The organism is Streptomyces sp. NBC_01520 (assembly GCF_045040375.1).
Lineage (GTDB): Bacteria > Actinomycetota > Actinomycetes > Streptomycetales > Streptomycetaceae > Streptomyces.
The window spans coordinates 6,646,018-6,703,187 of the sequence record NZ_CP109404.1 but is presented as its reverse complement, the minus strand read 5'-3'; the positions used below and the strand labels follow the sequence as shown (position 1 = coordinate 6,703,187).

50 protein-coding genes and 1 pseudogene (2 of these 51 only partly in view) are annotated in these 57,170 nt (G+C 71.8%); 19 read left to right on the top strand and 32 right to left on the bottom strand.

Annotation, left to right across the window (positions count from 1 at the left end):
• Positions 1-621 carry the 5' end (the start) of a glyoxylate carboligase gene (gcl, locus tag OG524_RS30220; protein WP_405387543.1) on the bottom strand. It extends 1,164 nt beyond the left edge of the window, so the window shows 621 of its 1,785 coding nt (coding positions 1-621); it begins with the start codon at positions 619-621; its stop codon lies beyond the left edge, outside the window.
• 262 nt (positions 622-883) lie between these two features.
• Here gcl and OG524_RS30215 point away from each other — a divergent pair, with 262 nt between their 5' ends.
• From OG524_RS30215 to OG524_RS30205, 3 genes are all read left to right on the top strand, one after another.
• Entirely contained in the window at positions 884-1,597 is a 714-nt protein-coding gene (locus OG524_RS30215; protein WP_405812026.1) for a hypothetical protein, read from the top strand.
• Between the two features lie 20 nt (positions 1,598-1,617).
• Positions 1,618-2,145, top strand: a complete 528-nt coding sequence (locus OG524_RS30210; protein ID WP_405812025.1) for a GNAT family N-acetyltransferase — start codon at positions 1,618-1,620, stop codon at positions 2,143-2,145.
• Positions 2,146-2,216: 71 nt separating this feature from the next.
• Complete coding sequence (locus OG524_RS30205) at positions 2,217-2,438, top strand: hypothetical protein (protein WP_405387546.1); 222 nt, start codon at positions 2,217-2,219, stop codon at positions 2,436-2,438.
• Positions 2,439-2,493: 55 nt separating this feature from the next.
• On the opposite strand, the gene OG524_RS30200 is transcribed toward OG524_RS30205, so the two are convergent.
• Positions 2,494-4,101: an AMP-binding protein gene (locus tag OG524_RS30200; protein ID WP_405387547.1), complete on the bottom strand. Its 1,608-nt coding sequence runs from the start codon at positions 4,099-4,101 to the stop codon at positions 2,494-2,496.
• Positions 4,098-5,774, bottom strand: a complete 1,677-nt coding sequence (locus OG524_RS30195; RefSeq protein WP_405387548.1) for an AMP-binding protein — start codon at positions 5,772-5,774, stop codon at positions 4,098-4,100. Before OG524_RS30195 ends, OG524_RS30200 begins: the two co-directional genes overlap by 4 nt.
• Before the next feature lie 106 nt (positions 5,775-5,880).
• Between OG524_RS30195 and OG524_RS30190 the strand changes: the two genes are divergently transcribed.
• The gene (locus tag OG524_RS30190) at positions 5,881-6,723 is read left to right on the top strand and encodes a response regulator transcription factor (protein ID WP_405812024.1); all 843 of its coding nucleotides are present in this window, start codon (positions 5,881-5,883) and stop codon (positions 6,721-6,723) included.
• A 3-nt stretch (positions 6,724-6,726) separates the two neighbouring features.
• Here the strand turns inward: OG524_RS30190 and OG524_RS30185 are convergent, their stop codons facing one another.
• Positions 6,727-7,845, bottom strand: coding sequence for a winged helix DNA-binding domain-containing protein (locus tag OG524_RS30185; RefSeq protein WP_405812023.1), 1,119 nt, complete (start codon positions 7,843-7,845; stop codon positions 6,727-6,729).
• A 104-nt stretch (positions 7,846-7,949) separates the two neighbouring features.
• Here OG524_RS30185 and OG524_RS30180 point away from each other — a divergent pair.
• Positions 7,950-8,817 (top strand): annotated as a pseudogene (locus OG524_RS30180) (DMT family transporter).
• 7 nt (positions 8,818-8,824) lie between these two features.
• On the opposite strand, the gene OG524_RS30175 reads toward OG524_RS30180, so the two are convergent.
• A complete protein-coding gene (locus OG524_RS30175) occupies positions 8,825-9,853 on the bottom strand; it encodes a glutathione S-transferase family protein (RefSeq protein ID WP_405387551.1) in 1,029 nt (342 codons plus the stop codon).
• Positions 9,850-11,343, bottom strand: coding sequence for an MFS transporter (locus OG524_RS30170; protein WP_405812022.1), 1,494 nt, complete (start codon positions 11,341-11,343; stop codon positions 9,850-9,852). Before OG524_RS30170 ends, OG524_RS30175 begins: the two co-directional genes overlap by 4 nt.
• A gap of 90 nt (positions 11,344-11,433) precedes the next feature.
• On the opposite strand from OG524_RS30170, the gene OG524_RS30165 reads away from it, so the two are divergent.
• Positions 11,434-11,871, top strand: coding sequence for a VOC family protein (locus tag OG524_RS30165; protein WP_405812021.1), 438 nt, complete (start codon positions 11,434-11,436; stop codon positions 11,869-11,871).
• On the opposite strand, the gene OG524_RS30160 is transcribed toward OG524_RS30165, so the two are convergent.
• The 8 genes from OG524_RS30160 to OG524_RS30125 all read right to left on the bottom strand — a co-directional run bounded on the left by OG524_RS30160 (position 11,808) and on the right by OG524_RS30125 (position 22,908).
• Positions 11,808-12,854, bottom strand: coding sequence for an aldo/keto reductase (locus OG524_RS30160; RefSeq protein ID WP_329206097.1), 1,047 nt, complete (start codon positions 12,852-12,854; stop codon positions 11,808-11,810). The two genes, OG524_RS30165 and OG524_RS30160, sit on opposite strands and share 64 nt — an antisense overlap.
• The gene (locus tag OG524_RS30155; protein ID WP_405812020.1) at positions 12,851-16,726 is read right to left on the bottom strand and encodes an ABC transporter ATP-binding protein; all 3,876 of its coding nucleotides are present in this window, start codon (positions 16,724-16,726) and stop codon (positions 12,851-12,853) included. Before OG524_RS30155 ends, OG524_RS30160 begins: the two co-directional genes overlap by 4 nt.
• On the bottom strand, positions 16,723-18,099 hold the full coding sequence (locus OG524_RS30150; protein ID WP_405812019.1) for an LLM class flavin-dependent oxidoreductase: 1,377 nt from the start codon (positions 18,097-18,099) through the stop codon (positions 16,723-16,725). The genes OG524_RS30155 and OG524_RS30150 overlap by 4 nt, the downstream gene beginning before the upstream one ends.
• A 19-nt stretch (positions 18,100-18,118) precedes the next feature.
• Positions 18,119-18,886: an ABC transporter ATP-binding protein gene (locus OG524_RS30145; protein ID WP_405812018.1), complete on the bottom strand. Its 768-nt coding sequence runs from the start codon at positions 18,884-18,886 to the stop codon at positions 18,119-18,121.
• On the bottom strand, positions 18,862-19,734 hold the full coding sequence (locus OG524_RS30140) for an ABC transporter permease (protein ID WP_405387558.1): 873 nt from the start codon (positions 19,732-19,734) through the stop codon (positions 18,862-18,864). The genes OG524_RS30145 and OG524_RS30140 overlap by 25 nt, the downstream gene beginning before the upstream one ends.
• Positions 19,731-20,795 carry an ABC transporter substrate-binding protein gene (locus OG524_RS30135; RefSeq protein ID WP_405387559.1) on the bottom strand — a complete coding sequence of 355 codons (1,065 nt, stop codon included), beginning with the start codon at positions 20,793-20,795 and terminating at the stop codon, positions 19,731-19,733. Before OG524_RS30135 ends, OG524_RS30140 begins: the two co-directional genes overlap by 4 nt.
• A 13-nt stretch (positions 20,796-20,808) precedes the next feature.
• A complete protein-coding gene (locus OG524_RS30130; RefSeq protein ID WP_405387560.1) occupies positions 20,809-21,354 on the bottom strand; it encodes a flavin reductase family protein in 546 nt (181 codons plus the stop codon).
• Between the two features lie 300 nt (positions 21,355-21,654).
• On the bottom strand, positions 21,655-22,908 hold the full coding sequence (locus OG524_RS30125; RefSeq protein WP_405387561.1) for an ROK family protein: 1,254 nt from the start codon (positions 22,906-22,908) through the stop codon (positions 21,655-21,657).
• A gap of 543 nt (positions 22,909-23,451) precedes the next feature.
• Here OG524_RS30125 and OG524_RS30120 point away from each other — a divergent pair.
• The gene (locus OG524_RS30120) at positions 23,452-25,866 is read left to right on the top strand and encodes an endonuclease/exonuclease/phosphatase family protein (RefSeq protein ID WP_405387562.1); all 2,415 of its coding nucleotides are present in this window, start codon (positions 23,452-23,454) and stop codon (positions 25,864-25,866) included.
• Positions 25,867-25,923: 57 nt separating this feature from the next.
• Here the strand turns inward: OG524_RS30120 and OG524_RS30115 are convergent, their stop codons facing one another.
• From OG524_RS30115 to OG524_RS30105, 3 genes are read right to left on the bottom strand one after another with little or no spacing between them, the layout of a single operon-like run.
• A complete protein-coding gene (locus OG524_RS30115; RefSeq protein WP_405387563.1) occupies positions 25,924-26,901 on the bottom strand; it encodes an alpha/beta fold hydrolase in 978 nt (325 codons plus the stop codon).
• An 18-nt stretch (positions 26,902-26,919) separates the two neighbouring features.
• A complete protein-coding gene (locus OG524_RS30110) occupies positions 26,920-28,194 on the bottom strand; it encodes a beta-ketoacyl-[acyl-carrier-protein] synthase family protein (RefSeq protein ID WP_405812017.1) in 1,275 nt (424 codons plus the stop codon).
• Positions 28,191-28,424, bottom strand: a complete 234-nt coding sequence (locus tag OG524_RS30105; protein ID WP_405387565.1) for an acyl carrier protein — start codon at positions 28,422-28,424, stop codon at positions 28,191-28,193. Before OG524_RS30105 ends, OG524_RS30110 begins: the two co-directional genes overlap by 4 nt.
• A 386-nt stretch (positions 28,425-28,810) precedes the next feature.
• Between OG524_RS30105 and OG524_RS30100 the strand changes: the two genes are divergently transcribed.
• The 5 genes from OG524_RS30100 (at position 28,811) to OG524_RS30080 (ending at position 33,982) form a co-directional block, all read left to right on the top strand.
• A complete protein-coding gene (locus OG524_RS30100; RefSeq protein ID WP_405387566.1) occupies positions 28,811-29,542 on the top strand; it encodes a nitroreductase family protein in 732 nt (243 codons plus the stop codon).
• A gap of 214 nt (positions 29,543-29,756) precedes the next feature.
• On the top strand, positions 29,757-31,307 hold the full coding sequence (locus OG524_RS30095) for a peptidoglycan-binding protein (RefSeq protein WP_405812016.1): 1,551 nt from the start codon (positions 29,757-29,759) through the stop codon (positions 31,305-31,307).
• A 53-nt stretch (positions 31,308-31,360) separates the two neighbouring features.
• Positions 31,361-32,203 (top strand): hypothetical protein, encoded by an 843-nt coding sequence (locus OG524_RS30090; protein WP_405387568.1) that lies wholly within the window; start codon positions 31,361-31,363, stop codon positions 32,201-32,203.
• 164 nt (positions 32,204-32,367) lie between these two features.
• The gene (locus OG524_RS30085; RefSeq protein WP_405387569.1) at positions 32,368-32,793 is read left to right on the top strand and encodes a DUF3291 domain-containing protein; all 426 of its coding nucleotides are present in this window, start codon (positions 32,368-32,370) and stop codon (positions 32,791-32,793) included.
• 352 nt (positions 32,794-33,145) lie between these two features.
• Positions 33,146-33,982, top strand: coding sequence for a DUF3626 domain-containing protein (locus OG524_RS30080; protein WP_405387570.1), 837 nt, complete (start codon positions 33,146-33,148; stop codon positions 33,980-33,982).
• On the opposite strand, the gene OG524_RS30075 is transcribed toward OG524_RS30080, so the two are convergent.
• From OG524_RS30075 to OG524_RS30025, 11 genes are all read right to left on the bottom strand, one after another.
• Positions 33,942-34,715, bottom strand: a complete 774-nt coding sequence (locus tag OG524_RS30075; protein WP_405387571.1) for an urease accessory protein UreD — start codon at positions 34,713-34,715, stop codon at positions 33,942-33,944. The genes OG524_RS30080 and OG524_RS30075 overlap by 41 nt on opposite strands.
• On the bottom strand, positions 34,712-35,386 hold the full coding sequence (gene ureG, locus OG524_RS30070; RefSeq protein WP_405393047.1) for an urease accessory protein UreG: 675 nt from the start codon (positions 35,384-35,386) through the stop codon (positions 34,712-34,714). Before ureG ends, OG524_RS30075 begins: the two co-directional genes overlap by 4 nt.
• A gap of 79 nt (positions 35,387-35,465) precedes the next feature.
• Complete coding sequence (locus tag OG524_RS30065; RefSeq protein WP_405387572.1) at positions 35,466-36,131, bottom strand: urease accessory protein UreF; 666 nt, start codon at positions 36,129-36,131, stop codon at positions 35,466-35,468.
• A complete protein-coding gene (locus OG524_RS30060) occupies positions 36,131-37,834 on the bottom strand; it encodes an urease subunit alpha (RefSeq protein WP_405812015.1) in 1,704 nt (567 codons plus the stop codon). The genes OG524_RS30065 and OG524_RS30060 overlap by 1 nt, the downstream gene beginning before the upstream one ends.
• Entirely contained in the window at positions 37,835-38,164 is a 330-nt protein-coding gene (locus tag OG524_RS30055) for an urease subunit beta (protein ID WP_405387575.1), read from the bottom strand.
• A complete protein-coding gene (locus OG524_RS30050) occupies positions 38,161-38,463 on the bottom strand; it encodes an urease subunit gamma (protein WP_405387576.1) in 303 nt (100 codons plus the stop codon). The genes OG524_RS30055 and OG524_RS30050 overlap by 4 nt, the downstream gene beginning before the upstream one ends.
• A gap of 303 nt (positions 38,464-38,766) precedes the next feature.
• Positions 38,767-39,909: an XdhC family protein gene (locus tag OG524_RS30045; protein ID WP_405812014.1), complete on the bottom strand. Its 1,143-nt coding sequence runs from the start codon at positions 39,907-39,909 to the stop codon at positions 38,767-38,769.
• 38 nt (positions 39,910-39,947) lie between these two features.
• A complete protein-coding gene (locus OG524_RS30040; protein WP_405387578.1) occupies positions 39,948-41,405 on the bottom strand; it encodes an NCS2 family permease in 1,458 nt (485 codons plus the stop codon).
• Between the two features lie 191 nt (positions 41,406-41,596).
• Positions 41,597-44,014 carry a xanthine dehydrogenase family protein molybdopterin-binding subunit gene (locus OG524_RS30035; protein ID WP_405387579.1) on the bottom strand — a complete coding sequence of 806 codons (2,418 nt, stop codon included), beginning with the start codon at positions 44,012-44,014 and terminating at the stop codon, positions 41,597-41,599.
• 2 nt (positions 44,015-44,016) lie between these two features.
• The gene (locus tag OG524_RS30030; RefSeq protein ID WP_405387580.1) at positions 44,017-44,607 is read right to left on the bottom strand and encodes a (2Fe-2S)-binding protein; all 591 of its coding nucleotides are present in this window, start codon (positions 44,605-44,607) and stop codon (positions 44,017-44,019) included.
• A gap of 2 nt (positions 44,608-44,609) precedes the next feature.
• Positions 44,610-45,500, bottom strand: a complete 891-nt coding sequence (locus OG524_RS30025; protein WP_405387581.1) for an FAD binding domain-containing protein — start codon at positions 45,498-45,500, stop codon at positions 44,610-44,612.
• 280 nt (positions 45,501-45,780) lie between these two features.
• Here OG524_RS30025 and OG524_RS30020 point away from each other — a divergent pair, with 280 nt between their 5' ends.
• Together OG524_RS30020 and OG524_RS30015 are read left to right on the top strand one after the other, a co-directional pair.
• Complete coding sequence (locus tag OG524_RS30020; RefSeq protein WP_405812013.1) at positions 45,781-47,514, top strand: PucR family transcriptional regulator; 1,734 nt, start codon at positions 45,781-45,783, stop codon at positions 47,512-47,514.
• Between the two features lie 163 nt (positions 47,515-47,677).
• Entirely contained in the window at positions 47,678-48,460 is a 783-nt protein-coding gene (locus OG524_RS30015; protein ID WP_405387583.1) for a hypothetical protein, read from the top strand.
• 85 nt (positions 48,461-48,545) lie between these two features.
• Here the strand turns inward: OG524_RS30015 and OG524_RS30010 are convergent, their stop codons facing one another.
• Positions 48,546-49,295, bottom strand: a complete 750-nt coding sequence (locus tag OG524_RS30010; RefSeq protein WP_405387584.1) for a GntR family transcriptional regulator — start codon at positions 49,293-49,295, stop codon at positions 48,546-48,548.
• A 143-nt stretch (positions 49,296-49,438) separates the two neighbouring features.
• On the opposite strand from OG524_RS30010, the gene OG524_RS30005 reads away from it, so the two are divergent.
• On the top strand, positions 49,439-50,287 hold the full coding sequence (locus tag OG524_RS30005) for a (2Fe-2S)-binding protein (protein ID WP_405387585.1): 849 nt from the start codon (positions 49,439-49,441) through the stop codon (positions 50,285-50,287).
• 207 nt (positions 50,288-50,494) lie between these two features.
• A complete protein-coding gene (locus OG524_RS30000) occupies positions 50,495-51,580 on the top strand; it encodes a DUF2637 domain-containing protein (RefSeq protein WP_405387586.1) in 1,086 nt (361 codons plus the stop codon).
• A gap of 24 nt (positions 51,581-51,604) precedes the next feature.
• Here the strand turns inward: OG524_RS30000 and OG524_RS29995 are convergent, their stop codons facing one another.
• Positions 51,605-52,015, bottom strand: coding sequence for an ATP-binding protein (locus OG524_RS29995; protein WP_405812012.1), 411 nt, complete (start codon positions 52,013-52,015; stop codon positions 51,605-51,607).
• Between the two features lie 242 nt (positions 52,016-52,257).
• Here OG524_RS29995 and OG524_RS29990 point away from each other — a divergent pair, with 242 nt between their 5' ends.
• On the top strand, positions 52,258-52,656 hold the full coding sequence (locus OG524_RS29990; protein ID WP_405387588.1) for a ribonuclease domain-containing protein: 399 nt from the start codon (positions 52,258-52,260) through the stop codon (positions 52,654-52,656).
• 96 nt (positions 52,657-52,752) lie between these two features.
• Positions 52,753-53,142, top strand: coding sequence for a barstar family protein (locus tag OG524_RS29985; protein WP_405387589.1), 390 nt, complete (start codon positions 52,753-52,755; stop codon positions 53,140-53,142).
• A 71-nt stretch (positions 53,143-53,213) separates the two neighbouring features.
• On the opposite strand, the gene OG524_RS29980 is transcribed toward OG524_RS29985, so the two are convergent.
• Both OG524_RS29980 and OG524_RS29975 read right to left on the bottom strand, forming a co-directional pair.
• Positions 53,214-54,956 carry a pyruvate dehydrogenase gene (locus tag OG524_RS29980; RefSeq protein WP_405387590.1) on the bottom strand — a complete coding sequence of 581 codons (1,743 nt, stop codon included), beginning with the start codon at positions 54,954-54,956 and terminating at the stop codon, positions 53,214-53,216.
• 83 nt (positions 54,957-55,039) lie between these two features.
• Positions 55,040-56,635, bottom strand: a complete 1,596-nt coding sequence (locus OG524_RS29975; protein ID WP_405812011.1) for a protein phosphatase 2C domain-containing protein — start codon at positions 56,633-56,635, stop codon at positions 55,040-55,042.
• A gap of 281 nt (positions 56,636-56,916) precedes the next feature.
• Here OG524_RS29975 and OG524_RS29970 point away from each other — a divergent pair, with 281 nt between their 5' ends.
• Positions 56,917-57,170, top strand: partial view of an IS4 family transposase gene (locus OG524_RS29970; RefSeq protein ID WP_405808851.1) — the start only. Its footprint extends 1,156 nt past the window's final position; only the first 254 of its 1,410 coding nucleotides appear in the window; its start codon is at positions 56,917-56,919; the stop codon falls past the right edge of the window.

Genomic DNA, 57,170 nt, shown 5'->3' with positions numbered 1-57,170 from the left:
CAGCGGACGCTCGGATGCGTTCAGCATCTCGACGGCGCGCTCGATCTGCTTGCGGGTGGCGGCGGGCTTGTGCACGGGCAGCGGCTCGTACAGCTCGGGGTCGAACTCGATCTCGGTGAGCTGCACATCGATCGGCAGGTCGATGAGGACCGGCCCGGGCCGCCCGGTGCGCATGAGGTGGAAGGCCTGCTGGAAGACGCCCGGGACCTGCGCGGCCTCCAGGACGGTGGTCGCCGCCTTGGTCACCGGGGCGGCGATCGACGCGATGTCGACGGCCTGGAAGTCCTCCTTGTGGAGCACGGCCGTCGGCGCCTGGCCGGTGATGCAGAGGATCGGGATCGAGTCGGCGACGGCCGAGTAGAGGCCGGTGATCATGTCGGTGCCGGCCGGGCCGGACGTACCGATGCAGACGCCGATGTTCCCGGCCTTCGCGCGGGTGTAGCCCTCGGCCATGTGGGAGGCGCCCTCGACGTGACGGGCGAGGGTGTGGTGCACCCCGCCGGAGGCCTTGAGGGCCGCGTAGAACGGGTTGATCGCCGCACCGGGCACACCGAACGCGTTACTGACACCTTCACGCTTGAGGATCTCAACTGCCGCTCGGGCAGCGGTCATACGAGGCATCGAGTGCTCCTGCTCGGACTCGGTGGAGTCGGGCTCTGTCGCGCCACCTGAGAGCACCAATTCCGTATCGCGGAAGTTTTGTTCTGCCATGCGGAATCAATCTAGGGCGGCCCCGTACGGTCGTCAAGGGACGGCGCGGAGGCCACGCGGCCGGAACGTCCGGACGAACTACGCCAAGCCACTCCCCCGGGCGTCGCTCCTGGTGGACGATGGGGGTCCGGAACGCAGTCGTCGTGGCAGCGGCGGCGGGGAGGGGTACAACGTGGAGTCCGTACCGGTGCGCTGCCCGGTCTGCAGCCGGGACCACGCGTACGTCACGCCGGTGTACCCCTGCCCGTGCGGCTCCCCGACCGCCCCGCCGCTGATGCGCGGCGCCCCGGTCGAGCCGGTCACCCACCGCACCTGGGAGGACGACTGGGTGAGCGTGCGCTGCCACTCCTGCGGGCGCCACGACGAGTGGCCGTATCCCGAGCTGTGCTGCCCCTGCGGGACCGTGCTGCGGATCCCCGTGCGCCCGGTGGCCGCGCGCGGCCTCACTCCGCCCGCCTCGCCCGGTCCGTCTCACGTACCGCTCCCGCGCACGGCCGCCCGTCCCCGCCCGGCGTTCCAGCCCCTGGTGATCCGTACGGCGCGCGACGCGGTGAGCGCCGCCGCGCTCTACCTGACCTGGCTGGGTTACCGCGACGTCGTCCAGCCCGGGATACGGCCCACCTCCCGGATAGACCTGAGGGCGGCGGGAGTCATCGCGCAGGTCGACTCGACCACCCGGGCCACCACCCTGCGCGATGTCGAGTGCCTCTGGCTCAACGCGCTCAACGCATCGGCGTCCGGGGTGCTCTTCTCCCTCGCCGGCTATGCGGACGACGCACGGGCGCGGGCGGACGGCCTCTGCATCCCGCTCTTCGTCCTGGACCTCACGGGGACGCCCCAGCCGGTGAACGGCGCAGCCGACGAATTGGTCAGCACCGGCCCCTGACCTCCCGTCATACTCGGCCCATGCGCATCCGCCCCGCCCACCGCGCCGAACTCCCCCTGCTCCAGGACGTCGAGCGCGCCGCCGGTGAGCCGTTCAGGACGCTCGGCATGGCCGCCGTCGCCGACGACGACCCACCCCCGCTCGGCATGCTGGACAGCTACCGCCGCGACGGGCGCTGCTGGACGGCGGCGGAGGAGGGCACGGACCTCCCGGTCGGCTACCTGATCGTGGACCGCGTCGACGGCGCGGCCCACATCGAGCAGGTGTCGGTGACTCCCGCGGCCTCCCGCCGGGGCGTGGGCCGCGCACTGATCGGCCATGCCGCCGCCTGGGCCGAGGGGCAGGGGCTGGCGGCACTCACACTGACCACCTTCGCCGAGGTCCCGTGGAACGCCCCTTACTACGCCCGCCTCGGTTTTCGGACACTGGCCCCGGACGAGCTCGGCGAGGGGCTCCGCTCGATCAGGGCGCAGGAGGCGGAACACGGCCTGAACCGCTGGCCGCGCGTGTGCATGCGCGCCGAACTCCCCTTCCGCCCCGGGCCATGATTTCGGTCACCTGTGCCGCGTGAGCCGCTTATGTTCGAGCTGTTGTCAGTATGGGGACGTAGAGTGAAGGCATGGTCTTAACTCCACGGCTTTCCACCCCTTCCAACCCCGTTTTCCCGACTCAGCCGACACACCAGTCCGCCGTCGAAGCCAACGAGGCGATCCGCGCACTCGTGGACGCGCGTGCCGGCCAGGACTGGTCGTCCGTGGAGTCCGAGAAGTATGAGGTCCTGCTCATCGAGTGGGCCGCGGCGACCCGGGGCATCGGCTCCGACATCATCGAAGCCGCCTGACCCCGGGGCGCGAGCCGCCCCCCACGCACCGGCACCCCTGGGGCCGCCGGTGCGGCTAACCGCCGTAGTTCTCCCGCAGTTCGACCTTCCGGACCTTCCCGCTGACCGTCATCGGGAAGGTCTCCAGGATCCGCAGCCGCCGCGGGATCTTGTAGTGCGCCAGCTGCTCGCGGCAGTACGCCGTCACCTCGTCGAGCGTCGGCGGGTCGGCCGGGTCCCGGGGGATCACGCAGGCCAGGATCTCCTCCCCGTACGTGGCGTCGGGCACGCCGACCACCTGTACGTCGGCGATCTTGGGGTGGCTGTAGAGGAACTCCTCGATCTCCCGCGGGTACACGTTCTCGCCGCCCCGGATGATCATGTCCTTGATCCGGCCGACGATCTGGACGTATCCGTCCTCGCGCATCACCGCGAGGTCCCCGGTGTGCATCCAGCGTCCCGCGTCGACGACTTCGGCGGTCCGCTCCGGCTGGTCCCAGTAGCCGAGCATCACGCTGTATCCCCGGGTGCACAGCTCGCCGGCCTCGCCGCGTGGCAGCGTCAGTCCGGTCACCGGGTCGGTCACCTTCACCTCGATGTGCGGCAGCACCCGGCCGACGGTGCCCGTGCGTCGGTCCAGGTCGTCGTCCCGGCGGGTCTGCGTGGAGACGGGTGAGGTCTCGGTCATGCCGTAGCAGATGGACACCTCGGCCATGTGCATCTCGGCGACGACCCGCTTCATCACCTCGACCGGGCACGGTGATCCGGCCATGATCCCGGTGCGCAGCGAGGACAGGTCGTACGTGGCGAAGTCGGGATGGTTGAGCTCCGCGATGAACATGGTGGGGACGCCGTAGAGCGAGGTGCAGCGCTCCTGCTGGACGGCCGCGAGGACTGCGGCGGGCTCGAAGGCCGGGGCGGGGATCACGATGCACGCGCCGTGGGAGGTGATGCCGAGATTCCCCATGACCATGCCGAAGCAGTGGTAGAAGGGCACCGGCAGACAGACCCGGTCGGCTTCCGTGTAGCCGACCGTCTCCCCCACGAAGTAGCCGTTGTTCAGGATGTTGTGGTGGGAGAGGGTGGCCCCCTTGGGGAAGCCGGTGGTGCCCGAGGTGTACTGGATGTTGATCGGGTCGTCGCAGGACAGCTCGGCCTCCCGCGCGGCCAGTCGCTCCGGGGACACGGACACCGCCGCCGCCGTCAGCTCGTCCCAGGTCGGGTCGCCGATGTAGTGGACGGCGCGCAGGGCCGGGCAGTCGGCGCGGACCTGGCCGACGAGCGCGCGGTAGTCGCTGGTGCGGTGGGCGAGCGAGGCGATCAGGACACAGACGCCGGCCTGCCTCAGCACGTACTCCAGCTCGTGGGCACGGTAGGCCGGGTTGATGTTGACCATGACGGCGCCGATGCGGGCCGTCGCGTACTGGACGAGCACCCACTCCGGGCAGTTGACCGCCCAGATCCCGACCCGGTCCCCCCTGGCGACACCGGACGCCATCAGTCCGCGGGCCAACTCCGCGACGTCGGCGCCGAATTCGGCGTACGTCCAGCGGCGTCCGGACTCCACGTCGACGAGGGCCTCCCGCTCGGGGAACGCGGCGAGCGCCCGGTCGAGGTTGTGCCCGATGGTGTCGCCGAGCAGTGCGGTGGTTCCGGTGCCGTGCGCGTAGGACGGCTCGCTCATCGCAGGTCCCCCTCGTCGAATTCGGTGCCCGTTCCCTCGGCGGTGCGCTCGCGCAGCTCGATCCGGCGGATCTTGCCGGAGACGGTCTTGGGCAGCTCGGCGAACTCCAGCCGGCGGATCCGCTTGTACGGGGCGAGGACCGCCCGGGAGTGTGCGAAGAGGACCTTCGCCGTGTCCGGACCGGGCTCCCAGCCCTCCGCGAGCACGACGTACGCCTTCGGGACGGACAGCCGCACCGGGTCGGGGGCGGGCACGACCGCGGCCTCGGCGACCGCCTCGTGCTCCAGCAGGGCGCTCTCCAGCTCGAACGGCGAGATCTTGTAGTCGGAGGCCTTGAACACGTCGTCGGCCCTGCCCACGTACGTGATGTAGCCGTCCTCGTCCCGGGAGCCGATGTCTCCGGTGCGGTAGTAGCCGCCCGCCATCGCCTCGGCCGTGCGCTCCGGGTCGCCGTGGTAGCCCGTCATGAGGCCGACGGGGGCGGCGGACAGGTCGAGGGAGATCTCGCCCTCCTCGACGCCCGCCTCACCGGTGACCGGATCGAGGAGCTCGACCCGGAAGCCGGGGCTCGGCCGCCCCATGGAGCCCGTCTTCAGCCGCTGTCCCGGCGAGTTGGCCACCTGGACCGCGGTCTCCGTCTGGCCGAAGCCGTCCCGGATGGTGACGCCCCAGGCGCGCCGTACGCTCTCGATGACCTCCGGGTTGAGCGGTTCACCGGCTGCGACGACCTCGCGCGGCGGTGTCCTCAGCTGGGTCAGGTCCGCCTGGATGAGCATCCGCCAGACGGTCGGCGGTGCGCAGAAGCTCGTCACTGCGGAGCGGTCCATCTCCGCCATCAGCCGGGCCGCGTCGAAGCGGGTGTAGTTGAAGATGAAGACGGTGGCCTCGGCGCTCCACGGCGCGAAGAGGTTCGACCACGCGTGCTTGGCCCAGCCGGGCGAGGAGATGTTCAGGTGGACGTCGCCGGGCTTGAGCCCGATCCAGTACATCGTCGCCAGGTGGCCGACCGGGTACGAGACATGGGTGTGCTCGACCAGCTTGGGGCTCGCCGTCGTACCGGAGGTGAAGTACAGCATCAGCGGTTCGTCGGCGTCGGTCTCGCGGTCCGCCGTGAAGGTGTCCGGCGCCTCGTCGGCCCCGCTGTAGTTGCGCCAGCCCTCGACCTCGTCGCCCACCGCGATCCGGGTGTAGTCGCCGGGCACCTCGTCGAACTTCGCCGTGTCCGCCGACCGAACGAGGACGTGGCGGACCCTGCCGCGGTCCACCCGGTCGCGCAGGTCGACCGGGCCGAGCAGCGGGGTGGCGGGGATGACGACGGCACGCAGCTTCATCGCGGCGAGGGCCGTCTCCCACAGCTCGGTCTGGTTGCCGAGCATGACCAGGATGCGGTCGCCCTCCCCGACACCCTGGGATCGCATCCAGTTCGCCGCCCTGTTGGAACGGGCGGCCATCCGGGCGAAGGACACCTCGGTGCGCCCGCCGTCCTCCTCCACGATGTGCAGGGCGGTGCGGTCGTTGTCCTCGGCGATGACGTCGAACCAGTCGAGCGCCCAGTTGAAGTGGTCCGAGCGGGGCCAGCTGAAGCCTTCGTAGGCCTTCGCGTAGTCCTCACGGTGCTCGAGCAGAAAGTCCCGGGCTGCCCGGAACGTCTCCGTCGCGCTGGTTGCCGACATGTGCCCTCCTCATTGCGGACCCGTCCTTTAACATCATGCGAACAGTGACCCAGATCTCACCACCCCCGAACGGGGGGTACGGCGTACAGGGCGGAGAGTCATCGGAGTGCCGGAACAGGGCGAGGCGACCGAACTGCAGGCGGCGCTGCTGAGGCTGCGCCGTACGAGCGGGCTGCCCGTCGTCTTCGGAGGGCTCCTCTCGGACGCGCGCCACGCACGGATCGCCGAACTGAACGGGGCGCGGACCGGCGCGCTGCGCGGGCTCGTCATCTCGGCGGGCAGCGGGCTCGGCGGGAAGGCGATCGCGCTGTCACGGCCGTGCGCGGTGAGCGACTACGCCTCCTCGCGCCACATCAGCCACGAGTACGACACGGCCGTCGCGGCGGAGGGCCTGCGCTCGGTCGTCGCGGTGCCCGTCGTCGTCCGCCGCACGGTGCGCGGGGTGCTGTACGGGGCGCTGCGTGAGCCGCTCACGCTGGGGGACCGTACGTTCGACGCGGTGGCGTCGGCGGCGCGCGATGTCGAGCAGGCGCTGGCCGTCCGGGACGAGGTGCAGCAACTGCTGGCGGTCACCCGGGAGCAGGTGACCGATCCAGGGCGCCCCGGCACCTGGGAGGACGTCCGCGAGGCACACCGCGAACTGCGGGCGCTGGCACCGAGGATCGTCGATCCGGCGCTGCGTGAGGAACTGCTCACGGTGTGCGGCCGGCTCGCCTCGGCCACGGGTGCGGACCGGTTGCCGGCCGCGCGGCACGTACGGTTGGCGCCCCGCGAGGTGGATGTGGTCGCCTGCGTCGCGTCGGGGGCGACGAACGCCGCGGCGGCCGAGCGGCTGGGGCTGCGGCCGGAGACGGTGAAGGGGTATCTGCGCTCGGCGATGCGGAAGCTGGGGGCGCACACCCGGCTCGAAGCGGTGGTGGCGGCGCGACGGGCGGGGCTGCTGCCGTGAGCCTCAGTCGCCGAAGTCGATGAACGGGGCGAACCGGACGTCGTGCGCGGGGGCCGCCGACATCACCGTGAGCAGTTCCACGGCCTCCTGCGTGATCTCCTCGCGCTGCGCACTGCCGAGGCTGCCCAGGGCCTGGACGGTGATCCTCGCGTCGTCGGCCGTCTCGTCGAGGCGCCAGATCGCGGCCAGGAAGCCGTCCACGAGGACGGTTCCGTAGGCCTGGTTGCCGAGGCCGTTGCGCCCCTTGTACGCGGCCGGGATGACCCGTGTCCGGTCGGCGTGTCCGAGCAGTACGTTGTCGAATTCGGGCAGGAAGCGGACCGGGGCGGGGACGTCCGGGCCGGGACGCGGGGCGTCCGGCAGGTCGAAGAGTTCCACGCCGTGCTCGTCGCGGAAGGTGACCAGCCGCGGTCGCAGCCGTTCGAAGACCTCGCGCAGCCGGGTGAGTCCGGCCCACATCTGCATGTCCTTCACGGAGGCGGGTCCGAAGGCGCCGAGGTAGCGCAGGACGGTCCCGTCGGGCGCGGGGGCCGGGTGCGACGCCCTGCCGAGCCAGTGCTCGACGGTCGTCAGCGCGACCTGTCCGCTGCGTCCCCACATTCCGCGCGGGGTGACCTGGACCAGCGGGAGGAGGCAGCGGGCGGCGACCGCCAGGGCCCGCGGTTCGGCGTCCGGCCAGTGCGCGCCCAGTTCGTCGCGCAGCTCCTTCATCGTGCGGGGCCGTTCCTCGACGAGTTCCTTGCCGAGGACGGCCAGCCGGTCCAGGTCGACGCCGGTGAGCCCACCGCGGAATATCTTCAGCTCGCGGTCGCGCGCCGGCTGGACCAGGGGGCGCAGGGTGAGCGCGTCGTCGGCGGTGTGCGTGTGGATGGTGGAGCGCAGGGTGACGATCCTGACCACCTCGCGGGACTCCATGAGCGCGGAGAGCTCGGCGGGGTCGAAGCCCTCGATCCTGGAGTAGAGCTGGAAGTACGGCGGTCTGGTGTTCTGCGCCTGCAGACCCACCAGCCGGGTGACGACGTCCTTGACCGGCACGGCGGTGCGCCGGAGCAGCAACTGGCGTTCCAGCGTTGCCCGGTTGAGCGCGCGGGAGGAGAGCACGGGAGCATTCTTCGCGACCATGGACCGCACGCTACGCGGAAGGGCGTCACCGGCGCTCGAGTCCGGCACTCGCAGGGGACTGCGGCACCGCGGCCCGGGTGCCGTACGCCCGCATGATGGTGCCCGTGATCAGTGTCCTCTTCGCCGTTCTCACGGCGCTCAGCAACGGGGCAGCCTCGGTCCTCCAGCGTCGCGCCGCCCTGAACGTGCCCGACGGCGAGGCGATGCACCTGTCGCTGACAGGGCATCTGCTGCGGCAGAAGGTGTGGCTGTGCGGGATCGGTCTGGTGATCGTCGCCGCCGTCTGCCAGGCGGTGGCGCTGGCCACCGGGCCGATCGCCGTGGTCCAGCCGATCTTCGTGATCGAGCTGCCGGTGACGCTGCTGCTCGCCGGGTTCGTGATGCGGGCCCGGGTGCCGCGGACCGTCTGGTACGGGGTGGCCGCGGTGACGGCCGGGCTGCTCTCGGCATGGCCGCCGCCGCACCGGTCGGCGGCAGCGACAGTGTGCCGGGCGCCGACCGGATCCCCGCCCTGGTCGTCACCGGGCTGTTCGAGGCCGTGCTGATCGCCGCAGCGCTCGCCACCGGCGGCAACGCGAGGGCCGCACTGCTGGGTCTCGCGCCTGCCTGCGGGTACGCGCTGACGGCGGCGCTGATGAAGGACGCGACGGCGCAGCTGGACGAGGGTGGTGTGACCGCCCTGCTGTCGGCCTGGCAGCTGTACCCACGGCGGCGGCAGGTGTGGGGGCGCTGTTCCTCCTCCAGAACGCGCTGCACTCCGGCAGTCTGGTGGCCGTGCAGCCGATGCTGACGATGGGCGACGCGCTGATCAGCATCACGTACGGCGTGACGCTGTTCGGTGAGGAGCTGCGTACCGGCTGGTGGCTGCTGCCGCAGCTGGCCGGCGTGGCCCTGATCACCGTGGGCTGTGTGGTGCCGGCCCGTTCCCCGCTGGCCGCGGGGAACCCCGCCCCCGCTCCGCGGGTGCGATGAGGGAGGGTCAGGGGCGCCCCCGGGCAGGTACCTCCTCGCCATGCGGTACCGGGCCGGGCGGGGTGCCGTCGCCGAACGGGCGCCCGCCCAGCTGCTCCCGGTGGTGCGGGGTGAGCCAGCCGGACAGGTCGGGGCCGAGCGGGACGATGCCGGTCGGGTTGATGCCCGTGTGCACGCGGTAGTAGTGCCGCTTGACGTGGTCGAAGTCGACCGTGTCGCCGAAGCCCGGGGTCTGGTACAGGTCGCGGACGTACGCCCACAGGACGGGGTCCTCGGACAGCTTCGAGCGGTTGCACTTGAAGTGGCCGTGGTAGACGGCGTCGAACCGCACCAGGGTGGTGAAGAGCCGGATGTCCGCCTCGGTGAGGGTGTCGCCGACGAGGTAGCGCCGGTCGGCGAGCCGCTCCGAGACGTGGTCCAGGCGGCGGAAGACATCGGTGTACGCGGCCTCGTACGTGCCCTGGCCGTCGGCGAATCCGGCCCGGTAGACGCCGTTGTTGACGTCGCGGTAGATGCCCTCCATCACCTCGTCGATCTCCTCCCGCAGCCGTTCCGGGTAGAGGTCGGGGGCGCCGGGGCGGTGCAGCGCCGTCCATTCGGTGGCCAGGTCCAGCGTGATCCGCTGGTAGTCGTTGGTGACGAGCCTGCCGCTCGGTACGTCGACGATCGCGGGGACGCTGACCCCGCCGGGGTAGCCGTGCTCGCGTGCGTCGTACGCCTCGCTGAGGTAGCGGATGCCGAGCACCGGGTCGCGGCCGCCCTCGTCCAGGGTGAAGCGCCAGCTGCGGTCGTCCTGGATGGGGTCGGCGACGGCCAGCGAGAGGGCGCTCTCCAGTCCGAGCAGCCGCCGTGAGACGAGGGCACGGCTCGCCCAGGGGCAGGCCCTGCTGACGACCAGCCGGTAGCGGCCCGCCTCGACGGGCCAGCCGTCGCGGCCGTCGGCGGTGATGCGGTCGGCGAAGTGGCTGCGCGACCGTTTGAAGGGCTTGTGGCCGTACGAGGTGTTCCCGCCCGGCTCCGCTTCCTCGCCGCTCATCGTGTTCCCCTCTGTGCGTCGGATGTTTCGGATGTCTCCTGGCTTCTTCTTCCCCGGCGGCCCGCTCCGACGTCGGCCAGGGCCACGACGAGCGCGGCCAGGACGAACGCGATCGAGACGAGGAGCCCGCGGTCGTACGCGTCGGCCCAGCCGTCGGGACCCAGCTGGGCGAAGAAGACCGAGCCCACCGCGGCGATCCCGATGGAGGATCCGACCCGCTGGCTGGTCTGGAGGGTGCCCCCGGCACTGCCCGCGTTCTGCACCGGCACCTGGGAGAGGGTCAGGGTCTGGTTGGGGGCGATGACGAGCCCGCTGCCGAGTCCGGCGAGCAGCAGCGGAGCCGCCATCGCCAGTCCGGCGCCCCTGCCCGGTACCAGGTGCGCGGCCAGTGCGGTGAGGCCGAGCCCGACGGCCACCATGATCAGTCCGACGACGATCAGGGGCCGTCCGAACCTGCCGACGAGCCGGCCGCCGATGGTCGCCGCACCACCCGCGCCCAGTGCGAACGGGGTGATCGCGAGGCCCGCCTCCAGGGCGCTGTAGTCCAGGCCCGACTGCAGGTACAGCGTGTTGATGAAGAAGATGGAGGTGAAGCCCGCGAAGTACAGCAGGATCATCAGACAGCCAAGCCAGAAGGACCGGAGCCGGAAGAGCGCGAGGTTCAGCACGGGCTGGACGCCCTTCTTCGCGCAGCGGGACTCCCAGCCGACAAAGGCTGCCAGCAGGACCAGGGCGACCAGGACGAGCAGCCATTTCCCGTTGCCCGGCCACTGCTGGGCCTGGACGAACGGAAGCAGCAGGGCCAGCACCCCCGCGCCGAGCAGCAGCACCCCGACCGGGTCCAGGTCGCGTGGCCCGACCCGGCCCGCGGACGGGGTGTCCGGCAGGAGCCGGTGGGCCAGCAGGAGGCAGACGGCTCCGATCGGCAGGTTGACGTAGAAGATCCAGCGCCAGCCCTCCTGCGCCCCCGCACCCTGGATCAGCAGCCCGCCCAGGAGCGGGCCGACGGCGGTGGAGATGCCGACGACGGTGCCGAACATGCCGAAGGCCCGGCCCCGTTCGCGGCCGGAGAACATCTGCTGGATCAGTGCGGAGATCTGCGGCGAGAGCAGTCCGCCCGCCGCGCCCTGGAGCAGCCGGGCGACGACGAGCCAGAGGCTGGACTGGGCGGCCCCGCAGGCGGCGGAGGCCAGGGTGAACAGGGTGAGGCCCCACATGAACATCGTGCGCCGCCCCCGGGCGTCGCCGAGCCGTCCGCCGGGGATGAGGACGAGCCCGAACGCGAGCGCGTAGCCGGACAGCACCCACTGGAGGTCGGACTCCGGTGTGTCCAGGCCCTCCTTGATGGCCGGCAGCGCGACATTGACGATGGACACGTCGAGGAGGGTCATGAAGCCCGCCACCAGGCAGACTGCGAGTGCGCGCCAGCGACGGGGATCGGAGGGTCCGGGAGGAGAGCCAGGGTCCCGGTGCACCGCGCTCTCTGCCATGACCGGCACCCTAGGCGGCGGCCCCTGATTCCGGCGGATCCCGGCCGCGGGGTCCGGCGTGTTCCGCCCTACCGGGGGTACTCGCGGGACATGACTGTCGGGAAAACGAGTGTTCTGGTCCTGGACTGTGCCGAGCCCATGGAGCTCGCCGGGTTCTACGCGGCTCTGCTGAACGCCGAGATGCGGATCGGGAACGATCCGGACTTCGTCGAGATCGTCGGCAGCCCGGGTGTGCACCTGGCGGTCCGCCGCGACCACGGTTACGCGCCGCCGAGCTGGCCCCGCCCCGAGGACTCCCAGCAGGCGCATCTGCGCATCCTGGTCGAGGTGGGGGACATGGACGAGGCCGAGCGCGAGGCGATAGGCCTGGGCGCCCGGCCGGTGGACACGAAGGACAGCAACAGCGGTCCACGCGATGTCCGCGTCTACACGGATCCGGCCGGGCACTCGTTCTCCCTGGCCGCCTACCCCTCCTTCAGCCCCGAACGGCGGCGGAGCGAGGAGTCGGTGAGCACGGACGGGGTGTAACCGGAGTCGCGGACGGACAGATTGGTGCCGGGCGGGACGATCTCGTCGATCCGGTCGAGGACGTCCCGGCTGAGCCGGACCTTGTCCGCACCCAGCTGGCTGTCCAGCTGCTCGAAGGTGCGCGGCCCGATGATCGCCGAGGTCACGGCCGGGTGTTCCAGGACGAAGGCCAGGGCGAGCTGTACGAGGGTGAGTCCGGCCTCTTCGGCGAGCTCGGCCAGGGCTTCGGTGGCGGCCAGCTTGGCGGCGTTCTCCGGTGCGGTGATGTCGAAGCGGGCTGCCTGGCGTGCGGCGCGGCTGGAGGCGGGCTGGTCGGCGCCCGTGCGGTAGCGGCCGGAGAGCCAGCCGCCGGCCAGCGGGCTCCAGGACAGGACTCCGAGTCCGTACCGCTGGACGACGGGCAGTACCTCTCGCTCGATGCCCCGGGCGAGCAGGGAGTACGGGGGCTGCTCGGCGACCACGCGTTCGCGGCCCCGGCGCTCGGCGATCCACTGGCCCTCGACGATCGCGGAGGGCTCGAAGGTGGAGGTGCCGATGTAGCGGATCTTGCCCTGGCGCACCAGGTCGGAGAGCGCGCCGAGTGTCTCGTCGAAGTCCGTGTCCGGCTCGGGGCGGTGCACCTGGTAGAGGTCGATCCAGTCGGTGCCGAGCCGGCGCAGGCTGTTCTCGACCTCGCGGATGATCCAACGGCGGCTGTTGCCCTGCTGGTTGGGGTCCTCGCCGAGGCTGCCGTGGAACTTGGTGGCGAGCACCACGTTGTCGCGCCGCCCACCGGCCAGGGCCTTGCCCACGATGGTTTCGGACTCACCGGCGGAGTACACGTCGGCGGTGTCGACGAAGTTGATGCCCGAGTCCAGGGCGTGGTGGATGATCCGGACGCTGTCGTCGTGGTCGGTGTTGCCACGGGCGCCGAACATCATGGTGCCCAGGGCCAGCGGGCTGACCTTGACGCCGGTGCGTCCGAGGGTGCGGTAGTCGGTCATCCTGCGTTCTCCTTGACGAGTTCATCGGTGGTGAGGTGGTCCGCGGGTGCGGGGTTCCCGGTCTGCCGGAAGGCTTCCCAGAGGCGGTGGTAGGCGCCGCGCGCGGCGAGCAGTTCGGTGTGCGTGCCCGACTCGACGACGGTTCCGGCGTCGATGACGACGACCCGGTCGGCGCGCGCGGCGGTCGTCAGCCGGTGCGCGACGACGACGGTGGTCCGCCGCCTGGCCAGGGCCTCCGTCGCCGCCACGACACGGCGCTCGGTCGCCAGGTCCAGCGAGGCGGTGGCCTCGTCGAGCAGCAGGATGTCGGGGTCGACGAGCTCGGCGCGTGCCAGCGCGAGGAGTTGGCGCTGCCCGGCGGACAGGCCCCGGCCCCGCTCCCCCACCGGCTGGAGGTAGCCGAGCCGCAGCCCGGCGACCATCTCGTGCGCTCCGACCGTGCGGGCCGCCGCCTCCACCTCGGCGTCGGTGGCGTCGGGGCGCCCGTAGGCGATGGCGTCCCGGACGGTGCCGCTGAAGAGGTGGGCCTCCTGCGGGACGATGCCGAGCCTGCGGCGGAAGCCGGGGAGGTCGAGGTCGCGCAGGTCCTGGCCGTCGACCCGGACCGTGCCGGCCGTCGGATCGTAGAACCGGGCGAGGAGCTTGACGACCGTCGACTTCCCGGCGCCGGTGGCGCCGACCAGGGCGACGCTCTCACCGGGGGCGATGCGCAGGGAGAGCCCGTGCAGCACCTCCTGGCCGCCGCCGCCCGCGTATCCGAAGGAGACCCCGTCGAACTCGACGTCCCCGCGCAGTTCCCGGACGGGCCGGGGGCTCTCGGCGGGCGGGGTGCCGGCCGGGGTCCGCATCAGGCTGCGCAGCCGGCCGAGGCCGATGACGGCCTGCTGGTATCCGTCGAACACCTGGGAGAGCTGCTGGATCGGTGAGAAGAACAGCTCGACGTAGAGCAGGAACGCGATGAGGGTTCCCGCGCTCAGCTCACCCGCCCTGACCTGTCCCGCACCGATCACGAGCACGGCCGCGGTGGAGAGGGTGCCGAGGAATTCGACGAACGGGAAGAAGGTGCCCATGTAGCGCTGGGCACGCAGTCTCGACGTGCGGAAGGACCAGGCCAGTTCGGCGAAGTCGGCCGCGTTGCGCTGTTCGCGCCCGAAGGCCTGGGTGACGCGGATGGCGGTGACGTTCTCCTGGAGGCAGGCGTTGACGGCGCTGATGCGCTCCCTGGCCTCCCGGTAGGCGGGTACGGAGTGGTGGCGGAACAGTGCGGTCGCGCCGATCAGTACGGGCAGCGCGACGAGCAGGACGACGGCCAGGCCCGCGTCGATGACGAGGAGCGCGACGAGGACGCCGAGGATGGTCAGCAGACTGACGACGGCGGTGATCAGCCCGGTCTGCAGGAAGTTCGACAGGGCGTCCACGTCGGTGGTCATCCTGGTCATGATCCGGCCGCCGAGCTCCCGCTCGTAGTAGTCGAGGCCGAGGCGCTGGAGCTGCGCGAAGGTCTTCACACGAAGGGTGTAGAGGAGGCGTTCACCGGTGCGCCCCGTCGTACGGACCTGCGCGACTCCGATCAGCCAGTTCACCGCCACGACGAGCGCGGCTGCCGCGGCGGCGGCGAGCAGGACTCCTCCGGCCTGGCGTGCCACGCCGTGGTCCACTCCGTGCCGTACGAGGACGGGTACCGCGATCTGTGCGGCGGCGTCCAGGGCGACGAGGAGCAGCCCCAGCAGCAGCGGCACCCGGAAGGGCCGCAGCAGGGTGCCCAGGTGGAAGTCGGGGTCTGCTGCGACCGCCTGGGCGGTGGGGACCTTCGGGTCGGCCGCGGGCAGCGGCAGTCTGGCGAGGCCCGCCATCAGTTCGGCGCTCGGCGGGGCGGAGCCGAGCACTCCGCCGCCGGGCCCGGCCCGGCCGGGTCCTGAGGTGGCCGCCGCTTCGGCGAGGGCCTGGGCGGCCCGGACCGCGGTGCCTTCCTCGGTGGCGGTGTCGGCGCTCTCGGCGCGGTGCCACAGGTGCGCGGTGACCCCGCCGGCCGCAGGGCCGGCGGGTGCGTCTGCCGCCTGCTCCGCTGCCTGCGGACTCTCGGCGGTCGACAGCAGTGTGCGGAACAGGGCCGAACGCGAGCGGAGTTCGTCCAGGGTGCCGGTGTCCGTGATCCGGCCGCCGTCCAGTACGGCGATCCGGTCGGCGAGCTCAAGGGTCGACCTGCGGTGCGCGACGATCAGGGTGGTGCGGCGACGGGTGGCCTCGTGGAGGCCCGCGTGGATCTCGGCCTCGACCCGGGCGTCGATGGCCGAGGTGGCGTCGTCGAGTACGAGGACGGCGGGGTCGCCGACCAGGGCGCGGGCCAGGGCGAGGCGCTGGCGCTGGCCGCCGGAGAGGGTGAGCCCCTGTTCGCCGACGACGGTGTCGTAGCCGTGGGGCAGCCGCTCGATGAACTCGTCGGCGCGGGCGGTCCGGGCGGCCCGGCGGATCTGCTCGTCGGTGGCGTCCGGGACGCCGTACGCGATGTTGGCGCGCACGGTGTCCGAGAGCAGCAGGCTCTCCTCGAAGACGAAGCCGATACGGGAGCGCAGTGAGGCCAGGGTCAGTTCGGTGACGTCGGTGCCGCCCACCCGTACGGATCCGGACGGCACGTCGTAGAACCGGGGCAGCAGGGCGGCCGCGGTGGACTTGCCGGAGCCGGCGGAGCCGATCAGCGCGAGGGTCTCGCCCGGTTCCACGTCGAGGGTGAAGCCGTCCAGCAGCGGGGCGCCGTCCCCGTAGCCGAAGGTGACGTCCTGCCAGGAGAGGGCCGGTGGCCGGTCGGGGAGGTCGCGGGCGCCGGGTGCGTCGGTGATCACCGGTGCTTCGTCGACGACCTCCAGAACGCGTTCGGCGCCGGCCCGTGCCTGCTGCCAGACGGTGAGCAGCGTCGCCACCTGTCGTACGGGGGTGACGAAGGAGCCGAGATAGGTGGTGAAGGCGAGGAAGGTGCCCAGCGAGATCCGGCCGTCCAGGGCCATCCAGCCGCCGAGGGCGAGCACGGCGACCTGGCCGAGTGCGGGCACCGCCTGGAGGGCGGGGTTGTAGCGGCTGGTGAAGCGGACGACCCGCAGGCGGGAGGCGAACAGGGTACGGGCGCGCTCCTCCAGGCCGTGGAGTTCCCGTGTCTCCTGGCCGAAGCCCTTGACCACGCGGACGCCGGTGACGGTGGCCTCCACGGAGGAGGCGACCTCGGCGGCCTCCTGCTGGGCGTGCCAGTTGGCGGGGAACAGGTCGCGGCGGCTGCGCAGGGCGATGAGGTAGAGCAGCGGTCCGACGACCAGGGCGACCACGGTCAGCAGCGGCGAGAGCACCGCCATGAAGATCACGGAGCAGAGGAACATCAGGACGTTGCCCGTGAGGTTGGGCAGGAACTGCAGGAGCGTCTGGATCAGGGTGATGTCGGAGATGGACCGGCTGACGACCTGTCCGGTGCGCAGGTCGTCCTGCTGGGCGCCGCCGAGCCGCAGCAGTGCGGCGAAGGCGTCGTTGCGCAGGTCGTACTGGACCCCGAGGGAGAGCCGGCCCGAGCGGTAGCGGCGGGTGAAGCTCGCCGCGAAGCGGATCGCGCCGAGGCCGGCGAGCAGGAGGGTCCAGGGGAGGAGCGATCCGGTGGTGCCCCCTGCCACCCCGTCCACGACATGGCGCAGGACGAGGGGCAGGGTGGCGGTGGCGACGGCCGCGACCAGGGCCGCTCCGAACGCGAGGAGCAGGTCCGTGCGGTGGCGCAGGCAGTACCCCAGCAGCCGCCGGGCCCAGCCGGGCGGCGGCTGCGGGGACGTGCCCGGCTGCGGAGACGTGTCGGTCTGCGGCGCGGACGTGCCGGTCTGCGGTGGCGGACAGTCGGTCACCGGGCCGCCGCCGCGAGGCCGATGCCGGTGTGGCCCTCGGAGGTGTCGACGGTGTCGAACAGCCGGTTGACGGGCCGCGGCAGACCGTAGTGCTCGCGCAGGGTGGCGCCGGTGTACTCGGTGCGGAACAGGCCCCGCTCCTGGAGGATGGGGACGACGCGGTCCACGAAGACCTCCAGACCGGAGGGGAGAACGGCGGGCATGATGTTGAAGCCGTCGGCGGCCCCGCTGTCGTACCAGTGCTCGATGGTGTCCGCTACCTGCTCGGCCGTTCCGGCGAAGGTGCGGTGGCCGCGCCCGCCGCCGAGCCGGCCGATGAGCTGACGTACGGTCAGCTTCTCGCGCCTGGCCAGCTCCACGACGAGTGTGTAGCGACTCTTGGCGCCCTCGATCTCGTCCTCGGTGGGAATGGATTCGGGGAGTTCCCTGTCGAGGTGGAGCTCGGAGGGGTCGAGCTTCAGCTTCTGCGCCAGCTGGCGCTTGGCGTACTCGGGGACGATGAGCCGGTCGAGCTCGGCGTCCAGCTCCAGGGCCTCGGCCTCGGTGTCCCCGATGACGGGGACGATGCCGGGCAGGATCTTGATGCCGTCCGGGTTGCGGCCGAGGGCTTCCGCGCGCTGCTTGACGTCCTTGTAGAAGGCGATGCCCTCCTCGAGCGTCTGCTGTGCGGTGAACACCGCCTCCGCGTAGCGGGCCGCGAAGTCCTTGCCGTCCTCACTGGATCCGGCCTGGACGAGCAGCGGGTAGCCCTGCGGGGGGCGCTGGACGTTGAGAGGACCGTCGACCCGGAAGAACTCGCCGGTGTGGCCGATGGCGCGGACCCGCTCGGCCAGTGCGTGGACGCCGCTCTCCTTGTCGGCGACGACGGCGTCGTCCGCCCAGCTGTCCCAGAGCTTGGTCGACACCTCGACGAACTCACCCGCGCGCCGGTAGCGGTCACGGTGCAGCGGGGTGTCGTCCAGACCGAAGTTGCGGGCCGCGTCGGCCCCGGCGGTGGTGACGATGTTCCAGCCGGCCCGGCCGCCGGAGACGTGGTCGAGCGAGGCGAACCTGCGGGCCAGGTTGTACGGCTCGTTGTAGCTGGTGGAGGCGGTGGCGATGAGCCCGATGTGCTCGGTCGCCCCGGCGAGTGCGGTGAGCAGGACGGTGGGTTCCAGCTTGGCGGCGGGGCGGCGGCCGGGGTCGCCCATCAGGACGGGGCTGTCGGCGAGGAACAGGGAGTCCAGGCGGCCGCGTTCGGCGATGCGGGCCAGGTTCTTGTAGTGCTCGAGGTCGGAGTTGGCCTCGGCGGCGCTTTCGGGGAGCCGCCATGACGCCTCGTGGTGGCCGGTGGACATCAGGAAGGCGTTCAGGTGGAGCTGCTTGCGCGGCATGGTGTCTTCTCCTCGGGAATCAGTTCGTGAGCTGGGGCTGCGCCACACCGAGGGCGCTGAGCAGCGTGTCGCGGTACTCCTGGAAGCGCGGGTCGCGACGGGAGCGCGGGGACGGCAGGTCGATCCTGAGGTCCACCGAGATCCGGCCGTCCTCGATCACCAGCACGCGCTCGGCCAGTTCGACGGCCTCGTCGACGTCGTGGGTCACCAGGAGTACGGCGGGGCGGTGGCGTTCGTACAGTTCGCGCAGCAGGCCGTGCATCTTGATCCGTGTCAGCGCGTCCAGTGCACCGAACGGCTCGTCGGCCAGAAGGAGTTCGGGGTCGCGGACCAGGGCCCGGGCCAGGGCGGCGCGCTGCTGTTCGCCGCCGGACAGCTCGTGGGGCCAGGAGCGGTCGCGGCCTTCGAGGCCGACCTCGGCCAGCGCGGTCAGGCCCCGCTCGCGGGCCTTCGGGCCGCGCAGACCGAGAATGACGTTGTCGAGCACGCGCAGCCAGGGCAGCAGACGGGAGTCCTGGAAGGAGAGGGACACCCGCTCGGGTACGAGGAGTTCACCGGATCCCTCGACCGTGTGGTCGAGGCGGGCCACGGCCCGGAGCAGGGTGGACTTGCCGGAGCCGCTGCGGCCGAGGAGCGCGGTGAACTCCCCCGGCGCCACGGTCAGATCGAGGTCCTTCAGGACGACCCGGTCGCCGAACCTGCGTACCAGCCCGGTCGTGCGTACCGCGGGCCGCTCGCCCTCGGTGCCGGGCAGGAACTCCGTCAGCCCGCCAGTGTGCGTCGCCATGACAGGACCCTCCTTTCGACTGCGCGTACCGCCGCGTCGGAGGCGAAGCCGAAGATCCCGTAGGCCACCAGCCCCACGATGATCACGTCGGACTGGGCGTACTGCTGGGCCTGGAACATCATGTAGCCGATGCCGCTGGTGGCGTTGATCTGCTCGACCACGATGAGGCCGAGCCAGGACGAGGTGACTCCGAGGCGCAGGCCGACGAAGAAGCCGGGGAGCGAGCCGGGGGCGACGACCTTGCGGATGAACTGCCAGCGGCCCAGGTCGAGTCCCTCGGCGAGTTCCACGTACTTGCTGTCGATGCCGGTCAGCGAGGCGTACGTGTTGATGTACATGTTCACCGCGACGCCGAGCGCGATCACGGTGACCTTCATCTGCTCGCCGATGCCGAGCCAGAGGATCAGCAGCGGGAGCATGGCCAGGGACGGAATCGCCCGCTTGATCTGGAGGGGGCCGTCCAGCAGGTACTCTCCGCTGCGGCTCAGTCCGGCCGCCACGGCCAGGATCACGCCGGCCGACACCCCGAAGAACAGGCCCAGTCCGGCGCGCTGGAGCGAGATCAGGACGTTGTCCTGGAGCCGGCCGGTGGAGACCAGATCGCCCGCGGTGGCGAGCACGGTGCCGGGCGAGGACAGGATGCGGGGGTCGAGATAGCCGGATGCGGACGCCGCCCACCATGCGGCGACGAGCAGCACGGGCCCGATCAGCCGCCCGAAGGGCAGGGACCGGCCGGGGCCGAGCCGCCGCCGGGTGCCGCGGGATACGGGGGCGGCCTCCGCGGCTGCCCTCGGAGCCTCCACTGCCTCCGGCCGGGCCTCGCGTACCTTGGACAGCAGATCCGTCATGACCCCTCCCGGTACTCGGCGGCCACGGCCGCTGCCGCCAGCCCTTCGAAGCGGCGGTCGAACAGCTCGGACGCCTTCTGTTCGGGTACGAAGCCGCCCTCGGCGAGCAGGTCGGCGGTCTCCTGCTCCCAGGCGATGGCCTCGTCCCAGTTGGCGGGGAAGTGCGGCTTGTTGAGGGCGGCGACGATGCGCTTGCCGTCCTCCTTGGTGACGCCCTGGTCCTTCACGTAGTACGTGTCGATCCACTCGTCGCTGTTCTCCCACGCCCATACCTGGCCCCGCGCCCACAGCGGTATGAAGCTGCGCACCGCCGCTGCCTTCGCCGGGTCGTTGAGGACCTCGTTGGGCGCCCAGAGCACGGTCAGCAGGTCGACGACCTCTGTCTTCACCCCGCGGGCGCCGTCCTTGGCGTACTGGCTGAGGTACTTGGTGATGGTGGGCTCGCCCAGCGGGGCCACGTCCACCTGCTTGGACTGCAGGGCGGTCAGGAACTGGGTGCTGGGCAGGGCGACGAGCTCGACGTCGCTGTTGCTCAGACCCGCCGCCTTCAGCGCGCGCAGGACCACTACGCCCTGGGCCTGCCCCTGGGAGAACCCGATCTTCTTGCCCCGGAAGTCCTCCACATTCCTGATGGACGATCCGGGTGCCGTGGCGAAGACGTACGTCGGCTTCTTGCGGACCTGCACTCCGACAATTTTCGCTCCGACACCGATGGCGTGCGCCTGGATCGGCGGGATTCCCGCATTGGTGGCCAGGTCGATCGATTTCGCGCGGAATCCCTGGATGATGTCGGGGCCCGCAGAGAGATTCGGCCATTCCGTAACGGTGAATTTCAGTTCTTCGGCGAGCCCGGCCGGCTCAAGCTGGAGTCGGGCCGTACGGACTGCGATGGTCAGTTTCGTGCCCGCCGGCGGATTTCCCGTGGGCAGGGCGCCGGCCGGTTCCGCGCCGGCCACGGCCTTGGTCTGCGGGGAGCAGGCGGCGAGGCTCAGGACGGTTCCGCCCGCCAGCGCGAGGAACGACCGTCGGGCAAGGGTCCGCTGGGTGTCTTTGCGTGTCATGGTGAATTCCTGATCACTGGTCGTGCGTGGGGCGGATGGAGTGGTAGGAGCCGTCGTGGAACAGCAGCGGGCTGCGCCCGTCGTCGAGCCAGGACTCCTCGACCCGGGCGACGACGATGCGGTGGTCGCCGGCCGGGACGATGTGCTGGACGGTGAGCCGCAGCCAGCCGGTCACCCCGTCGAGCACGGGCTCACCGCCCGCCAGCCGGCTCCACCGGGTCGGCGCGGCGAAGCGGTCGATGCCACTGGTCGCGAACGTGGTGGCCAGCGCCTCCTGTTCGACGCCGAGGAAGTTCACCACCGCGGTGGCGGCCCGCTCGATGTGCGGCCAGGACGAGGCCGATGTCCCGATGCCGAAGGAGACCAACGGCGGGGCGAGCGACAGCGAGGTGAGCGAGGTGGCGGTGAAGCCGACCGGCCCGTGGCCGGCGTCGGCGGTGACGACGACCACGCCTGCGGGGTACCTGCGGAATGCCTGCTTGAAACGTTCCGGGGCAATGCCGGGCGCGGCGGGTTCGGTTGATTGGACAGCGGCATACGAAGACACAGTGACGGTCAACGTCTCTCCCCGGTCGGAAAGGCGGAAAATGGGTGCGCGGACAGACGGGCGGAGAGAAAACACGCACAGGGTGCGGACCGCCCGGAAATTCTGCTGAGGGTTATCGGTTACCCGGACAGGGTCGACAACAGGAACGCCGGGCGATATCGCTCACCGGCGCAGCCGCGCGGCAGGAACGTGCCACCTGGGGCACATTCCTCGAATTCCGCTGTCGGCTGGTCATGAATCCATCTTCCCGTTCGGGGCGAAGGCGGGTCAACAATGCAACGATCTGAATTAAGTCGGTATTCGCCGGGGCGGTCAGGACACCGCGGGCAGTGCGGGCCACGGCCCGAGCGGGTCGGTGTACAGCGCGCCGAGCGCGACCGCGCCACCCGCGGTGGCCAGCACCGATCCGGTGAAACTGCTCGGCACCACCGCGCTTTCGGGGTCGTCGCACACACCGGAGCGTTCAGCCACCTCCGCCCGCAGATCGGCGAGGCACTGCGGCAGCCGGCCCGCTCCGGGCTCGACCACCACCAGGCACTCCGGGTCGAACATGTCCAGCAGCAGTGCCGCGGCCCGGCCCACCAGCCGGGCGCGGCGGCGGAACAGTGCCACGGCGCGCGGCTCGTCCGCCATCGCGTGGTCCAGCAGTTCACCGAACGATGCGACGTGCAGGCCCTGTTCGGCTGCCCGGCGGATCATGGCGCGCTCGGAGACCTCGGACTGGAGGCATCCGGTACGGCCACAGCTACAGGGCTCCGCGTCACCCGATCCGCCCGGCCCGAGCGGCAGATGGGCCACGCTGCCCGCTCCGGAGCGCGGGCCCCGGTGCAGTTCGCCCGCGGTGGCGAAGGCGGCGTCGACGACCGCGCCGATGAACAGCAGCACCGTGCTGACCCGCGTCGACACCTCACCGAACATCTGCTCGGCCCGCGCCAACGCCCTTGAGTGGCTGTCCACATGGACGGGCAGCCCGGTGGCGGCGGTCAGGATCTCCCGTACCGGCACGGAGCGCCAGCCGAGATGGGGATGTTCCACGACCACTCCGGCGGCGGAGTCCACCCGGTGGCCGGTGGCCACGCCCAGGGCCAGCACGGTCCGGCCGGCCGCGTGAGCGGTCGTCAGCCGGGGCAGCCGGGCGGCCAGGTCGGCCAGGATGCCGCGGGGTTCGGTGCTGCGGTGCGGCCGGCGGTCCTCGGCAACCACCCGGCCGCGCAGATCCATCAGGGCGACCGTCGAGTGCGCGACGGCGATGTGGGCCCCCGCCACCAGGAACCGGCCGGTGTCGATCTCGACCGGTATGTGGGGGCGTCCGAGCCCTCGCGGTCCGGTGGTCTCCTCGCTCTCCCGGACCAGTCCGCGGGACAGGAGGTGTCCCACGTGTCCGGTCACCGAGGCGGGCGACAGGCCGGTGACGCGGGCGACGGTGGAGCGGGCCACCGGGCCGTGGTCGAGGATCGCGCTCAGCACGGCTCCCGTGCCGGAGACACGGCGGGCGGCTCCGGCCGCGGGGATGTCCGAGCGGCGCAGCGGACCGGTGCGGCGGGCGGGCGCAGGCAGACTCTTCACAGGTGTCTTCCAGGTCCTCGGTGGCAGCGGGCGGTACGGGTGCGGTCTCGCCCCGGCGATGGTGCGGGGCGGTTCCTGGTGGCGGATGCGGCCGGTATCGGTCCGGTCCGGATTCCGCTCGTCCCGTGCGGCGGGGCGCCCGCGGCGCGCAGGGGGAGCGTGTCCCCGTGGGCGGTTCGCGCGGGCTCCGTGTGTTCAGGCCCGGTGACACGCCGCGGAGCACACGCGCTTCAGGTCGACATGACCTCGCGTCGTCAGGTGTGCGGATCGCTGCATGCCGCGCAACGTAGCCGGAACGGCGTAAGCCGGTCAAACCACTGCCCGCATGCTGGGACACCTGTCCACGGACGTGTGTTGCGCGCGTATTGCGCCGCGTTGAAGGGGTGTTGAGAGCGTGTGGCGGCACCGTTTCCGCGCTTGACACGGACCGGCCGCGGCTTCCACGCACCCGGGCGTTTCCAGGAATTAACCTCTTGATGCCTTGTCACTCCAGGTCTACGCGCATAGCTTTTGCCACCTCACTACAACTTGGGGGCAGTTCCCGTGCACATAGCCAGACCCGGCTCCGCCCTGCTGGCCGGCGCCGTCGCCGTAACCCTCTCGGTGACCGCGCTGCCCGCCGCCTTCGCGGCCCCGTCCTCGTCCGCCGTGATCTCCGAGGTGTACGGCGGCGGCGGCAACTCCGGTGCGACGCTCACCCGTGACTTCATCGAGCTGGCCAACGCCGGTGCGAGCCCGTTCGGCCTGTCCGGCTTCAGCGTCCAGTACCTGCCGGGCACCGCCTCGGCCGGCTCGCTGTGGCAGGTCTCCGAGCTGTCCGGCGCCGTCGCGCCCGGCGGCCGCTACCTCGTCGCGCAGGCCGCGGGCACCGGCGGCACGGTGGCCCTGCCGACCGCCGACGCCACCGGCACCGTCGCGATGTCCGCGGCGAGCGGCACCGTCGCGCTCGTGTCCGGCACCACCCCGCTGACCTGCAAGACCGCCGCGGACTGTGCCGTGGACACCCGGATCGTCGACCTCGTCGGCTACGGCTCCGCCGTCGTGCGCGAGGGCGGCGGCCCGGCGACGGGTACGTCGGCCACCGCCTCCGTGGCGCGCGGCACGTCCCTCGCGGACACCGACGACAACGCCGCCGACCTGACCGCGGGCACCCCGACCCCGGTCAACGCGGCCGGTGAGACCTCCGGCGGCTCCGGCCCCGGCGAGCCCGGCGGGCCGACCGAGCCCGGAACCGTGCGGGTGCACGACATCCAGGGCACGACGCGGGTCTCCCCGCTCGTGGGCCAGTCGGTGGCCGGGGTCCCCGGCATCGTCACCGGCGTACGCACCAGCGGTTCGCGCGGCTTCTGGATCCAGGACACGGCGCCGGACGCCGACGCCCGCACGAGCGAGGGCCTGTTCGTCTACACCGGCTCCACCGCGCCGACCGTGGCCGTTGGCGACTCGGTCCTGGTCAGCGGCAAGGTGGCCGAGTACTACCCGTCCTCCACCACCCAGTCGCTCACCCAGCTCACCGCCCCGAAGTCCACCGTCCTGTCCTCGGGCAACCCCCTGCCGGCGCCCGTCGTCCTCGACGCGAAGTCGGTGCCGGAGGCCTACGTCCCGACGGCGGACGGCGGGTCGATCGACGCGCTGGCGCTGGACCCGGCCACATACGCCCTGGACCTGTACGAGTCGGTCGAGGGCGCCCGTGCCACGATCGCCGACACCCGGGTGACGGGGGCGACGACCGCGTACGACGAGGTCTGGGTGACGGTCAAGCCGGAGGAGAACCGCACCCGGCGCGGCGGCACGATCTACGCCTCGTACGAGGACCAGAACACCGGCCGCATCAAGGTGATGTCGCTGAACGCCGCGCAGCCGGTCCCGGTGGCGGACGTGGGCGACGAGCTCTCCGGCTCCACCACGGGCGTCATCGACTACGCGTCGTTCGGCGGGTACAACCTCCAGGCCACCGAGCTCGGCACCCTCACCGACAACGGGCTGCGGCGCGAGGTGACGCGGAAGCAGAAGCGCAAGGAGCTCGCGGTCGCCACGTACAACGTGGAGAACCTCGACGCGCTCGACGAGCAGACCAAGTTCGACACGCTCGCCTCCGGGGTCGCTGTCAGCCTCTCCTCCCCCGACATCGTCTCGCTGGAGGAGATCCAGGACGACAACGGCGCGACGAACGACGGGTCGGTCGGCTCCGAGGCGACGCTGAAGCGGTTCACGGACGCGATCGTCGCGGCGGGCGGCCCCCGGTACGCGTGGCGCTACGTCGCCCCCGTCGACGGCCAGGACGGTGGCGAGCCCGGCGGCAACATCCGTAACGTCTTCCTCTTCAACCCGGAGCGGGTCGACTTCGTGGACCGCGAGGGCGGCGACGCGACCACCGCGGTGCAGGCCGTGAAGACGAAGAAGGGTGTCACCCTCTCCGTCTCGCCCGGCCGGATCAACCCGGCGAGCACCGCCTGGGAAGACAGCCGCAAGCCGCTCGTGGGCGAGTTCCGCTTCCGTGGCGAGCCGGTCTTCGTCATCGGCAACCACTTCGCGTCCAAGGGTGGCGACCAGCCGCTGCACGGCCGCTACCAGGAGCCGGTGCGCTCTTCGGAGACGAAGCGTGTGCAGCAGGCGGCGGAGGTCAACTCCTTCGTCACCTCGCTGCTGAAGGCGGACAAGTCGGCGCGGGTGGTCACGCTCGGCGACCTGAACGACTTCGCGTTCTCCCCGACGATGGACGCGCTGACTCGTGACAGGGTCCTCAGGCCGCTCATCACGACGCTGCCCGCGAACGAGCAGTACAGCTACGTGTACGACGGCAACTCGCAGACGCTGGACCACATCCTGACCAGTCCCGCGATCCGCCGCTTCGACTACGACGTGGTGCACATCAACGCGGAGTTCGCCGACCAGGCGAGCGACCACGACCCGCAGATCGTGCGGATCGACGTGAAGGGCTCCGGCCGCACGCACTGACGGCCCCGGGGGCGGATCCGGGCCGGTCACGGCCGGATCCGCCCCCGGACACCTCCGCTACACCCCCCGGACGGGCAGGTCCGCGAGGCCGCCGGGCCGTCGCGCGGCCGAGCCGTCCGACGCCGATACCTGGTGCGGGAGAGGCGCGGGTGCCGCCGCCGTCGAGGGGCCAACCGGCCGGTCCGTGAAGAAGCCCGTGACGAGTGCGGCCACCTCGCCGGACCGCTCCAGCACCACCCAGTGGTCCGATTCCGGCAGTGTCAGGAAGCGGCTGTCCTCGATCGTCGCTGCGAACTCCCGCTGCCGCTCCGGCGGAGTCACCGTGTCGTGCTCCCCCGCGAAGACCAGCGTGGGCACGCCGGACAGGCCTCCCGAGAAGTCCGGCCGGTCTCCCAGCGCCCGGTGCAGCGAGTCGGCGGCGTGCGGTGAACCGTCGCTGAGCGCGTGCAGGAAGGAACGGCGTACGTAGCGCCGGGCGAGCTCCCTGCGGTACACCGGCCTGTCCGGGTCCAGGCACATCAGCCCGTCGGCCGCCAGCGCCGCGAAGCCTTCCTTGTCCCCCTCGGCCAGCCGCCGCGTCGCCCGGTGCCAGTAGTCGCGCTGCGCCTCGCCGATGTGCACGGGTACGCCGCCGAGGGCGAGCCTGGCGATCCGCCCCGGGTCGTGCCGTGCGCAGCCGAACGCGATGGCGGCCCCGTACGAGAAGCCGAACAGGTTGATCCGGGGTGCGCCGATGTCGTCGATGATCCCCGTGACCGCGGCGCGCAGGATGTCGGCGCTGGGTCCGGGCGGCAGCGGGTCGGCGGTGCCCATGCCCGGCAGGTCCGCGGTCACCACGTCGGCCACCGGGCCGAGGTGGTCGTCCATCTGCGGCCAGCCGAACATACCCTGCAGCGCGCCGCCCAGGACGAGTACGGGCTCGGTTCCCGGTCCGCCCTCCCGTACGGCCGGGTCGGCCGGTTCCGCGCGGGGCAGGAGGCGGTAGTGGTACCGAAGGCCGTGCACGGACAGGGACCGGATGATCTCCTCGGACATGCTGCTCCTCGCTTCCCGTCAGGCTCTGGTGAGCACGAGCGCCGCGTTGTGACCGCCGAAGCCGAGCGACGTCTTGACGGCGCAGTCGAAGGCACCCCGTCTGGCCTCCTTGCTCACCACGTCCACGGGGATGCCGGGGTCGGGGGCGTCAAGGTTGACCGTCGGCGGCACGAGCTGGTGCTGGAGCGCCAGGACGGTCAGCGCGGCCTCGATGCCTCCCGCGGCACCGAGGGTGTGGCCGGTCATCGCCTTGGTGGACGTCACGAGGGGCCGCTCGCCCAGGACCCGGCGCAGCATGGTCGCCTCGATGAGGTCGTTGGCGACGGTCGAGGTGCCGTGGGCGTTGACGTGGCCGATGTCGGAGGCGTCGAGGCCTGCGTCGGACAGTGCGGTGCGCAGCGCGCGCTCGATGCCGAGGCCGTCGGGGTCGGGGGCGACGGCGGAGTGGGCGTCGCTGGACGCCCCGTAACCGGCGACGCGGGCGCGGACGGTGGCCCCGCGGGCGCGGGCGTGCTCGGGACGCTCCAGTACGAGGAGACCGGCGCCCTCTCCGACGACGAAGCCGTCGCGGTGGGTGTCGAAGGGCCGGCAGGCCGCCTGCGGGTCGTCGCGGCGGGTGGAGACGGCCCGCATCTGGCAGGCGCTGGCGATCAGCAGCCGGGAGCGGACGGATTCGGCGCCGCCCGCGACGACGATGTCGCACGCCCCGGTGCGGAGCATCTGGTGGGCGGTGCCGATGGCGACGGTGCCGGAGGAGCAGGCGGTGGAGACGGCCAGGCTCGGACCGTGGACGCCCAGGTCCATGGCGACGCTGCTGGCGGCGCCGTTGACGACGGTCAGCGGGGCGAGCTTCGGGGAGACGCGGCGTGCGCCGCGCTCGGTGAGCGTGGTGTGCTGCTCGTCGTAGAAGGGCAGCCCGCCGTGTGCGGAGCCGATGACGACGGCGACCCGGCCGCTGTCCCAGACCGACGGGTCGAGCCCCGCGTCGGCGACGGCCTCACGGGCGGCGATCACGGCGAGCTGCGAGAAGCGGTCCATCAGCCGCTGGGCGGCGACCCCCAGGGCGGCCCGGGTGTCCAGTCCGGTGACGGTGTACATGAAGTCGCAGGGCAGTCCAGCGAGTTCGGGAATGTGGTGGACGGAGGGGGCGGCGGCCGTGTCGCACACCCCCCGCCATGCGGCGTCGACGCCCACACCGGCGGCGGTGACCAGGCCGAGGCCGGTGACCGCGGCGCTGAACGGCTCGGTTCCCGGCCGGCCGGCCGGCTGTGCGAACGGCCCGCGGGCCGTCACGCTCCGGCCTTGCCGCACACGGCCGCGACCAGTTGGCCGAGGGTGTCGCGCGAGGACAGGACGACGTCCTCCAGATCGATGTCCATCCGGTCCTCGATGAGGAGCCGGAGCTCCTCCAGAGCGAGCGAGTCCAGGCGCAGTTGACGAAGTGGCACCTCCGGACGGATGGTCTGGGGGTCGGTTCCGAACCTGGTGACGAGCAACGCGCTGATCTCTTCCGAGGTGCTCATGGGGAGGCTCCTCCGCTCTCGGTACGCGGTGACGCCGGCCGCGTGGTGGGTGAGATGCCATCGGGGACGCCGGCTGCTCCAAAGGGACCCTTTATACGCCTCCGCTGCGGGATTTCCGGCCACCGTTCCCCCGGAAGAAGTGGGGACGGCCAGGTGTACGAATCCGCCGTGCCGAGGCCGCGAGTGACATGACGGGTGCGGGCGCCGGGTCGCGGAGGCCGCCGTCCGGCGAAGGCCCTCCCCCGGTTGACCGCACAGCCGCGCGCGGCTTCCCCGGGTGCGGCTCCGGTGCCAACGGTCCGCGCGGGGCACGCCCAGCCGGGAGCCGCGTGCGGGCGCCCGGCAGGGCTCCCGGCAGCGGAACCAGGCCCGTAAACTCCGCGATCATGACCTTCGAAACGGTTCAGGCCGACGCGTCCGCCCTCGACGGACCCGCACTCTTCCCGACCATGTCCACGATGCGCGCCATGCGCCGCCTCAAGCCGGACGCCGTACCGGACGAGACGATCGATCAGCTCATACAGGCCGCGGTCTGGGGGCCCAGCGGCGGCAACATGCAGTGCTACGAGTACGTGGTCGTCACCGACCGGGAGGTCATGGCCCGGCTGGCCCCGCTGTGGAAGCGGTGCGTGGACGCCTATCTGGCGACGACCGGCAAGCACGCGCCGGAGGGCATGGACGACGCGGCGTACGGCCGGATGGTGGCGGCCATCGAGTACCAGCGCGACCACTTCGCGGACACGCCGGTGCTGATCATCCCCTGTTACAAGTTCCCGGAGCCGCGCTTCGACGAGGAGGGCCTGGGCGTCTACGCGCAGGCCCTCGGCCCGGCGGGCCTGGAGCACATGACGAACACGCAGACCCGCTTCCAGGCGCTCGCGGAGGGTTCCTGCGTCTATCCGGGCGTGCAGAACCTCCTGCTCGCGGCCCGGGCGCTGGGTCTCGCGGCCAACGTCACCATCTGGCACCTGTTCCTGGAGCAGGAGTGGAAGGAGGCCCTGGGGATCCCCGCGGACACGCACACCTTCGCGGCCATTCCGGTGGGTCTGCCGCAGGGCAATTTCGGACCGGTCCGCCGCCGCCCGGTGGCCGACGTCATCCACCGGGACCGCTGGTAGCCGCACCTCCTGCCGCCGCCCCCTGCCGGGGGTGACGGCCTCTGCGGCGGAAGCCCGATCCTCAGTCCAACTCCATTGGAGTGAAAGGGACTTGGACACGCCAGGACACCATTGTCATGCCTCGATCATGTAGATAGCCTGTGCGAGCTCAACGGCCCTCGGCCCACCCCACCGGGTCCGGGGGCCTTCTTCCCTCCACGGACCAGGAGCAGGTATGCCCCGACGCCCCGCAGGCCACACCGGCAGACGAGCAGCAGTTCTGGCGGCCGTCGCCGCCACCGCCCTCGTCGCCACCGGCCATCCGGCACCGGCCGCCCAGACCGGGCAGGACCCCATGAACCAGGCCTTCGCCGAGGCTGCCGAGGAGTTCGACGTACCGCGTGACCTGCTCGCCGCCGTCGGCTACGGGGAGACACACCTCGACGGGCACGCCGGCCGCCCCAGCCAGGCCAACGGCTACGGCGTGATGCACCTCGTCAGCAACCCCACGAACCGCTCCCTGGAGAAGGCCGCCGCCCTGACGGGCGAGTCCGCCGCCACGCTCCGCCGGGACGCGGACGCCAACATCCTGGGCGGCGCGGCGGTGCTGCGCAGCCACGCCGACGCCCTCGGCCTGGACCGGGCCGAACGCCGCGACATCGACGCCTGGTACCCGGCCGTCGCCCGGTACAGCGGGGCCCGGGGCGCGGTCGCGGCCCTGTACGCCGACACCGTCTACACCTTCCTCGCCGAGGGTCTGCGGACGACGGTCCCGGGCGGCGAGCGGATCTCGGTCACCTCCCGTCCGGTCTCCCCGCAGAAGGGTTCCCTGGCCACGGCCGACGTCACCACCCAGAGCCCCGACTACCCTTCGGCGCTCTGGGTGCCCGCGAGTTCCGCCAACTACGCGACGGGCAGGACGGCGACGATCGACAAGGTGGTCGTCCACGTCACCCAGGGCTCGTACGCCGGCTCCATCAGCTGGTTCCAGAACCCGGCGTCCCAGGTCAGCGCCCACTACCTGATCCGGTCCTCGGACGGCGAGATCACCCAGATGGTGCGTGACGCGAACACCGCGTGGCATGCCAGGAGCGCCAACGCCTCGTCGCTCGGCATCGAGCACGAGGGCTACGTCGACGACCCGTCGTGGTTCACCGACCCGATGTACCGCTCCTCGGCGGCCCTGACGGCGTACCTCTGCAACCGGTACGGGATCCCGAAGGACCGGTCCCACGTCATCGGGCACAGCGAGGCCCCCGGGAACGACCACACCGACCCGGGCGTCAACTGGAACTGGACCTACTACATGCAGCTCGTCGGCGGCTCCGGCGGCGGCAGCGGGAGCGACGAACTGAGCTTCAGCTCGTACGCGACCCAGCAGTCCGGCTCGTCGGGCGCACAGGTCAAGGCCGTGCAGAAGCTGCTCAACGACCAGGGATACGCGGCGGGTGCCGTGGACGGCTCCTTCGGCCCGGCCACGAAGAGCGCCGTCCAGGCGTTCCAGACGGCCCGGGGGCTCACCGCCGACGGCACGGTCGGCCCGAAGACCTGGACCGCGCTGCTCTCGGCCGGGACGACGCCGACGCTCGTCAAGGGCAGCTCGGGCGACGCGGTGAAGCGGCTGCAGCGGTCGCTGACCGCGGCGCTCGGCTCGACGGTGGCCATCGACGGCGCCTTCGGTACGGCGACGGACACGGCCGTACGCGGCTATCAGAGCTCGCGCGGCCTGACGGTCGACGGCAGTGTCGGCCCCAACACCTGGGCGGCCCTGCAGAACGGCCGCTGACCCGGCCCCCGACGGCCTCGTGCCCCGCCCCAGCCTGCTGAGTACGCGTACTCATGACCGGGTCCCGCTCCACCGGGACGATGACGGGCAGGTACAGGGCGGGGCACGACGACGCACGGTCGGGGGACGGCATGGGACGGTTCGTGGGGGCGGCACTGGCTTTGGCGGTGCTGGCCGGGGCACTGGTTGCCGCGCACGCGTCGGGGATGTCCCTGTCGCTGCTGCTGGGCGCCGCGGCGGGAGTGCTGGGCCTGCTGTGGCTTCTCCTCCTTCTGACCGTGCCGTGGAACCTCTACTTCCGGGCGCATACCGTGCTGGCCGAGATCGAGGTGAGCCGCGGCAAGGGCCTGGCGGTTCCGGAGGCGCGGGACGCCGAGGCGACGCGGATCGCCCGGACGATGCTGCGGGTGGCTCTCGCAGGACACCTCCTGACCGCGGCCCTGGCCCTCGCGGTCACGGTGGCCACGGGCGCCATGACGGGATACTGGTTCGCCGGCTTCTTCCTGCTGAGCACCGTGTTCCGGCCGGCGGGCGCCTACTTCGGGCAGTTGCGGCGCAGGCTGAGCAGGCTGCTGAAGGACGTGACGTTCCCGCGTGACGACGTGCTGGAGCTGCGCAAGCAGGTCGATCTGCTGCAGGACGGCGCGAAAGCCCTGGACAAGCGGGCCCAGGGCCAGGAACAGGCCCTGTCCGAACTGCGCGGCACGGTGGCCGCGTTGACCCACTCCGTCCAGGCGCGTGCGGACGAGACCGACCGGCGAATCGCCGCCCTGGCCCGCGAATTCGAGGCCACCGTCAATCGCCTGACGGACAATCAGGAGATCATCGCGGGCCTGAAGGCCTTCCTGCGGCTGCTGCGGACGACCGACGGCACCGCCGCCCGCCCGCAGCTCTGAGCCCACCGACAGGGGCAGGCCGTGCGTCACCCCTCGGTGACGTACGGCCTCCGGGCCGACCTTCGGGGCCGACACACCACCAAACCCCTAGCCATTGGAGAGCATCACTCTCTAACATGGAGAGCAGACAGCACCACTATCCACATTGGAAGGTGAGCACGTCGATGCCGACTCTCCCGTGGGTCACCCCGCACCCCGCCCCGTCCGAAGGCACGACCGTCGTCATGGCTTCGCGCTTCGAGGTCCGTTCCCTGAAGGACGTACCGCGCTTCTTCCTGAAGTCCCTGGCGGCGTGGAAGCAGGTACGGTCCGCGCCGGGCGCGTTCGGCGCCTCGCTCATCGCGCAGCCCACACGGCGGGTGTTCTTCACACTCTCCGCGTGGGAGAGCCGCGACGCGGTGTACGCCTACGCCAGGACCGAGCCGCACCGCACCGTGATGACCGACCTGAGGCCCACGATGCGGTCCTCGACGTTCACGTTCTGGGAGGCGCCGGTCGGTGACCTGCCGATCACCTGGGAGGAGGCGAAGCGACGCATCGAGGAGCAGCGGCGGACGGACGCCGCAGGTCCGAAGAACGCGACGGCCTGACGCCGGCCCACCCGCCCCGCGCTCCGGAGCGCACCCGGTACACCTCGGTGCGCCTTCCCGCGGGAGCCGTCGCCGGGCGACTCCGGGCACTGCCGGCACCCGCAGGCGGAACCGATGGGGGGCGGTCAGGCATGGCTCGTAGGCAGTCGGCATGCGGAGCACTCACCCGGAAGGGCACACGCTGCCGCCGGCCGGCCATGGTGGGGGCCTCCCGGTGCGACCGGCATCAAGGCGACCGGTCGAAGTACACCGTGGCGCGGCGCAGAGCGGGCGAGCAGGGGCGGTTCCCGTCAGCGGGGCGACGGGGGAAAGTGGCGGGCGCCGCCGGTCCGGGCTCTGGCAGACTGGGCCGGTGCGCACCGATCCCCCGCGCCCGCCGCAGGAGCGGGCCCTTCGCCATGTGGCCGCCCTGTCCTCGGGGTTGCCGCTCGATCCCTCGCTGCGTGTGACGCTGAACTTCCACCCTGACCGGGTCTCCGGCGGCCGTACGGTCCTGGAGCGGCTGGCCGGCGACGGTGTGTACGCGTCCCAGTTCGTCACCGGCACGGGCAACGGCGGGCTCACCGCGTATCCGGGCGGTGACCGGTGGCGCTGGGAGAGCCGTATCTTCGGCGGCGCGTACGACGACGCGGCCGCCCATGAGCGGCCCGTGTACGGGGCGTTGGACTTCCGCCGCTCCCCCGTCGGCGCCGCTCCCCGGTTCGGTTCCGCCCATCTGCGGCTCACCGCCGACGCGTTGGCGTACACCACGTTGTGTTACCCGGACAGCGCTGCCGAACCGTCGGACTTCGGTGTGGCGAAGGCCGGTGCGCGGCTCGTCGCGCTCGCCGAGGCCGACCACAGGGACGCCCTGGACGACTACGTCGAGGCGCAGGTCCACCGGCCGGTCCGGCTCGACCGCCATGTGGAGGCGGTCGTGCTCGACCCCTGCTACCGGGGCACGGAGGTGGAGACCGCCGCCCGCGCGCTGCCCTGCCCGGTGCAGTGGCACGGCGGTTTCCGCCTGTCCGTGGCGGAGTTGCGGCGCCGCCCGGGGTACCGGGGGCAGGAGTACGTCGATCTGGGGGCCGCGCTGGCGGTCGACGGGTTCCTGGATCCGGGGGTCATCGGCGAGGCCGCGCGCGGTGGGCGCCACGACCCGCAGGACCTCAAGCGGGTGTGGCACTGCCTGGCGCGCTTCGGCCGGTGAGCGCGGTGAAGGACTCCCGCCAGGCCTCCCAGACCGCCGTGAGCCCGCTCTCCACGGCCGGGGCCGCGGTGTCCAGCAGCCGCACCTGTGCTCCGGGGCCCGCGAAGTCCATGCGGTAGGGGTGGTCCGGGCCGCCGGGGTCGGCCCCCAGGGCGGTGACGGCGCCGACGACGCGGTGCGGTCCGAGGAGGCCGGGCAGTTCGCGCAGGTCCGGGTCGCTGAGGTCGAGGTCCTCCACCAGGAGCTCCCGTCCCTCGTGGGTGGCCCGAGTGGTTGCCCGTACGCTGCCGCCCCGTTCGCCGGAACGGCCCAGGACGAGGGTGTCGCGCCAGAGCATCCTTGCCCCGGGGGCCAGGTCGGCCTCCATCGCGCGGGTCACCTCGGCGCCCGAGGAGATCACGAACGGCCGGGAGTCCCAGTACAGTTCGCCGCCCTCGGCGATCTCCACCACGGCCCGCCAGGACGAGGCGCCGCCCCGGTGGTCGTACGCGACGAGACCGGCCGGTTCCATGAGGTGCAGCCTGGCCCCCGGGCCGACCGTGACGCGGATCAGCAGGTCGTCGCCCGCGAGCAGCCCCGCCGTGGTGCCGACCAGGGCGAGGTGGAGTCCGTCGGCGGCCGGCAGGAGGGAGCGGGGGGCGAGGAAGGTGCCGGGGCCGAGGTCGCGGGCGATGTGCCGGCCGGAGGTGTCGCGGTGGACGGTGACGACGGTCGGTTCGGCCGGCGGCCTCACGGGTGCGGGTGACTGTGGGGTGCCATCGGTCCCGGGTCGTTGGGGATGTGGCTGCCGGCCCGGTGCCGGGCGAGCACCGAGCGTACCCAGTCGGCGAGTTCGACCACGGAGGCCCGGTCGTGCTTGGACAGGGCGAGGACCGGAAGGCCGTGGCGCACCGCTCCGGCGTCGGAGACCATGCCCGCCACGTCCACCTCCACATAGGGGGCGAGGTCGGTCTTGTTGATGACGAGCAGGTCCGCGCCGGTGATGCCGGGGCCGCCCTTGCGGGCCACGTCGCCGCCGCCCGCGACGTCGATGCAGAAGATCTGAGCGTCGGCCAGTGCCGGGCTGAAGGTGGCGGTGAGGTTGTCGCCGCCGCTCTCCACCAGCACCAGATCGAGCGGCCCGTACGCCTCTTCCAGGTCCTCGACGGCGTCCAGGTTGGCGCTGACGTCGTCGCGGATCGCGGTGTGCGGGCAGGCGCCGGTCTCCACGGCGCGGATGCGTTCGGTGGGCAGCACTCCCGCCGAGCGGAGGAAGCGGGCGTCCTCGTCGGTGTAGATGTCGTTCGTGACGACGGCCATGGACAGCTCGCCGGCGAGCTCGCGGCAGAGCGTGGCCAGGATGGAGCTCTTGCCCGTGCCGACGGGTCCTGCGACGCCGAGCCGCAGGGCGCCGGGCTGGTTCAGCGGTTCGTGGAAGTGCTGGTCGCCGGGGGTGGTGGTGTCGTTGCCCGGGGTGGCGGTGCCGTTGCCGGGAGTCGCGCTGTCAGGCAAGGAAGAGTCTCCGTTCGCTTCGTTCGTGTTCGAGGGCCCACTGCTCCGTGAGCGGAGCGGTGCGAGCGGGCAGGCCGGCGGGGTTCCGGACGGCCAGGGCGGAGGTCACCGCCGCCTCGGCGTCCGGGCCCGTGGCAAGGATCCAGGCGACCGAGTCGAGTGGGTCGCCGGGCAGCAGCTTGAGTGCCGCGGAGGTGATGGTCTGGAGTTCGTCGTAGACCACGGCGTACGCCAACTCCTCCTCCGTCACGTCCAGTACGGCCCCCAGCGCACCGAGGGCGACCGGGCGTAGCGGTCTCGGGCGGGCTGCCGACAGGGCGAGGACGGCCGGGTGGCCCGGGGCCAGCCGTCGCGCCAGCCGGTGCACACCCCGGCCGAGCGTGGTCGAGGCGGCCCGCAGCGGGGCAGCCGGGGTCCGGGCCTCCAGGGCCTCCTGTACGGGGCCGTAGTCCACGGGGTCCTGTCCGGCTGCGCGCAGGGCGAGGACGGCCGCCGCGGCCTCGGTGACGGCGCTGGTCCGCAGCCGGGCCCGCAGCAGGGCGGGGATCCGGTCACGGGTGAGGCCTGCCGCGACAGCCGGTTCGAGCCCGGCGCTGTAGGTGTACGCGCCGACCGGTAGCCGGCCGTCGGCGAGCAGGAGCGGTCCGAGCGCGCCCATCAGAACATGCTGTACCGCTGGGCGAGCGGCAGTTCGGTGGCCGGGGCGGGCTCGACGAGCTCCCCGTCGATACGGATCGCGAAGGTCTCCGGGTCCACGTCGATGGCGGGCAGTGCCGTGTTGTTCGGCAGGTCGGCCTTGGTCAGGTGCCGGGTGGGGCGTACGGCCACCAGTTCCCTTTCCAGCCCGAGCCGTTCGGCGAGTCCGTCCTGGAGCGCCACCGGGGCGACGAAGCTGACCGACAGGTGCGGGGCGGCGCCGGCCGCCGCGGTGGGCCTGAGCAGGACGGGCTGGGTGGTGGGGATGGCCGCGTTGGCGTCGCCGAGTGCGGCGAGCACGACCATGCCGCCCTTGATGACGGCGGCGGGCCGGATACCGAAGAAGGCGGGGTCCCACAGCACGAGGTCGGCGAGCTTGCCGGGCTCGACGGAGCCGACGACGTGGTCGATGCCGTGGGCGACTGCGGGGCAGATCGTGTACTTGGCGACATAGCGACGCGCGCGTTCGTTGTCGGCGGGCAGGGTGGTGCCCCGGTCCCCGAAGCGCTGCTTCATGACGTGGGCCACCTGCCAGGTGCGGCAGACGACTTCGCCGATGCGTCCCATGGCCTGGGCGTCGGACGAGGTGATGGACAGGGCGCCGATGTCGTGCAGGACGTCCTCGGCGGCGATGGTGGTGGCACGGATGCGCGACTCGGCGAAGGCGAGGTCCTCGGGGACACGCGGGTTGAGGTGGTGGCAGACCATCAGCATGTCGAGGTGTTCGGCCACCGTGTTGACGGTGTGCGGGAGCGTCGGATTGGTGGACGCGGGCAGGATGTTGGGGTGCGAGGCCACGGTGATGATGTCGGGTGCGTGGCCGCCGCCCGCGCCTTCGGCGTGGAAGACGTGGATGCCGCGTCCGGCGACGGCTTCGAGCGTCCCCTCCACGTATCCGGCCTCGTTGAGGCTGTCGGCGTGCAGGGCGACCTGGAGTCCGTAGGTGTCGGCGGCGCGCAGGGCCGCGTCGATCGCGGCGGGCGTCGCGCCCCAGTCCTCGTGGACCTTGTAGCCGCCGGCCCCGCCGAGCGCGGCCTCGCGGAGGCCTTCCTCGCTGACGGTGGAGCCCTTGCCGAACAGCATGACGTTGAGCGGCACCCGGTCCAGGGACCGGTGCATCATCGCGAGGTGCCTGCTGCCGGCGGTGACGGTCGTGGCCTTGGAGCCCTCGGTGGCGCCGGAACCTCCGCCGACGACGGTGGTGGTGCCCGTGGCGAGCGCCTCGTGGAGGGCCTCCGGCATCAGGAAGTGGACGTGGGTGTCGACGGCTCCGGCGGTGAGGATGCGTCCCTCGCCGGACACGACGTCGGTGCCGGGGCCGATCACCAGGCCGGGGTGGACGCCGTCGCTCATGTCGGGGTTGCCCGAGCGTCCCAGTGCGACGATCCGGCCGGCACGGATGCCGACGTCCGCCTTGACGACGCCCCAGTGGTCGAGGACGACCACGTTCGTGACGACGAGGTCGAGGGCGCCGTCCGCGCCCGAGGTGGTGGCCTGGGCCATCGACTCCCGGATGGACTTCCCACCGCCGAACACGGCCTCGTCCCCGCCGAAGCAGCGGTCCTCCTCCACCTCGATCCAGAGGTCGGTGTCGGCGAGGCGGATCCGGTCGCCGGTGGTGGGGCCGTACAGCGCGGCGTAGGCGGCGCGGGTCATCTGCGCCATTCAGCTCTCCTCCTTCGGTGCCGTACGGCTGCCGGGTGTCCCCGGCAGTACCAGGCCGGGGACCTTCCGCAGGCCACCGAGCTCGACGAGCGTGACCTCGGCGCCCACTCCGGGCTCGAAGCGCAGCGACGTTCCCGACGGAATATCGAGACGGAATCCCTCGGTAATGGTGCGGTCGAAGGAAAGCGCGGGATTAGCGGCGGGAAAATGAAGATGCGAGCCGATCTGAATGGGCCGGTCTCCGTCATTCACCACGGTGACGCGGCGCACTTCCCGGCCCGCGTTGATCTCCAGGACACCGGATCCGGTCCGGATCTCACCCGGGATCACGGGATCGGGGAGGTGATCGTGACGAGCTTCCGCCCGTCGGGAAAGGTCGCTTCGACCTGGACGTCGTGGAGCATCTCCGGAACACCTTCAAGCACGTCGGAGCGGGTGAGGACGGTGCGTCCCGCGGTCATGAGATCGCTGACGCGGGCGCCCTCGCGGGCCCGCTCCATGACCCAGCAGGCGAGCAGGGAAACGGACTCGGGATAGTTCAGCAGTACGCCGCGTTCACGCCGGTCACGGGCGACCATTCCGGCAACACTCAGCAGCAATTTCTCCGTGTCGGACGGAGTGAGAAACATGGGAAACCTCCATGCCGGCGGTCCCCGGAATTCCCGGACTCGCCTGATCCACCTTCCTCTTATAAGCCCCTCGACCCGATGGTGGCAACTCGCCTCGCACCACAAAAAGTCCCTTTCTAGCGTTATGAACCACCATATACGGGCAAGCCGGACGAATTTTGATCTTCGGGGGAACACGCGGAGAGGTGGTTCCGTGCCCCCGGAAGGGGACACGGAACCACCTCTCACGGGGTCTCAGCAGGTCACTTCAGGCCGAGGGCATTGATGATCTCCTGGTCGACGGCCAGGCCGCCGGGGCCCGGTTCAGGCCACCGAGGCGAGCGCCGGCGGGCCACCCTCGTGGTGGATCGGGGTGTGGGCTCCCGTCAGTGGTACGCCGCTGCCTCCGCGCCGGTCGGCGACGATCTCCGCGACGATCGACAGGGCCGTCTCCTCGGGCGTACGGGCCCCGAGGTCCAGCCCGATCGGCGAGTGCAGCGAGGCCAGTTGCCGTTCGCTCACGCCCGCCTCACGCAGCCGCTCGTTGCGCTCCAGGTGCGTGCGGCGCGAGCCCATCGCGCCGACGTAGGCGACCGGCAGGCGCAGGGCCAGTTCGAGCAGCGGCACGTCGAACTTGGCGTCGTGCGTGAGGACGCACAGGACGGTGCGCGCGTCCACGGCGGTGGCCGCGAGGTAGCGGTGCGGCCAGTCGACGACGATCTCGTCGGCGTCCGGGAAGCGGGCCGCGGTGGCGAAGACGGGGCGGGCGTCGCAGACGGTCACGTGGTAGCCGAGGAATCGGCCGGCCCGCACCAGGGCGGCGGCGAAGTCGATCGCCCCGAAGACGATCATCCTGGGTGGCGGGACACTCGACTCGACGAGCAGGGTGAGGGGCCGGCCGCAGCGCGATCCCTCGGCGCCGATGCCGACCGGCCCGGTGCGGCCCGCGTCCAGCATCGCGCGGGCCTCGGCCGCGGCGGTGCGGTCCAGCTCGGGGGCCCCGCCGAGCCCGCCCTCGTACGTGCCGTCGGCGTGGACGAGCAGCGGGCGGCCGAGCAGGTCGTCGGGGCCCTCGGTGACCCGGGCGACCGCCGCCGCCGTCCCCCCGGCGGCGGCGGCGAACGCGGCGGCGAACACCGGGCGCGCGGGATCGTCCGCCCGCACCGGTGTGACCAGGATGTCGATGACGCCGCCGCAGGTCAGGCCGACCGCGAAGGCGTCGTCGTCGCTGTAGCCGAAGCGCTCGCGCACGGTGGTGCCGTCGTCGAGTGCCTGTCGGCACAGCTCGTACACCGCCCCCTCCACACATCCGCCGGAGACCGACCCGATGGCCGTACCGTCACTGTCGACGGCGAGTGCGGCACCCGGCTGCCGGGGCGCGCTGCCGCCGACGGCCACGACGGTGGCCACGGCGAACGCGCGTCCCTGCCCGACCCACCGGTGGAGCTCCTCGGCGATGTCCAGCATGGCGTGTCTCCTTCTGACAGAGGTGCGAGCGGGCGGGGTCAGCTGACGCCGAGCCAGCTCTCGATCGGGTGGAGGGCGAAGTGGACGAGGAAGACCAGCGTCAGGACCCACATGAAGACGCCGACCTCACGGGCCCTGCCCTGGGCGAGCTTGACGGCGGCGTACGAGATGACGCCCGCGGCGACACCGGTGGTGATCGTGTACGTGAACGGCATCAGGACCACGGTGAGGAAGACCGGGACGGCGACGGAGCGGTCGCTCCAGTCCACGTGCCGGGCGTTCTGCATCATCATGGCGCCGATGACGACCAGGGCGGCCGAGGCCACCTCGGCGGGCACGATCGCCGTGAGCGGGGTGAAGAAGAGGCAGGCGGCGAAGAAGAGACCGGTGACGACGGAGGCGAGGCCGGTGCGGGCCCCCTCCCCCACGCCGGTCGCCGACTCGACGAACACGGTCTGGCCTGAGCCTCCGGCGACGCCGCCGATCGCCCCGCCCGCGCCGTCGATGAACAGTGCCTTGGACAGGCCCGGCATCCGGCCCTTGTCGTCGGCGAGCTTCGCCTCCGTACCGACGCCGATGATGGTGGCCATCGCGTCGAAGAAGCCCGCCAGCACGAGTGTGAAGACGATCATGCCGACGGTCATCACCCCGACGTCGCCCCAGCCGCCGAACTCGACCTGGCCGAAGAGCGAGAAGTCCGGCGAGGAGACGGCGCTGCCGCCCAGTTCGGGCGGGCCGCCGCTCCAGGCCTTCGGGTCGATGTCGCCGACGGCGTTGACGACGTTTCCGACGAGGGTTCCGACCACGATGCCGATCAGGATCGCGCCGGGGACGCCGCGCGCCTGCAACATGAAGATCAGCAGCAGGGTCACGGCGAAGACGAGGACGGGCCAGCCGGCCAGTTCACCGGCGGGGCCGAGGGAGAGCGGGGTGGCCGTCCCCTTGTGGACGAAACCGGCCTTGTACAGGCCGATGAGGGCGATGAAGAGGCCGATGCCGATGGTGATGCCGTGCTTCAGCGCGAGCGGGATCGCGTTCATGATCAGCTCGCGGAGGCCGGTGACGACCAGCAGGCAGATCACCACCCCGTAGACCACGCACATGCCCATGGCCTGCGGCCAGGTCATGGCCGGGGCGACCTGCGAGGCGAGCACGCCGGAGACGCCGAGGCCGGCGGCCAGCGCGAGGGGGACCTTCCCGACGAAGCCCATGAGCAGGGTGGTGGCCGCCGCCGCGAGCGCGGTGGCGGTGATCAGCCCCGGCCGGCCGAGCAGCTGCCCGTCGACGTCCTCGCCGCCCAGGATGAGCGGGTTGAGCAGGAGGATGTACGCCATGGCCATGAAGGTCGTGACGCCGCCGCGCACCTCGCGCGCGACGGTCGATCCCCGTTCGGATATGTGGAAGTACCGGTCGAGCCAGGACCGTCCTGCGGGGACGCGCGAGCCGGGGCCCGCGTCCTTTGCACTCGTCCTGGGTTCCACTGACTGCTGGGTCATGTTGCCTGACTCCCAAGGTTCACAGGGGCACCCGCGTGGAGCTCTCGTGATTGCGGGATTTGGGATGGATGCGAGGCGCACGACCCGGGGGACGGCCCGAGGCGAACTGTTCTTGACGATGGGACGGTTGTGCCGAGCCCCGGAGCGGATCGCGATGAACGGGCGTCGCTCCGAGGCTTCCTGGTGAAGCGTCAGGTTCCGGTGATGTGCTCGGGGCGCACCGGGGTCCTGTTGAGCTCCAGACCCGTCGCGTTCCGGATCGCCGCGAGGACGGCCGGGGTGGACGACAGGGTCGGGGCCTCGCCGACGCCGCGGAGCCCGTACGGGGCGTGGTCGTCGGCGAGTTCGAGCACATCGACCGGGATGGTCGGGGTGTCGAGGATGGTGGGGATCAGATAGTCCGTGAAGGACGGATTGCGCACCTTCGCGGTCTTCGGGTCGACGAGGATCTCCTCCATGACGGCGACACCCAGCCCCTGGGTGGTGCCGCCCTGGATCTGGCCCACGACCGACAGCGGGTTGAGTGCCTTGCCGACGTCCTGCGCGCAGGCGAGCTCGATGACCTTGACCAGTCCGAGCTCGGTGTCGACCTCCACGACCGCGCGGTGGGCGGCGAAGGAGTACTGGACGTGGCCGTTGCCCTGGCCGGTCCGCAGGTCGAAGGCCTCGGTGGGCCGGTGGCGCCACTCCAGCTCGATGTCGACGGCCTCGTCCTCCAGCACGTCGGCCAGCGCGGCGAGCACCTCGCCGCCGTCGGTGACGACCTTGCCGCCCTCCAGGAGGAGTTCGGCCGTCGCCCACGCCGGGTGGTACGTGCCGAACTTGCGGCGGCCCATCTCCAGGACCTTCTCGCGGACGGCCTCGCAGGAGTGCTTCACGGCGCCGCCGGTGACGTATGTCTGGCGGGACGCGGAGGTGGATCCGGCGGAGCCGACCCGGGTGTCCGCCGGGTGGATGGTGACCTGGTTGACACCGAGTTCGGTACGGGCGATCTGGGCGTGGACGGTGACACCGCCCTGCCCGACCTCGGCCATCGCGGTGTGCACGGTCGCGACGGGCTCGCCGTTGATGACCTCCATCCGCACCCGGGCGGTGGAGTAGTCGTCGAAGCCCTCGGAGAAGCCGACGTTCTTGAGGCCGACCGCGTAGCCCACCCCGCGTACGACGCCTTCGCCGTGCGTGGTGTTGGACAGTCCGCCGGGCAGGGCCCGTACGTCCACGGAGCTGCCCTCCGCGTCGGCCGAGAGCCACTGCTGCTCGGGCGGCATCGGGCGGGCCTTGACCCGGCGCAGCAGCTCGGCGACGGGGGCCGGCGAGTCGACGCGCTGGCCGGTGGGGAGCAGGGTGCCCTGCTCCATGGCGTTCAGCTGCCGGAGCTCGACGGGGTCCATGTCCAGCGCGACGGCCAGCTTGTCCATCTGCGCCTCGTACGCGAAGCACGCCTGGACCGCGCCGAAGCCGCGCATGGCGCCGCAGGGCGGGTTGTTGGAGTACAGGGCGAGCGCCTCGATGTCGACGTCCTCGACGACGTACGGTCCGACCGCGAGCGAGGCCGCGTTGCCGACGACCGCCGGGGAGGCGGAGGCGTAGGCGCCGCCGTCCAGCACGATCCGGCACTTCATGTGGGTGAGCTTGCCGTCCTTGGTGGCCCCGTGCTCGTAGTGGAGCTTCGCCGGGTGCCGGTGGACGTGTCCGAAGAAGGACTCGAAGCGGTTGTAGACCATCTTGACGGGCTTGCCGGTGCGCAGGGCCAGCAGGCAGGCGTGGATCTGCATCGACAGGTCCTCACGGCCGCCGAAGGCACCGCCGACGCCGGAGAGCGTCATACGGACCTTGTCCTCGGGGAGCCCGAGGACGGGGGCGATCTGCCGGAGGTCGGAGTGCAGCCACTGGGTGGCGACGTACAGCTCGACGCCGCCGTCCTCGGACGGCACGGCGAGGCCGGACTCGGGGCCGAGGAAGGCCTGGTCCTGCATCCCGAAGACGTAGTCGCCGGTGACGACGACGTCGGCCCTGCTCGCGGCGGCGTCCGCGTCGCCGCGGACCACCGGCTGGCGGTGCACGATGTTGGGGTGCGCGACATGGCCGATGTGGTGGTCGGTGCGGCCCTCGTGGACCAGGACGGCGTCGGGCGCGGTCGCGGACGCCTCGTCCGTGATGACCGGCAGCTCGGCGTAGTCGATGCGGATCTTGGCCGCGGCGCGGCGCGCGGTCTCGGGGTGGTCGGCGGCGACGAGGGCCACCGGCTCGCCGTGGTGGCGGACCTTGCCGTGGGCGAGGACCGGCGTGTCCTGGATCTCCAGGCCGTAGTTCTTCATCGCGGCGGGCAGGTCGTCGTAGGTGAGGACCGCGTAGACACCGGGCGTGGCGAGGGCCTCGCCGATGTCGATCGACCTGATCTCGGCGTGCGCGACGGTGGAGCGGAGCGTGTGGCCCCACAGCATGTCCTCGTGCCACATGTCCGAGGAGTACGCGAACTCCCCGGTGACCTTGAGGGTGCCGTCGGGCCGCAGGGTCGACTCGCCGATCCCGCCCCTGGTCTTCGAACCCTGGGTGATCTTGGTGGGGGTGCCGGCCGGTACGGAGGCGGCTCGTGGATGCAGCGCCATGGTTATCGGACCGCCTCTTCCTGACGGGCGGCCGCGAGGCGGACCGCGTCGAGGATCTTCTCGTAACCGGTGCAGCGGCAGAGGTTGCCGGAGAGCGCCTCGCGGATGTCCTGGTCGGACGGGGAGGGCTGCGCCTCGAGCAGTTCGTCGGCGGCGACCAGCAGGCCGGGGGTGCAGAAGCCGCACTGCACGGCCCCCGCGTCGATGAACGCCTGCTGGATCGGCGAGAGCTCCTCGGCGCTCTGCCCGTCCCCTGGCCGGGCCTGCCACCGCTGGGCGGCGTCGAGCGAGGTCCCGCAGGAGCCCGCGGCGCAGCCGGCGCCGGGGTGGGCGTCCTCGCGGTGCCTGGCGTAGTCCGCGAGGCCTTCGACGGTGACGATCTCGCGGCCCTCCGCCTGGCCGGCCGCGACGAGACAGGAACAGACGGGCACGCCGTCGAGACGGACCGTACAGGAACCGCATTCGCCCTGCTCACAGGCGTTCTTCGAACCCGGAAGGCCCATGCGCTCACGCAGGACGTAGAGGAGGGACTCGCCCTCCCAGACGTCGTCGGCTTCCTGCTTCCGGCCGTTGACCGTGAAATTCACTCGCATGGTTAAGCAGCTCCTTCGAGGGTGCGGCCCGTGCCGCGGTACTGCTCCCAGGTCCAGCCCAGCGTGCGGCGGGCCATGATGCCGACGGCGTGCCTGCGGTAGGCGGCGGTGCCCCGTACGTCGTCGATGGGGCTGCAGGCGCCGGAGGCGAGCTGGGCGAACTGCTTGGCGACGGACGGAGTGATGATCTTGCCGCTCTCCCAGAACCCGCCCTCGTCCAGCGCGGCGTTCAGGAACTCCTCGGCCGCCTTGGCCCGGACCGGGGTCGGGGCCGCGGAGCCGATGCCGGTGCGGACGGTGCGGGTCTCGGGGTGGAGGGCGAGGCCGAAGGCGCAGACGGCGATGACCATGGCGTTGCGGGTGCCGACCTTCGAGAACTGCTGGGGGCCGTCCGCCTTCTTGATGTGGACGGCGCGGATCAGCTCGTCCGGGGCGAGGGCGTTGCGCTTGACGCCGGTGTAGAAGGCGTCGATCGGGATCATCCGGGTGCCGCGTACGGACTCGGCTTCGACCTCGGCGCCCGCGGCGAGCAGGGCCGGGTGGGCGTCGCCCGCGGGTGACGCGGTGCCCAGGTTGCCGCCGACGCCGCCGCGGTTGCGGATCTGCGGCGAGGCGACGGTGTGCGAGGCGAGCGCGAGACCGGGCAGTTCGGCCCTGAGGTTCTCCATGATGGCGCTGTACGGAACGGAGGCGCCGAGCCGCACGCTGTCCTGACCGGTCTGCCACTCGGACAGCTCACCGATCCGGTTCAGGTCCAGGAGGTGTTCGGGCCGCCGGTGGTCGAAGTTGATCTCGACCATCACATCGGTCCCACCCGCGATGGGCACAGCCGTCGGGTGCTCGGCCTTGGCGGCGAGCGCCTCCTCCCAGCTGGCGGGGCGAAGGAAGTCCATGAGTGGCTCTCTTCTTCTCAATCGGGTCGTTCGGCTGGGACGGGGTGCGGCCGGCCCTCTTGGTCGTTCCTGTGTTGTTCACGCGGTGTGTGGCCCAGTACACAAGCCTTGCTCCACTCGGTGCAGTCACCGAAACCATGAAGGAATTGGCTGGCCCCCACCCCAGTCTTGTAGATTCGAACGAATGGCGGGTACCGGTAACCTCACCGCAATTCACAGGTATCCCCCACCACCCCCGCCCCCCTCACGCACCAACGAAAAAGATCGGCGGCAATCGACGATGCGGCTGCGCGCACTGCTGGACACCGACGCGCTGGGCCTGCGGCTGCTCGGCGGCGAGGACGAGCTGGACCGTTCGGTCCGGGGTGTCATGACGACCGATCTGCGCGACCCCAGCCGCTATCTCTCCGGCGGCGAGCTGGTCCTCACGGGGCTGGCCTGGCGCCGGGGCGCGTCGGACTCGGAGCCGTTCGTCCGGATCCTGGCCGGTGCCGGGGTGGCCGGGCTCGCGGCGGGCGAGGCGGAGCTCGGCCCCATCCCCGACGATCTGGTCGACGCGTGCCTGCGGCACCGGCTGCCGCTCTTCGCCGTCGACGAGACCGTCGCCTTCGCAACGATCACCGAGCATGTGGTGCGCCAGGTCTCCGGCGAGCGGGCCGGTGACCTCGCCGCCGTCGTCGACCGGCACCGCCGGCTGATGACCTCGGGCCCGGCGGGCGGCGGCCTCGAGGTGGTCCTCGACCTGCTCACCTCCGACCTCGACCTGCGGGCCTGGGTGCTCTCCCCCACGGGCCGGCAGATCGCCGGGGCGGGCCAGCCGCTGGCCGGGCACGTCGGCGCGTCGCTGGCCGGGCAGCACCTGGCGGCGACCCGGACCGGCCGCCGGGGCCCGCACCGGGCCGAGGTCGCGGGTACGACGTATTCGCTGTTCCCGATCCGGAACAACGGCCGGGGTGCGGTTCCCGGCCCGCGCGACGTGCGCGAGTCGGTGCTCTCGGACTGGCTGCTGGCCGTGGAGGCGGACGCGAGCGACTGGCCTGCCGCACGGCTGGACCTGCTCCAGGGCGTCACCCAGCTGATCGCGGTCGAACGCGACCGCCGCGACGCGGCCCGTACGGTACGCCGCAGACTCGCCCAGGAGGTGCTGGAGCTGGTCCAGGCGGGCGCGGCCCCGGCCGAGATCGCGGCGAGGCTGCGGGTGGCCGCCCCGGTCCTGCTGCCGGGGCTCGGCACGGCGCCCCACTGGCAGGTCGTGGTGGCCCGGGTCGAGTGGGCGGGCGAGGACGCGGACCTTCCGGGCGGCCAGGTCGCCCAGGCGCTGCTGGAGGAGATCCTGGTCGACCCGGCGGTGACGGGACCCGATTCGGCGGACCGGATCGCCGTGGCGCACACGGGCGACGAGGCCGTCGCCCTCGTACCGCTGCCCGCCGTCGCCCCGGCGCCCGCTCCCGGCGGCACGTCGGGCGACGAGGGCGCCGACATGGCGTCCGAGGACCGGGACGGGGAGGCGCGGGACACCGCCCTGCACGCCGACGCGCTGCTCGCCGCGGTCCGGGATCCGCTGTCCGCGGGTCTCGCGGACGACGGCCGCCTGACACTGGGTGTCAGCGCCGCCGTGCATTCCGCCGAAGGACTGCGCGGAGCCCTGGAGGAGGCCCGGCACGCCCGTCGGGTCGCGGCGGCCCGGCCGGGCCGGGTCTGCGCGGCCGGCCACCACGAGCTCGCCTCGCACGTACTGCTGCTTCCCTTCGTCCCCGACGACGTACGCCGGGCCTTCACCGCACGGCTGCTGGACCCGCTGCGCGACTACGACCGGCGCCACCGGGCGGAGCTCATCGAGACGCTCGAGGCCTTCCTGGACTGCGACGGTTCCTGGACCCGCTGCGCGGCCCGGCTGCACCTCCACGTCAACACACTGCGCTATCGCGTCGGACGCATCGAGCAGTTGACGGGGCGTGACCTTTCGCGCCTGGAGGACAAGCTCGATTTCTTCCTCGCCCTGCGCATGAGCTGACCTCCGGGCCTCGCCGGGGCCCGTCCGGGCTCCGCGCGATTGTGAATTCTTTCACCTGACATCGGTCCCACCCCTTGGCCCGGCGTGCCATTCCGTGCTGAGATGCGCCCAGACTCAACAGCTCAATGGCGCGCTCGGGGAGGGCAATGTGGCGCATACCGCCATGTCTGGTTCCGGAACGACAGCAGATGACGATCCGCCGCTCCAGACAGCGGTATGGCGGCTGCGTTCACGCGCCTGCTGGACCGACGCGGCCGCGCTGCTCGAACCGCACGCGGCCACCGACCCCGCCGCCGCCCTCCAGCGGACCTCGCTGCTGACGGAGCGGTGCCTCTACACCGGCACCGGGTGGACCGACGCCGAGGACGCGCTGCGCACCGCGGAGGCGCTCGCCCACGACAACTCCGAGCGCGGGGCCGCCGCCTGCGAGCGCGGCTACCTCGCCTACGCCTCGACCCTGCTGGGCGTACGGGACCGGGCCGACGAGGCCAGCGTGGCACTGAGCCGGGCCGCGGCGCTGCTCGCCCCCGCCGCCCCCGGCCGGCCGCTGCTGGACTTCCGCCGCGGGCTGATCGCCCAGAACATCGCCGACGCACCCCAGTCGGCCCGCGCCGCCTACCGCAGGGCGCACGCCGGAGCCACCGCCCAGGGGGACGAGCTGCTGCTCTCGTCCACCTGGCGGCACCTCGCCTCGCTCGCCCTGCGGGAGGGTGAGCTCGCGGAGGCGCGGCACGGCTTCGCGGAGTCGCTGCGGATAAGGGAGGAGCTGGGCTATCTCGTCGGCACGGCCCCGGCGCTCATCTCCCTCGCGGACGCCGAGACAGAGCCCGAGGCTGCCCGGCTGCGCGCCGAGGCGGGCCGGCTGTTCCGGCTGCTCGGCGGCGTACCCACGTGGCTGGCTCCCCGGCTGGAGCCGCCGGCCCCGGAGACCGCCGAGGCGAACTGAGGACGGGCAGGCTCTCCGCAGGATGCCGGGCCTCCACCGGAGGACGGCCCCCGCCCCGGCCGGCGGGGGCCGTGTCCGGCAGCCCTCAGCCGTCCGCGCCGTTGAAGTGTTCGCGCACCAGCGACTGCACCACCGCGAGGTCCCGGGCAATCAGCGCGTCCAGCAGCGCGGTGTGCTCCGAGGCGTCCGCGAGCAGGTCGGCGCGGCGGGTGGCCGGACTGCTGACCAGTGGCCACTGCGACCGCCGGTGCAGGTCGTCGGCGATCATCACGAGCTGCTCGTTGCCGGAGAGCGCCAGGACGGCGCGGTGGAAGGCGCGATCGCACTCCGCGTAACTCGCCCGGTCGCCGACCGCGGCCGCCGCGACCGTGGCGTCGGCCAGCGGCCGCAGGGCGCACCAGCCGCCCGCCGGTACGGTGCGGGCCAGCCGCAGCATCACGGGGACCTCGATCAGGGCGCGCACCTCGGCGAGCTCCGCGAGCTCCCGCGGGCCGCGTTCGCTGACCCGGAAGCCGCGGTTGGGCACGACCTCGACCGCACCCTCGATGGCCAGTTGCTGCATGGCCTCGCGCACCGGGGTCGCGGAGACGCCGAAGCGGGCGCCCAGCGCCGGGGCCGAGTAGACCTGCCCGGGGGCCAGCTCACCGCCGACGAGGGCGGCACGCAGGGCGTCGAGGACCTGGCCGCGCACGGAGTGCCGCTGCACCACCCTGGGCGCATGCGGCTCACTGTGGGTGTGCTCGCCGCGCGCCTGCTCGGGCACGCGAAACTCCGGCGGGGTCGCCGAGGACGCGTACGGCGGGCGTACGCCGTCGCGCGCTCTGCCCTGCTCCACGGGACCTCCTCGGACCGGCGGGCCCGGCTCGCGTGCGCCCGGCCCCCTGTGCACGATAGGCGGAGCCGGCCACAGTTCAAACACCGATCATTTCGGGTAAGGTAAGGCTTACCTGTAGATGATCGTGATTCGGTGGTCCCCGTATGACCGTCCCCGCCCTGCTCACCGCCACCGCCCCGTCCCCCGTGACGGCGGCGTACGCGCGCCTGGCCGAGGTCTTCCCCGGACTGCGCGCCGAAGTGCTCACCGATGACGCCCCGGCCCCTTCGGGCACCGGTTGGGTCGGTGCGGCCGAGCTCGCGGAGGGTGGCGCGGCCCTGGACGCCTTCCTCGCCTGGGACGACGCCCAGGTGGTGCGGGACTACGGGATGCGGGCCCGCCCCGACGTGGTGGCCGGCTTCGGACTGCACCGCTACGCCTGGCCCGCCTGCCTGCTGGTGACCGTGCCCTGGTTCCTGAACCGCCGGGTGCCGCGGGTCCCCGTGAAGGACGTCTCCTTCCAGCGGGCACTGGGCCGCCTGACGCTCCGTGTGAGTGAATTCGCCTGCCTGCCGGACGACCCGGCGGCGGCCCTGCCCGGCGCCCGGGTCGTCCCGGACGAGGCCGCGCTGCGGGCCGAGGTCCTGGACGCCGTGGCGGAGCACATCGGTCCGGTGCTGGACGGCTTCCGGCCACGCATGCGGCGCGGCAAGCGGGCGCTGTGGGGCATGACGACGGACGAGATCGTCGAGGGCCTCTGGTACGTCGCCCATCTGCTGGGCGAGGAGCGCCGCGCGATGAAGGAGCTGGAGCTGCTCCTGCCCGGCACCACCAAGCCGTACGTGGGCACCGCCGGTTTCCGTGAACTGACCGGCCCCGACGGCGAATCGCTCCCGACCCGTGACCGGGCGAGCTGCTGCATGTTCTACACGCTGCGGCCGGAGGACACATGTGTCACCTGCCCGCGCACCTGCGACGCCGACCGCGTCCGGAAACTGACTCCCGCTCCTTGATCGACCTCTCCCGGATCATGCCGCTCGTCCGGGTGATCTCAATTCGAATGCACCGCCTCGCACTTCTGCGGGTGTTCGAGAGGGTTCGGCCAATCGATGAGCCTAATCGCCACGATGGTGTCCAGTTGTCCTGAAAACCCCTGCCCGGGGCGAAATTTCCGTCACGATGGCGCCCGACACGCCCTATCGCGACGCAAGGGACCGCGCATGAGACTGACCGACATTTCGCTTGACTGGCTGCTTCCGGGCGCCGTATTGCTCGTGGGGGTCATGGCGGCGGTGACGGTGGTCGCGCGCGGCAGGCGCGCCGCCGAGAAGGCCGCGGCCGACGACAGTTGGGAACGCAGCGAGGAACGCCGCAGACGCAAGGAGGCACTGTACGCGACCGCCTCGTACGTCCTGCTGTTCTGCTGTGCCGCGGTGGCCGCCGCTCTCTCCTTCCACGGGCTTGTCGGCTTCGGCCGGCAGAATCTCGGCCTCTCCGGAGGCTGGGAGTACCTGGTGCCGTTCGGCCTCGACGGTGCAGCCATGTTCTGCTCGGTGCTCGCCGTGCGCGAGGCCAGCCACGGAGACGCCGCACTCGGCTCCCGGCTCCTCGTGTGGGCGTTCGCCGGTGCCGCCGCCTGGTTCAACTGGGTACACGCACCACGCGGGATGGACCACGCCGGTGCCCCGCACTTCTTCGCGGGGATGTCCCTCTCGGCCGCCGTGCTGTTCGACCGCGCGCTGAAGCAGACCCGGCGTGCCGCCCTGCGGGAGCAGGGCCTGGTACCCCGCCCGCTGCCGCAGATCCGGATCGTACGGTGGCTCCGTGCGCCCTGGGAGACCTTCGGCGCCTGGTCGCTGATGCTCCTCGAGGGCGTACGCACTCTGGACGAGGCGGTCGACGAGGTACGCGAGGACCGCCGGGAGAAGTCTCAGGACCGGCACCGCAGGAGGGACCAGGCAAAGCTGGACAGGGCGCAGATCAAGGCGCTGAACCGGCAGAACCGGGCCTGGGGGCGTGGTGGCCGCAGTGGCCACCATGTCGATGTCCAGGTCATCGCCCCTGCGACGGGCAGCGGCACGACGGCCGTCGCGGACCCCGCAATGACAGAGCCGGGACAGCTTCCCCTGCGTCCCAGGCCTTCCCTGCAAGCCGTGAACGGCGCCACCTCGAGGGGCACTTCGCCGCAGACCGCGAGCGGTGGTCCCGCGACCGTCGACCTCACCGTCGAGGACGACACCCAGGCCCTGCCCCGGCTCGATTCGCTGGAACAGAAGCTCAAGGACCTGGAGCGGCAGTTCGGCTGAGCGGCGAGAGGCCGCGGCCTGACGTCAGACCTTCCCGGCGTTCAGCTCGAACCAGACCACCTTGCCCAGCGCCTGCGCCGTGACGCCCCAGGAGTCCGCCAGGCTCTGCACGAGGAGCAGCCCTCTGCCATGCGTACCGTCGTCGGCGTTCGGTACGTACGGCGCGGGTTCCTGCCCCGGCACGAAGTCGCGCACCTCCACGCGTAATCGCGCGGGAGCCGCCGTCACCGTGATCACGGCCCCGTTCCGCGTGTGGATCAGGGCGTTCGTCACCAGCTCGCTCAGCAGGAGTTCCGCCACCTCGGTCTCCTCGGGCCGGGAGCGGTGGCGCAGGAACTCCCGCAGCGCGCCGCGCACTTCCCCCACGCCCGACAGATCGGCGTGGCCGAGTCTCCGGTGCAGCCGGACGGGCCGGCTCTCCTGCCGCTTCGTCATTTCCCCCGCACGCACAGTGAATCGGCCTCCCTTGATTCCGTCATGTCTCGAACGCCGTCACGGCATGCATGCCCCACAGACGGGCCGTCACGCTTTTCCAGGCGCCAACAGGTGAACACGGTTCGGCGCAACCCCTGCCGGAAGACCAGTGCGTTACGTTTCCGTACCCACCGTTAACTTGCCAAAAATTCACACGAGGTGGCGTTGACGGGACGGGATCTACGCGCGTCATCATGGTGGACATGCGAATCCCCCCACGGATCACCACGCTCGGCGGCATCGCCGCCCTCCTGTCCGTCCTCTTCGTCGGCGGCCCCGTCGCGGCGTCGGCAGCGACGGTTCCCTCGACCGCCGCCGTCGGCAGCATCTGCTACTCCGCGCTGCCGTCCCAGGCACACGACACCCTCGACCTCATCGACGCGGGCGGACCCTTCCCGTTCGACCAGGACGGCACCGTCTTCCAGAACCGGGAAGGCATCCTGCCGAGCCAGGGAACGGGCTACTACCACGAGTACACGGTCATCACGCCGGGCTCGGACACCCGCGGTGCCCGCCGGATCGTGACGGGCGACGAGGTCGAGGAGGACTACTACACCGCGGACCACTACGAGTCCTTCGACCTGGTCGACCACGGCTGCTGATCGGCCTCACCCCGGTCCGGTCCGCGCCGTTGTCCCCCACCTGCGGCGCGGATCACCGGACGGGGTGCCGGGAGAGCGCGCTTGTACGCTCCGGCCATGACTGTGATCTATGTGATCGACGGCTCCGAGGTCACCGGCCTGGAGCGCTTCTGGGACGTGATCGGCGAGGCCGTGAACGGTCCCGGCGGCTATTTCGGGCGCAATCTCGACGCCTTCGCCGACTGCCTGAGCGGCGGCATGGGCACCCCGGACGACGCCGACTTCGTCATCGAGTGGCGCGACCACGCCCTGTCCGCACGGGCGTTGGGCCATGAGGAGACCGCCCGCCGGCTGCGCGACTCCCTCACCCGGGTGCATGCCTCCAACCGGGCGCGGGTGGAGGCCGAGCTGGCCGAGGCGCTGGCCGGCCGGGGGCCGACACTCTTCGACGAGCTGGTGGAGATCATCACGGACCGCACCGCGCCCGGGACGCTGCGCCTGAAGTGACCGCGCCGCTGCCCCCTGAGGACCGCCGCTGCCCCTGAAGTGACCACGCCGTGTCCCGGACCCGCTCCTCGTCAGGGGCGGGGGACGTTACGGAGGTTGGAGCGGGCCAACTGGAGCATCCGCCCCACCCCGCCGTCCAGCACGATCTTGCTCGCGGAGAGGGCGAATCCGGTGACCATGTCGGCGCTGATCTTCGGTGGGATGGACAGGGCGTTCGGGTCGGTGACCACGTCGACGAGTGCCGGCCCCTTGTGTTTGAAGGCGTCCTTGAGGGCGCCCTCCAGCTGTTTGGGCTTCTCCACCCGCACCCCGTAGGCCCCGCACGCCCGGGCGACCGCCGCGAAGTCCGGGTTCTTGTTGGTCGTGCCGAACGACGGCAGCCCCGCGACCAGCATCTCCAGCTCGACCATGCCGAGCGAGGAGTTGTTGAACAGGACGACCTTCACCGGGAGGTTGTACTGGACGAGCGTGAGGAAGTCGCCCATCAGCATGGTGAATCCACCGTCGCCGGACATCGAGACGACCTGCCGGTTCCGGTCGGTGAACTGCGCCCCGATCGCCTGAGGCAGTGCGTTGGCCATCGAGCCGTGGCTGAACGAACCGATCACCCGGCGCCTGCCGTTGGGTGTGAGGTAGCGGGCCGCCCATACGTTGCACATGCCGGTGTCGACGGTGAACACCGCGTCGTCGTCGGCGAGTTCGTCGAGCACGGCGGCGACGTACTCGGGGTGGATCGGCACGTGCTTCTCGACCTTGCGGGTGTACGCCTTGACCACGCCCTCCAGCGCGTCCGCGTGCTTCCTCAGCATGCGGTCGAGGAACTTGCGGTCGGTCTTGGCCTTCACCCTCGGCGTCAGGGCCCGCAGGGTCTCCCGCACATCGCCCCAGACCGCGAGGTCGAGCTTGGAACGCCGGCCCAGGTGCTCGGGCCGCACGTCGACCTGGACGATCTTCACATCGGTCGGGAGGAACGCGTTGTACGGGAAGTCGGTGCCCAGCAGGATCAGCAGATCGCACTCGTTGGTGGCCTCGTAGGCGGCTCCGTAGCCGAGCAGTCCGCTCATGCCGACGTCGTACGGGTTGTCGTACTGGATCCACTCCTTGCCGCGCAGCGCGTGGCCGACCGGGGCCTTCACCCGCTCGGCGAACGCCATCACCTCGGCGTGCGCTCCGGCCGTGCCGCTGCCGCAGAACAGCGTCACCCGTTTGGCCTCGTCGACCATCCGGCAGAGCTTCTCGATCTCCTCGTCGCCGGGCTTCACGGAGGGCCGAGTGGTGACCAGGGCGTGCTCGACGGACTTCTCGGGGGCCTGCTGGGAGGCGATGTCGCCGGGCATCGAGACGACGCTGACACCGCCGCGGCCGATCGCGTGCTGGATGGCCGTCTGGAGCAGCCGGGGCATCTGCTGCGGGTTGGAGATCATCTCGTTGTAGTGGCTGCACTCCTGGAAGAGCAGCTCGGGATGGGTCTCCTGGAAGTAGCCGAGGCCGATCTCGCTCGACGGGATGTGCGAGGCGAGGGCGAGCACGGGGGCCATCGAACGGTGGGCGTCGTAGAGGCCGTTGATGAGGTGCAGATTGCCCGGGCCGCAGGATCCGGCGCAGGCGGCCAGGGTCCCGGTGATCTGGGCCTCCGCACCGGCGGCGAACGCGGCGGTCTCCTCGTGCCTGACCTGGATCCACTCGACGGCGGAATTCCGCCGGACTGCGTCGACGACGGGGTTGAGGCTGTCACCGACGACGCCGTACAGCCGCTTGACCCCCGCCCGCACGAGAATGTCGACGAACTGTTCCGACACGTTCTGCTTGGCCATGGGTGCGCACCCTCTCTGTGTGTGCTCCTTGCACATGCGGCGGCAGCCCCGCTACGGAGTCCATCAACCCATGGCGTGCGCGGTTACGCCTCCCAGACTGCGGCGCTCGTACGGTCGTCGGCGTACCCCGTGACCCTGAGCTGGGTGTCGGCCAGATAGGCGGGCAGGCCGGGCGGGCCCGCCGCCCAGCGCCTTGCGAGCTCCTCGGCGAGGGCAGGCTCGCCGCGCATCGGTTCGGCCAGTCCGTTGCCGCAGAGCACCAGCACGTCCCCCGCGCGGGCGACCGAGGCACGGAACCGGAAGGGCTCGGCGGGCGGTGGCGCCGGGCTCTCGGCGTACGGGGCCGGGGGTGTGGTGGTGTGCAGATCCATCGTCAGCCTGTCCCCGCCCGGACCCTCTTCGCCCACCGAGCCGCCCGACGGGGCCGGGACGAGGGGTTCGAGGTCCTGCCAGGCGCCGTCACGGAGCCGGAAGAGGCCGCCCGCGCCGATGCCGAAGAAGACCCGGGTGCGGCATTCCGGATCGGCGGACAGGAGCAGGCAGCGCAGGCCGACGGTGTACGCGGACGGTTCGAGGCCGAGCCCGACGGCCCGGGCGCGCAGTTTGCCGTACGTACGGTCGGTGAGGCGCTGCAGTCCCGATCTGAGGTCGCCCCGGCGTCCCGCCCTTATGTCGTCGGAGAGCCGGGCGTGACTGCGGGCGACCGCAGCGCCGATCCAGCGGCAGGCGTCGGCCGCGGCGAGATGGGCGTGTTCCGCGGCCCTGGCGCCCCCGGCCACCGCGACCAGGACCAGGGCGTCGTCCCCGGTGCCGAAGCGTGCGGTGAGCAGGGCGTCGCGGCGGGGTTCGCCGCGGAAGCGCGCCGAGTCGCCGCGCACGGAGGCCGCCCGCAGGGTGTAGGTCCCGTACCGGGCGCCGTCGAGCACGGTGTCGGCGACGAGTCCGCCGATGTCGTCGGGGCCGGAGGCGGGGAGTGCGGCGGACTCGGCGTCGTAGGTCGGCGGCCGGTCCCCGAGGTGGCCGACGACCGGACGCGGCGGTTCCTCCCCCGGCGCGTCCGCACCGGGTGCGTGCGCGGCACCGGAGGGGTCCGCAGGCGCGGTCACCGGCCCGGGCGGCTCCGGGGCGGGCGGTGCGGCGAAGGTGCGCGGCCGCGCGGGTCCGACCGGGGGCTCCCAGGGGGCGGGCACGGCCAGGGTGCGCGGGGGCGCGGGCGCCGGGGGGCGCTCCGGCGCAGGGGGTGCAGAGGGCGCAGGAGGTGCAGGGGGTTCGGGGGGCGCGGGAGTTGGCTCCGGAGTGACGGCCGGCGGCTCCGGCGTGGAACGCACAGGCGGCGCGGGGAGCTGCTCCGGCGTGCGCGGGCGCTCCGGCGCGGGGCGGCCCTGTGGTGCGAGAGGGGCGGGCGGCTTCACCGGGGCCGTGGGCACTCCCCCCGGTACGCCCCCCGGCGTGCCCCGTACCGGTTCCGCCCCCGGCGTGCGCGGGTCGGGCACCGGCACCATCGTGACCGGGCGGTCCAAGGGGTCCGGCGCCCGGCCCACCGCGTCCGAGGCGGAGTCGAACCGGTCGTCGAGGCTGTCGGGCGCACTGCTCGGGCCCGTGTCCGGCGCGGTCTCGTCGTACAGCCTGCGCCACCAGTCGTCCTCGTTGGCGGCGGGCTTCTCCCCCTGCTGACTCATGCCCATATTGTCCACCGCACAGGCCGTGCGAAAACGGGTCATCAGGAAAAGAGGCCCGGAAGTGACGCCCGGGCAGCGTCCGGCGAAGGGGTCCGCCGGGTGTCCCCACCCCCCACGGGAGGGTCACCCGGCGGCCCGGTTCCGGTGTGATCAGCGCGCGGTGTGTGCGTCAACACCGTTGCGTTTGAGTCTTGAGCCGCAGGTCAAGCCCTGGTGAATGACGCAACGGGACGTCCTGATAGATCAACTTGTGTCGAGCAAGAAGATCGTCGGGAGTCCCGTTGCAGGAGAAGTCTGTCATCACGCGCACGGTCGAGGCGGCCGGGGGTGTGTACGCGCCCGGCCACCTGGGCGAGTTGACCCAGATCGTGGACTTCGAACTGGTGGACGCGGTGATCGAGGAGACCGGGTCACGTGAGAAGCGGCTGCGGCTGCTGCCGTCCCGGGTCGTGGTCTATTTCGTCCTCGCGCTGGCCCTGTTCGAGGACTGCTCCTACCAGGGCGTGTGGGGCAAGTTGACGGCAGGGCTGGAGGG

Bases quoted from the DNA above. Each gene is read 5' to 3' on its own strand.
- OG524_RS30210 (WP_405812025.1), top strand. From the start codon at position 1,618: ATGCGCATCCGCCCCGCCCACCGCGCCGAACTCCCCCTGCTCCAGGAC.
- OG524_RS30205 (WP_405387546.1), top strand. From the start codon at position 2,217: ATGGTCTTAACTCCACGGCTTTCCACCCCTTCCAACCCCGTTTTCCCG.
- OG524_RS30200 (WP_405387547.1), bottom strand. From the start codon at position 4,101: ATGAGCGAGCCGTCCTACGCGCACGGCACCGGAACCACCGCACTGCTC.
- OG524_RS30195 (WP_405387548.1), bottom strand. From the start codon at position 5,774: ATGTCGGCAACCAGCGCGACGGAGACGTTCCGGGCAGCCCGGGACTTT.
- OG524_RS30185 (WP_405812023.1), bottom strand. From the start codon at position 7,845: ATGGTCGCGAAGAATGCTCCCGTGCTCTCCTCCCGCGCGCTCAACCGG.
- OG524_RS30175 (WP_405387551.1), bottom strand. From the start codon at position 9,853: ATGAGCGGCGAGGAAGCGGAGCCGGGCGGGAACACCTCGTACGGCCAC.
- OG524_RS30170 (WP_405812022.1), bottom strand. From the start codon at position 11,343: ATGGCAGAGAGCGCGGTGCACCGGGACCCTGGCTCTCCTCCCGGACCC.
- OG524_RS30165 (WP_405812021.1), top strand. From the start codon at position 11,434: ATGACTGTCGGGAAAACGAGTGTTCTGGTCCTGGACTGTGCCGAGCCC.
- OG524_RS30160 (WP_329206097.1), bottom strand. From the start codon at position 12,854: ATGACCGACTACCGCACCCTCGGACGCACCGGCGTCAAGGTCAGCCCG.
- OG524_RS30150 (WP_405812019.1), bottom strand. From the start codon at position 18,099: ATGCCGCGCAAGCAGCTCCACCTGAACGCCTTCCTGATGTCCACCGGC.
- OG524_RS30145 (WP_405812018.1), bottom strand. From the start codon at position 18,886: ATGGCGACGCACACTGGCGGGCTGACGGAGTTCCTGCCCGGCACCGAG.
- OG524_RS30140 (WP_405387558.1), bottom strand. From the start codon at position 19,734: ATGACGGATCTGCTGTCCAAGGTACGCGAGGCCCGGCCGGAGGCAGTG.
- OG524_RS30135 (WP_405387559.1), bottom strand. From the start codon at position 20,795: ATGACACGCAAAGACACCCAGCGGACCCTTGCCCGACGGTCGTTCCTC.
- OG524_RS30115 (WP_405387563.1), bottom strand. From the start codon at position 26,901: ATGTCCGAGGAGATCATCCGGTCCCTGTCCGTGCACGGCCTTCGGTAC.
- OG524_RS30105 (WP_405387565.1), bottom strand. From the start codon at position 28,424: ATGAGCACCTCGGAAGAGATCAGCGCGTTGCTCGTCACCAGGTTCGGA.
- OG524_RS30100 (WP_405387566.1), top strand. From the start codon at position 28,811: ATGACCTTCGAAACGGTTCAGGCCGACGCGTCCGCCCTCGACGGACCC.
- OG524_RS30095 (WP_405812016.1), top strand. From the start codon at position 29,757: ATGCCCCGACGCCCCGCAGGCCACACCGGCAGACGAGCAGCAGTTCTG.
- OG524_RS30090 (WP_405387568.1), top strand. From the start codon at position 31,361: ATGACCGGGTCCCGCTCCACCGGGACGATGACGGGCAGGTACAGGGCG.
- OG524_RS30085 (WP_405387569.1), top strand. From the start codon at position 32,368: ATGCCGACTCTCCCGTGGGTCACCCCGCACCCCGCCCCGTCCGAAGGC.
- OG524_RS30065 (WP_405387572.1), bottom strand. From the start codon at position 36,131: ATGGGCGCGCTCGGACCGCTCCTGCTCGCCGACGGCCGGCTACCGGTC.
- OG524_RS30060 (WP_405812015.1), bottom strand. From the start codon at position 37,834: ATGGCGCAGATGACCCGCGCCGCCTACGCCGCGCTGTACGGCCCCACC.
- OG524_RS30050 (WP_405387576.1), bottom strand. From the start codon at position 38,463: ATGTTTCTCACTCCGTCCGACACGGAGAAATTGCTGCTGAGTGTTGCC.
- OG524_RS30045 (WP_405812014.1), bottom strand. From the start codon at position 39,909: ATGCTGGACATCGCCGAGGAGCTCCACCGGTGGGTCGGGCAGGGACGC.
- OG524_RS30040 (WP_405387578.1), bottom strand. From the start codon at position 41,405: ATGACCCAGCAGTCAGTGGAACCCAGGACGAGTGCAAAGGACGCGGGC.
- OG524_RS30035 (WP_405387579.1), bottom strand. From the start codon at position 44,014: ATGGCGCTGCATCCACGAGCCGCCTCCGTACCGGCCGGCACCCCCACC.
- OG524_RS30030 (WP_405387580.1), bottom strand. From the start codon at position 44,607: ATGCGAGTGAATTTCACGGTCAACGGCCGGAAGCAGGAAGCCGACGAC.
- OG524_RS30025 (WP_405387581.1), bottom strand. From the start codon at position 45,500: ATGGACTTCCTTCGCCCCGCCAGCTGGGAGGAGGCGCTCGCCGCCAAG.
- OG524_RS30020 (WP_405812013.1), top strand. From the start codon at position 45,781: ATGCGGCTGCGCGCACTGCTGGACACCGACGCGCTGGGCCTGCGGCTG.
- OG524_RS30015 (WP_405387583.1), top strand. From the start codon at position 47,678: ATGTCTGGTTCCGGAACGACAGCAGATGACGATCCGCCGCTCCAGACA.
- OG524_RS30005 (WP_405387585.1), top strand. From the start codon at position 49,439: ATGACCGTCCCCGCCCTGCTCACCGCCACCGCCCCGTCCCCCGTGACG.
- OG524_RS30000 (WP_405387586.1), top strand. From the start codon at position 50,495: ATGAGACTGACCGACATTTCGCTTGACTGGCTGCTTCCGGGCGCCGTA.
- OG524_RS29995 (WP_405812012.1), bottom strand. From the start codon at position 52,015: ATGACGAAGCGGCAGGAGAGCCGGCCCGTCCGGCTGCACCGGAGACTC.
- OG524_RS29990 (WP_405387588.1), top strand. From the start codon at position 52,258: ATGCGAATCCCCCCACGGATCACCACGCTCGGCGGCATCGCCGCCCTC.
- OG524_RS29985 (WP_405387589.1), top strand. From the start codon at position 52,753: ATGACTGTGATCTATGTGATCGACGGCTCCGAGGTCACCGGCCTGGAG.
- OG524_RS29980 (WP_405387590.1), bottom strand. From the start codon at position 54,956: ATGGCCAAGCAGAACGTGTCGGAACAGTTCGTCGACATTCTCGTGCGG.
- OG524_RS29975 (WP_405812011.1), bottom strand. From the start codon at position 56,635: ATGAGTCAGCAGGGGGAGAAGCCCGCCGCCAACGAGGACGACTGGTGG.